The organism is Negativicutes bacterium, from assembly GCA_018052945.1.
GTDB lineage: Bacteria > Bacillota > Negativicutes > JAGPMH01 > JAGPMH01 > JAGPMH01.
This window is the reverse complement of the sequence record JAGPMH010000012.1, coordinates 1-43,393: the sequence shown is the minus strand read 5'-3', so window position 1 is coordinate 43,393 and position 43,393 is coordinate 1. Positions and strand designations below refer to the sequence as shown.

Genomic DNA, 43,393 nt, shown 5'->3' with positions numbered 1-43,393 from the left:
GTACTCAGCTTCACTTAAAGTATATGTTTCATTAAGCGAAAACTCCAACACCAACGGTTCTTTAACTTCATCAACCGGCACAAAAAACATCATTTTTTCACTATCAGCCGGCGACTGCAAATTTTTCAACTTTTTCTTAATTTCACCATAATCTCCACCTAAATTAAGCAGTATTTCGTTATCAAAAAACTTATTAAGTTTTAAAAAAAAGTCTTTAACATCATTTTTCACTAACTGAATACTCAATTCTTCCAACTCATAGTTTATTTCAGGGTAATAAGTATTAATAAAGGTATCGATACTAACTTCTTCTAGCTCTTCATCTTCAATTTTTTTACCAAAGCCGATCTTACTTAAAAAATACCTCATTTCATCCTCCAGCTATAAAGTAGATTAACTCTTAACTATTATAACAAGCACCAAAATCCGTTATTTATAATGTATTATAACAGATTTTTATAGGAAAAGGTATATTTTTACTATTTTTTAATGTAAAAACATAATTTAGCCTTATCAAAATTATTTTTTGGAATAATAATTTTCAATAGCATTTTGTAGAGCAGTAATACCAATCAACGAACAATGAACTTTATTTTCAGGCAACCCACCTAAGGCAGTTGTAACATCATCTTTCTGTAACAGCAAGGCTTCTTTTAGCGTTAATCCTTTTGCTAATTCAGTAATCATACTACTAGTCGCAATAGCCGCTACGCAACCAAACACCAAAAAACTGATATCGATAATAATATCATTTTCTACCTTCAGGTAAACATTTAAAGAATCTCCACATTCAGGGTCACCATAACTACCCTCAGCATTATAATTTTCAATAATGCCGGAGTTTCGTGGTGTCATAAAATGATCAATGACAATATTATTATATTCGGCAAACATCCTATCCCTCTTTTCTGATAATCATTTTTTAGTTTCAAGATATTCAGCCATAATACCGGCAGCAATACCTACCAATTCTGCACAAGGTCTTTTTTTATAATACTCTGCCGTTCTGATTTCAGGAATATGTTGGTCTTTCTTCACATCCAGCCCCAATAAAACTCTACAAATAATTGATTTGTTAATTTCCTCAAACTTAGTTGCTAAAGCTTGAATTTTTTTATAATGTTCAGTTTTTGCACCATGATCGGTCGGATCAGTATAGCCATATACTAAACCAGTAGTCATAAACATCCCTGTTACGGCACCACAAACCTCGCGCAATCGCCCCATTCCACCACCAAAAGATGAACTAATTTTCAAAGCTACTTCCTCTGATAACTCATATTTGTCAGCAAATGCCAAAAACACTGCCTGTGAACAATTATAGCCATTCTTAAATAATCCCATCGCCTTTATACCGTACTCTGATTTTAAATAAGTTTCAGCCTGCTCATTAAATTGATTTCCACTTAATAAATTAGTATCTGTACTCATAAATTCTCCTCAATATTAAAAATAGTTTTCGACATATGTCTTAAATCATCTTAAAGCATTACAATATTTCTGTCAAAGACTTTAGTCACATTGAACAAAAAAAATACTATTCAATAGTTTAAACACTACTGAATAGTATCAATTACAGTTATTTTAATTTTAAAATACAACCTGCTCTAGCAGTTTATTTATGTCTCATATGCGGAAATAACAATACATCTCTAATTGAAGCACTGTCAGTTAAAAACATTACTAAACGATCAATACCAATCCCTAAGCCACCAGTAGGCGCTAAGCCATATTCTAGTGCTGTAACATAGTCATGATCCATCATGTGAGCTTCATCATCGCCCGACTCACGTTGTTGAACTTGTTCCATAAAGCGCCCTTCTTGATCAATCGGGTCATTTAACTCCGAGAAGCCATTAGCGATTTCGCGTCCATAGATAAATACTTCAAAACGATCAGTGATTTCCGGATTATCTTTATTACGTTTTGCCAACGGTGAAATTTCTGTTGGATGTCCAGTAATAAAGGTTGGTTGAATTAAATGCTCTTCAACTTTATCTTCAAAAATATTATTTAAAATACCACCAATACCATCTTTTTTCTCATATTTCACACCTAGTTTAGCCGCTTCTGCTTGTGCTTGCTCTAAGGTCGTAACATTATTAAAGTTAACCCCTGTATATTTTTCTACCGCTTCAACCATGCTCATTCTAGTCCAGCTTGGCGTTAAATCTATCGCTGTTCCTTGGTAATTAATTTTAGTTGTGCCTAATGTTGCTTGCGCTACATGAGCTACAATATTTTCTGTTAATGCCATCAAATCATTATAATCAGCAAACGCTTGATATAATTCTACGGAAGTAAATTCCGGATTATGTCTGATAGAAATACCTTCATTACGGAAAACTCTGCCCACTTCATACACTTTTTCAAAACCACCAACAATTAAGCGTTTTAAATAAAGTTCTGGTGCTATTCTCATATATAAATTCATATCTAAGGCATTATGATAAGTAACAAACGGTCTAGCCGCTGCCCCACCGGCAATCGGATGCATCATTGGCGTTTCAACTTCTAAAAAGTCTTGATTATCAAGATAGTTTCTTAATTCTTTAATAATTTTACTACGCATTACAAAAGAATTTCTTACATCAGGATTTACAATCAAATCTAAATAGCGTTGACGATAACGTGTTTCCACATCTTTAAGACCATGGAATTTTTCCGGCAATGGTCTAAGCGATTTTGCTTGAATTTCAAAATTTGTAGCCTTCACACTGATTTCACCACGTTGTGTTTTAAAGACTAACCCTTCAACTCCAATAATATCACCAATATCTAGCAAACTAAATCTGCCGTATAACTCTTCACCTAAAACATCTTGTCTCAAATAAACTTGAATCTTACCTGACATATCAGCAACATTAATAAAGCTGGCTTTACCATGACCGCGTACAGTCATAATTCTGCCGGCAATTTTAACGCTGTTGCCTTCTAGACTTTCAAAGTTTTCTAAAATATCTTGGGCGTGATGAGAAATTTCATAACGACGACCAAACGGCTCAATTCCCGCTTGTTCTATCGCCGCCAATTTTTCACGGCGAACTTTCATCAACTCATTTAAATCTTCTACCTGAACTTTTTGTTCATTATTTTCACTCATTTAAAACTCTCCTTCAGGTCAAACCTTCTAACTATCTTATAATTTCAAGAATTTCATATTTTAAAACTCCTGCCGGAACTTGTACTTCAACAACTTTTCCAACTTTTTGACCAATAATTGCTTGACCAACCGGAGATTCATTTGAAATTTTGAATTCTGTCGGATCTGCTTCCGCCGAACCAACTATGCTATATTCTAATATTTCATCAAATTCTATATCTTTTATTTTAACTGTGCAACCTAATCTTACTTCATCTTTATTCTTATCGGCATCAGAAATAATTTGACTATTTCTCAGCATTTTTTCCAGAGTCATGATTTCTCCTTCAATAAATGCCTGTTCATTTTTAGCATCCTCATACTCTGAGTTCTCACTGATATCACCAAACTCAATAGCTTGTTTAATTCTTTCAGCTACTTGTGTTCTACGAACTGTTTTTAAATGTTCTAGTTTTACTTCCAGCTTCTTTAAGCCTTCTTCAGTAAGCATTATTTGCTTTTCAGCCATTAAATTGCGCCCCTTTTAAATACATTTTTTCTCTAGTAACTATTATTTATCGTCACAGTATTATCTTTAAAAAGCAGTGAATTTTTCAACATAAATTAACATAATATAAATAGTGTCAAGTAAACTTGACACTATTTTATCGTTATAAAACTCAACCTTTTTCTATAAACTTGACTTATTTTTGGTAAGAATAATCTTCAATAAGCATTATCAAAATTACCTTTTTCAGCTACCAGTTTATTGTCATATATTATAAGTTTTTTTAGTACTTTTGTCAATATTTTTACAAAATATCTCTTTATATTGTAGCATTTTCCATGTAATCCAATAGTTTTACCATATTATCATAAAGATTTGCACAATGCCGATAACCTTGAATTATTTCAGCACTACTTTGAATATGTGGTCCTGCTACAAGTTCAGATTCACAATTAGTTAGTAGGGCTTCAATACTATCTACATTAGACTCTAAATGAAATTGCACACCAACTACTTTTCCTTTAAACATTTCAAACCCTTGATTATTACAACCCTCACTACTCCCTAACAACGTTGCTTCTTTAGGCAATAAAAAGGTATCACCGTGCCAATGAAAAGCCATAAACTCAGCCGGCAAAATATTCTTAAGCATACTTTCAGTTGAAGTTTTTACTTTCAGCCAACCAATCTCCTTTGCAGGATTGCTGATAACCTCCGCACCTAATACTGCCGCTAATAATTGAGCGCCTAAACAAATCCCCAGCACTGTTTTCTCCTGAGCAATAACTTCCCGCAAAAATTCTTTTTCCTTAATCAACCACGGGAACTCTTGTTCATCATAAATATTCATCGGACCGCCCAATACAATCAAAAAATCAAAATCGTCAACAGCCGGTAAAGCTTCACCTGCATACATTTTTGTAGCAGTGATACTATGATTTTTAAGGTTCGCCCACTGTTGTATATTAGCCAATCCTTCAAATTGAACATGTTGTAAGTAGTGAATTCTCATCTTATCAATCCTTATGATAATTTTTTAATAAATCAGCAAATACTTTATGAAAATCAGTTTCACTTTCTGCTTGATTAAAGCGTAACCGATAATCAGCCGAGAACGGTAAACCCTTAGTATACCAAGTTGCATGCTTGCGCATCTCTCGTGCACCGATATACTCGCCCTTTAATTCAATCAACATGGCTAAGTGTCTTTTTATCAAGTCAACTCGTTCTTCAATACTAGGTTGATTTATTATCTGACCGGTATTTAAAAAAGTACTAACTTGTTGAAATATCCAAGGATTACCTTGACAGCCACGACCAATCATAATCGCATCACAGCCTGTTTTTTCAAGCATTTTCTTGGCATCTTGGCAAGTTCTGATATCACCATTACCAATCACCGGAATACTAACTGCCGCTTTAACTTCTTTGATAATATCCCAATCAGCTTGACCAGAGTAATATTGTTCTCTAGTTCGGCCATGCACCGCAACAGCACAAACCCCGGCTTTTTCAGCTAATTGAGCCATTTCTACCGCATTTTCATTATTATTGTCCCAACCCTTACGAAACTTCACCGTGACCGGTAAATCTACCGCCTCGACCACCGCTTTCATGATTTCAAAGGCTAACAACGGTTCCTTCATCAATGCTGAACCCTCATTATTTTTAACAACCTTGGGCGCCGGACAACCCATATTAAGATCAATAATATCTGCAACCCCTAAGCTTTCAACATACTTAGCAGCTTTCGCAATACTTTGAGGCTCCGCCCCAAATAATTGTAGTGCCACCGGACGTTCTCGGCAATCAGTCTTTAACATCTCTAGAGTGTGACAGTTACGATAATTAATCCCTTTATCACTAACCATCTCAGTATAGACCAAGCCACAACCCAATTCTTTTGCTAAAATACGAAAAGGTAAGTCCGTAACACCAGCCATCGGTGCTAAAATAACAGGATTAGCTATTTCAATATTCCCAATCCTCATCTAATTCTCCTATTTAAAAATCACGCATATTACTGGCATTGCGTTTATATAAAATGCACAAACCATCTAATGTTAAAAAGTGTTCGACTTTATCAATGGTCGTAGATTGTTTAGCAATTAAATTAGCTAAACCACCGGTAGCAATAACTGTCGCTTCTTCATTCATTTCGGTTTTCATTCGTCTGACAATCTCATCAACTTGACCGGTAAAGCCAAAAATTATTCCTGATTGCATACTGGTAATAGTATTACGACAAATCACCGATTTAGGGGTAACAAGTTCAATTCTCGGCAATTTTGCCGCTCTTTGGAACAAGGCTTCACTAGAAATTCCAATTCCCGGAGCAATTGCTCCCCCCAAATAATCACCTTCATTATTAATCGCACAAAAAGTCGTAGCTGTGCCAAAATCAACAATAATTAAGCTACCCGGAAACTTTTCGCGAGCGGCCACTGCATTAACAATTCTGTCCGCACCAACTTCACGAGGATTTTCATATTTAATTTTTATCCCAGTTTTTATGCCAGGCCCTACTACCAACGGATCAATGTTAAAATAACGCTGACACATTTTAGAAAGTGGTACAACTAGTGGCGGAACAACCGAGGAAATAATAATTGCTTCAATATCACTAATTTTCAAACCATTAAAATTAAACAAATTATTAAGTAGCATTCCATATTCATCACCGGTTTTCTGACGATCAGTTGAAATACGCCAATGCTTTAATAAAATGTCATCTTTATATACACCCAGTACAATATTACTATTACCAATATCAAATACTAATAACATTAAAGATACCTCACTATTTTTTACTTTGGTCTAATGGAAACATCGCCAGCTAAAACTTTTTTAATGCCAGCCTCTGTTTCTACTAATAACGCTCCATCTTCATCAATATCAAGGGCTTTTCCGCTAAATTGTTCTTCAATCCCCAATACTTTAATTTCATTACCTAGCGTGGCCGAATACTCTCGCCAAGCATTGAAGGTATCAGCAAAACCATCTAGCAATACTTTCTGATATTCTTGCTCTAATTGTTCTAAAATCTCACTTAATAATGCCAGACGCGAAAAAGTTTTAGTTTTAATCATTTTTAAAGATGTCGCAATAGATGTTAATTCTTCGGGAAACTCTTCATTATTAACATTTAACCCAATGCCAATAACAATGTAATTAATACAATCTATTTCTGCATTCATCTCCGTTAAAATACCGACTAATTTCTTACCATCATATAATATATCATTTGGCCATTTAATTCCACACTTTATTCCGGTAATATTTTCTATTGCCCTTGCCACTGCTACCGCTGCTAACAATGTAAATTTAGGAGCATTTTGCGGGCTCATTTTCGGTTTTAAAATTACCGAAAACCAAATCCCTGCACTTTTCGGCGAATACCAACCACGTTCTAAGCGCCCACGTCCTTTATTTTGAGATTCACTAACAATAACACTGCCATTTAAACACCCTTTAGCAGCAATTAACTTACCAATATTATTAGTTGAATCAACATCATCAAAATAATGTATCTCACTTCCAAGAAGTTTGGTTTTTAAATTAGCTTTAAGTTCTTCCGGCAACAATAAATCCGGTGCGCTCTGCAAACTATACCCTTTACGATAATGCGACTGTATCAGATAGCCGGCTTCTTTCAAGTCTCGAATATGTTTCCAAATCGCCGTCCGCGATACTTGGAGTTTTCTGGCGATTTCTTCACCGGAAATATACTCACCTTGACTATTTTTTAATAAAGTTAAGACCTTACTACGCAAAATCTACACCCCCATACCCTTACAAGCTTAAGATAGTATATCACAAATAAAACATTATTTCACGATACTAATTTTCTAGCATATTATTATAAAATATGTTAGCATTTAGGCAATAATATAGAGGGTGGTGATTATTATGAAAATATTAATTGCTGATGATGAAGAAAGCATTATCGAAGTTGTAAAAATATATTTAGAAAAAGAAGGTTATAGCGTTTTAACGGCTTTAGATGGCGATACTGCGCTAGAGCTTGAAATTGCAGAAAAGCCTGATTTATTAATCTTAGATATTATGTTACCGAAAATGAGTGGCTTAGAACTATGTCGCGCCATTGAGCGAGAGGTGCCGGTAATTTTTCTTACTGCCAAAACAAGTGAAGAAGATAAGATAGCCGGCTTTGCTTTAGGGGCCGATGACTATATTACCAAACCCTTTAGCCCCCGAGAATTAATCGCCAGAGTAAAGGCCGTTATGCGTCGGAGCAATTTAGCCGGTACCGATGGCATCATTAGTGTTGACGGTATGAGCATTGATTTAAACAATAAAAATGTTAAAATTGCTGATGCTTTAGTTACCTTAACTCCAAAAGAGTTTGAGTTATTATATTTCCTCTTAAAGCACCCTAAACAAACATTTTCACGCGAAAAATTATTAACTAATATTTGGGGCTATGATTTCGAAGGAGATGAACGAACGGTCGATGCTACGATTAAACGTTTGCGACAAAAATTACTACATCCTCACTACCACTACATTCAAACAAGCCGAGGATTTGGCTATAAATTTGAGGTATTAAAACATGATTAAATCTATTTTCGGGAAAATATTAGCTTCAAATATTTTAATTATTTTCGTCCTAGCCTTTGCCTTAGGTCTATCAATGTATCATTTGACATTAAATCATCTTATCGATACCAAACGTCATGAACTTTTTAATACCGGTATTGCACTGACTAAAATAATTCAACCGGCACTACAACAAAACATCATCACTCAACCGTTGTTAGATAATCTTGGAGATTTAAGTGGCTCTAATTTATGGATTGCTGATAAAAGCGGACAAACACTTTATGGCAGAGCTCCGCGTCGCTGGGAAAACGTTTTTCCGGAGGAGGCTACTGAAATAACAGCTCTGTTTAATGGCACTCCCCAATCTTGGCTCCATAATGGTCGCCATCACATGGATCCTTCTATCATTATCGCCATCCCTTTACCAGAAACACCTGATAAAGCCTTATTTCTCTATACCCCAATTATGGGCATCAACAAAAATGCCAATGAATTAACCACTTTGTTATCATATGTTATTATCATCAGTATTATCTTAACAGCATTATTATCATTTATTATTTCACGCAATATTACCAAGCCCCTCAGTAATATTTCACAAGCAGCAGCAAATTTTGCCAGCGGTAATTATCAAGCACGTGCTACTGTACTAAGTGATGATGAGGTCGGTCAACTAGGCTCAGCCTTTAACGAGATGGCAATTAAATTAGAGAAAATAGACAGCAATCGGCGTGAGTTTTTAGCCAATGTCACCCATGATTTAAAAACACCACTTGCAGTTATCCAAGCTTTAACAGAAACACTGTTAGATGACCTAGTCAAAGCTCCGGAGAAAAAGCAAGAATACCTCCAAAAAATTCTTCTCGAAAATAAAAACATGAATTTACTTATTTCTGATTTACTAAACTTAGCTCAGTTAGAATCAGGACAGTTGTCTTTTCACTATGAAAAAATAAATGCTACGAAGTATCTACGCCAGCATTTCGAAAGCTACCAATCTTTAATGAAAGAGAAAAATTTACAATTACAGTTAACCATCCATGATAATCTCAACGAATTTTTCATTGACCAACAACGCTTACAGCAAGTTTTAAACAATATTATGAGTAATGCAATCAAGTATTCTCCTATCAGCGGAACAATTGCTGTTAACATTAGTAAAAATAAAGATTTTTTAGAGATAACTATTACTGATAATGGTATTGGCATTACCGCTAACGATTTACCGTTTATTTGGGATCGATTTTATAAAGCCGATAAATCTCGCAATCGTAAAGAAGGCGGAACCGGCTTAGGTCTGGCCATTACGAAAATGTTGGTACTAGCTATGAAGGGTACCGTTACCGTAAAGAGCACCCCTAATGTGGAAACTTGTTTCACCATCAATTTGCCCTTTAAAAGCTGAAAAGCAAGGTTGTAAAATATAAATTTTTGCAACCTTGCTTTTTTATTATTTTTGTCATAATCTTGTCACAATATATTCATATAATAAAAGTGAGAAAAGGATATATAACAAATTATAAATATCCACCAAGGAGGAATATATTATGAACACAACTACTAGAAATATATTATTAGGTTTAGCCGGCAGTGCTATTTTAATCAGTGCCGTTGCCCTTACCACCCCTAATAGAATGATGCCTTATGGTTATGACTCTAACAGTCCGAGACAAAAAATACATAACAAAATGCCTAACAATATGAGCACTTGGGGTAATTTTGCAGAATGTTTAAATCTAAATCAAGCAACAGTTGACAGTTATCTTAATAAAGGTTATAACCTCAGAGATATTCATCATGCCGCTTTTTTAGCAAAGGCTAGTGGCAAAACATTGGACGAAGTTATAACTTTAAAAACAGCAGCAACTACTTGGCCAGAAATCGAAAAAAATCTTAATATAACACCGGAACAACTGAAAACTACCGCTAATGAGCTTTCCAGTACCAGATTAACCACAGCTTTTAATTTGGATAAAACTACGGTCGATAATTTATTAGCTAATGGCTATCTACCAAAAGATATTTCTGTCGCTGGAATTTTAGCAACAAAGACCAATAAAAATATTAATGAAGTGCTCAATCTGAAAGCTATTAATAATACTTGGTTCGATATTGCTTTACAATTAGGCATCGACAAAACAGCTTTTGAAAATATTCTAGCAGAAAATGCCGATAAACTTCCCCCTATGGACGGTAGAGGAATGCTTAGCGACCATGGTATGATGAAAAACACTCCACATCATATGGGCAAAGGTAATAATAACCCTCCAAGAGATCCTGCAAACTGCCCGATGAATAACTAATAATATGATAAAAATGACCAACCGGCATAAGCGCCGGTTGGTCATTTTATTTAGAAACCTACTTCAATTGTGCCGATAACATCTCCACGATGATTTTTTAAAATCGGTGGAAACTTTTCTACTAACTGTGCATATTCTTCAGCCGTTAACAAATTCAACCGTTTTAAAATTCCGATAACAACTTGATTAATTGCTCTAAAAGAGCCGTCTTGAATTTTAAAAGTTATTCCCCAGCCTTTGTCTACCGCAGCTAAGCAATATACCGCTTCCGCACCAATTTTGGCAATAATACGCCCCTTAGTAATTTGCGTTACCAAGGAATCAATTCTACCGGTTCCAGAAACAATTAACGGATGTGCAATCATCGCATCACGAATAGTTTTAATATCCTGTTCATCTTCACCCCACTGACCTGCTTCTGGCTGAGCCAGTCTGGCATAAGCTAATGACATATTATATAACGGCAAATAAAAAACCGGAACCCCACAACCATCAATGCCGATTTCAACTTCATTTACCGCTAGGTTAGTACTTTTTGCTACCGCTTCAATCATCTTTTGCTGAACTTTATGATCAGGCTTGGTATAACCTTCAACCTCAACCATCATCGCTTGAGCTAATGCTAGCATTCCAGAATGTTTACCGGAGCAAGCATTATGAACCGCTTCTGGTCTTAAGCCTTGAGCTGTCAATGCTTTTGCTGCTTTACTACTCATTGGGGTCGCCGGACCACAATCAAGGGCACTAACATCAAGATCAACCTTCTCTAATAACTCATTAACCAATTTAACATGAAACTCCTCCCCACTGTGTGAAGAAGTCATCAACGCCAATTCTTCTTGCGTAATATTAAAACGTTCTACCCCGCCTTCTTTCACAAACGGTAAGGCTTGAAATGGTTTCGCCGCTGAACGCCAAAACATTTTTTTGTGTGGTTCTCCTACTGAATCAATAATTTTACCATTAACATCAACTACTACAAAATCTCCATAGTGAACACTCTCCACCTTGCCTGCTCTCGTATAATTTAATAAAATTTCCGCCATATAAACCACCCTTACTACATTAATGAACAGCAGATAATATCTTGGTGAAAATATTTTCATATTATTCACCTTAGACATCATCTGCTGTTAAGTTTTACTAATTAATATTATTTAATTATTGTCTGAACCAATATTGCTAGTAATATTTAGTACCAAATTTTCACCATTTTCACTAGCACCCTTAGCATTATCATCTAAAGAGCCTGTTTTCATTAATTGTTCTAATTCCGAAGCTTCTAAAGTTTCGCGCTCAATCAACGCATTAGCAATCAAGTGTAACTTATCAATGTTTTCATTTAACATTTTACGACACTCCACATAAGCTTCTTCCATATACTTTTTAACTTCTTTATCAATAGCATGAGCAACTTCTTCACTGTAGTTTCGATCTCTTGAAATATCACGTCCCAAGAACACTTGATGATCTTGCTTGCGTCCAAAAGTAATCGGCCCTAACACATCACTCATCCCATATTCTGTAATCATTTTACGAATCAAGCTACTAGCTCGCTCCAAATCATTTTGCGCACCGGTGCTGATTTCATTTAAAACAACTTCTTCCGCCACTCGGCCGCCTAAAAATGTCTTTAATTGATCTAAAAGCTCGCTTCGCGTTGCATAGTAGCGATCTTCTTTCGGCAACATCAAGGTATAACCACCGGCACGTCCACGCGGTATAATGGAAACTTTGTGTACCGGATCAGTATGCTTTAACATCATGCCGATTAAAGTATGACCAGCCTCATGATAAGCAGTCAGGCGTTTTTCTTTATCACTGATAACTTTACTCTTACGCTCCGGTCCAGCCACAACTCGTTCAATGGATTCTTCCATCTCGGTCATTTCAATTTTTTTCTTATCACGTCGTGCTGTTAACAACGCCGCTTCATTTACTAAATTACTCAAATCAGCGCCGGTAAAGCCCGGTGTTCTTCTCGCTAAAACAGCTAAATTAACAGTATCGCCAATCGGTTTTCCTTTAGTATGGACTTTTAAAATTTCTTCGCGCCCTTTTACATCAGGACGATCCACCACAATTTGTCGATCAAAACGACCCGGTCTTAATAATGCCGGATCCAAAATGTCCGGTCGATTAGTTGCTGCAATAATAATGATGCCTTCATTAGCCGCAAACCCATCCATTTCGACTAATAATTGATTTAAAGTTTGTTCACGCTCATCATGTCCCCCGCCTAAGCCGGCACCACGTTGACGTCCAACCGCATCAATCTCATCAATAAAAACAATACACGGCGCACTTTTTTTCGCTTGCTCAAACAAATCTCTAACCCTAGAAGCACCAACGCCGACAAACATCTCTACAAAGTCTGAACCGCTGATACTGAAAAATGGTACCCCAGATTCACCGGCAACAGCTTTAGCCAGTAACGTCTTTCCTGTTCCCGGCGGGCCAACCAGTAATACCCCTTTGGGAATTCTAGCACCTAAATCGTTAAACTTCTTCGGATATTTTAAAAATTCTACAACTTCTTCTAACTCTTGCTTCGCTTCATCAGCACCAGCAACATCTTTAAAAGTTACTTTTAAATTTTCTTCGCTATTAAGCTTCGCCCGACTTTTACCAAAGGACATCACTTTGTTACCGCCACCTTGGGTTTGTTGCATGATAAAAAACCATACCCCAATTAACAATAACATCGGTAATAACGAGGAAAAAATTCCTGTCCACCATGGTGGTTGCGGTGGTAATTCCGCTTTAATTTCTACACCCTTATCACGAAGAGTATTAATTAAGTTAGGATCATTTGGTGCTACGGTTGTAAACTCCGTACCATCAGCCAATTGACCTTTGATACTGTTTTCCACAATGGTTACACCTTTAACATTTTGCTCCTGAACTTGTCTTAAAAGTTCACTATAATTTATTTCAGGTTTCACAGCAACACGGCTTGAAAAATAATCAATTGCTGAAATAGCAATTAATATTATCAGTAAATAAAAGCCTATATTTTTGACAAATTTATTCAATTAATTACCTCCTTCTGTTTAAAATAAACCTCTTATATTATATCATTAAAGTCTTTTTAAAACAATTAATAACTATTATTCATATATCGCAGGTTTTAAAATACCGATAAACGGTAAATTACGATATTTTTCAGCGTAATCAAGTCCATAACCCACCAAGAAATAATCCGGTACCGTAAAACCACAATAATCAATATCAACTTCCACGCGACGACGTTCCGGCTTATTTAGTAGTGTACAAAGCTTAATACTTGCCGGTTTGCGTGATTTTAAATTTTTCAATAAATACTTTAAAGTTACTCCGGAATCAATAATATCTTCTACTACTAAGACATGTTTTCCTTCAATACTATTATCTAAATCTTTTAAAATTCTCACGGTGCCACTAGTGCTAGTACCATTGCCATAGCTTGATACTGCCATAAAATCAAGTGCCATTGGAACTTTCACAGCCCTAGCCAAATCAGCCATAAATAAAATTGCGCCCTTTAACACACAGATCGCAACAATCTCTTTCCCCTGATAATCCTTGCTGATTTCTTCTCCCAACTCGGCAATTTTTTGTGATAATTGCTCTTCACTTAATAATACTTTTTCTACATCGTTAATCATTTTTTTACACTCCCTGAATCTTTGTTAACAATAAATATTTTGTGGTTGTTTCATCAATAGACGCTATTGAACTTTGTCGATAACCCAGTACCCATAAAATTTGATTAGTACTGTCACATAGTAATGGTATCATAACTCTTTGGTCTTGGTCTATTTTCTGATCAATAAAAAACTTTTTCAATTTCTTTCTACCGTTAAACCCTTGTGGCTTAAAAACATCGCCATCCTTACGACTTCTGACATACAGTGGCAATACTATTTTATCATAATCGAAGATAGCTTGATTATCATAAGGCTTTACATAATTATCAAGCACTTCTACTTTTATCATCCCTGAAAAGCCTTGTAAGATCGTAGTTGCCGAAACTGGCAGTTCTTGCGCCATAATTTGCGGTAATTTATGTTTTTCAGTGGCAAAATAAAATTGAAACTCTTGGTATTTATTTTCCACTAAGAGCTGTTGCGGTAATTCTATGATTCCACCGCTTTTAGTGGTAGCAACATAATTTATTACTTTTTCAATATGCTCAAAGCTGATACCCTTAGTATGCCCTTGTTTTTGTTCAATAATTTGGCGAATTATTACTCGTTGTAGCGCTTTATGCAGATTATTAAACAAGCCTTTTTTCACCACTATAATCTCATCAGTTATACTGATTACCTCAGTCCAAACTTTTTGCGCTTCTGTTGCAAGATAGTCATTTTCCGTTCCAATAATTTCAGCCGTCTTCCATAAAGTCTCAACGATTGAATTATTATATTGCAATAATTGTGGTAATAACTTTAGTCGAATTTTATTTCTCAAATAACAAGGTTCCAAATTAGATTTATCAATTCTCGGTACTAACTTTTCCTGCTGACAATAACTTTCAATTTCAGTTCTGGTTGTAGACAATAACGGTCTTATTATATCACAACTTTTAGCACTAATTCCAGCTATTCCACAACTTCCGGCCCCCCTTAATAAATTAAGTAAAACCGTTTCAGCTTGATCATCTTTATTATGCCCCACAGCAATTTTATCAGCCTGATGTTGCTGCGCTAAGGTTCTAAGATATTGATAACGTAATATTCTAGCGCCTTCTTCTAGCGAAAGTTTATTGTTTTGACAATATTGATTAACATCAACGCCAGTACTAGCAAAGGTCAGGTTATTAGCTTGCGCAAAGGCTTTGACAAAAGCCTCATCCTCATCAGACTCTTGCCCTCTGAGCTTATGATTAAAATGAGCAACAATCAAGGTTAAATTAAATTCTTGGCTCAGTTGCTGTAATATATTTAACATTGCCAATGAGTCCGGCCCTCCGGAGCAGGCTACAATCAGCTTATCGTTATTATCTATTAAGTGGTGTTTTAAACACCAAGTTTTAACCTTATCTAACATCTTTTTCACCGTCTTTAATGATCATCATTAGCATTTATTTCTTCATATTTATTATTTTTATAATCTAAAATCAAGCGTACTATCGTCGCACTGATAAAAATTCCAAAAGCCATCGAAGCTCCAGTTAAAATAGTTTTCATCCCCATCGTAACACCGCTAATATAATCACCTTGCACCATTTTGACAATAGTATTATAAGCACTGCCACCGGGAACTAACGGAATAAAACCGGGAATAATAAAAATAGAAGCTGGCTTTTTCAATATTCGTGCCAAAATTTCTGCTGAAAGACCAATTGCAACACTGCCAATGAAAGTTGCTAAAATTGGACTATGCAAGCCACTTTCAACCATAACCTTAACAATCCAAGCTACTACTCCAACTAATCCGGCATAAGCTACTAATTTACGCGGAATACGATACATAATTCCAATAGCAGTAGAGAGGAAGAATACAGCTATTATTTTTACTATCATCATCACACCTCACCCTAAACCGGCCAAGACAATCATTACGCCCATCGCTACCGCTGCTGTTGTTACCATCGCTTCCATCCCTCGTGCAACACCGGTCAATAAAAATCCCGCCATCAAATCTCGCAAAGAATTAGTAATTGCTACCCCTGGAACCATCGGCATAATTCCACCAACAATAATCGCATCTAAATATAGCTGAGGATAAAATTTACACGCCCAAACTCCTAATAAAGCAGTAGTTGCCCCGCCTAAGAATTCAAAGACAAATGGCACTCCATTTAATCTGACAATTAAATGAGCAATTGAACGAACTAACGCTGCCGCCAAAAAAGCCACCAGCACTTCCCCAATTCCGCCGTTTTGAATTACTGCCGTACCAGAGCCAACCACTCCCGAAGCAAGAATTGCCGTGAGCCAAGAAAAAGTATTCTTTGCTTTGGCGATTTGTCGTAATTGTTCCAAGGCAGTTTGATAATCAACTCGACCTTCCACTAAAGCTCTTGAAACCTCATTAACTTTGGCTATACGATCTAAACTAATCCGTCGCTTCTTTATTCTTTTCAGTCCCGTTAGAGTTTTACCATTTTCTTGACGAATAGAAATAAACACCCCCGTTGGTGTTACAAAAGTATCGACACGATAAGCACCACAAGCTTTTGCTACTCGTTCCATAGTATCTTCTACCCTAAACGTTTCTGCTCCATTTTTTAGTAATATTTCTCCAGCCAAGGTAGCAATTCTAACAATTTCCGTCAGTTTTTGTTGCATTACCTCACCTCTTCAAATAAATAAAAATTTAAAAAGAAAAACAGGGTATCACCCTGTTTTAATTAATCTGCATAGCGGGCGCCACCACGGCCACCACGTTTTGAATCTGTATTTTTCTTCAAGTCAGATAATCTTTCATCACTATCTTTTAAAAACCTGCTTAACTTATCTTCAAAAGAAGGAGTATTAAAACGATTTGGTTTCTTAAAATCGTTGGCTGCAGTTCTTCTTGGTGCCTGTTGATAGCTTCCTTCTCCGACTGCCGGTCTATTATCGAGTTTCGGTACTGTTGGTGCGCTTTTCGGCATTGCTTGTTTGATCGACAAGCCAATTTTCCCTCGATCATCAACAGATAGTACTTTTACCTTTACTGAATCTTGTTCTTTTAGGAAATCTTTTACGTCACGAACATAAACATCCGCAACCTCTGAAATATGAATTAAACCAACTTTTCCTTCTGGTAACTCGACAAATGCACCAAAATTAGTAATTCCGGTAACAACGCCTTCAACCACACTGCCAACTTCGATGGACATACTAATCAAACTTCCTCCTTATTTGTTCACATTACACTTCTAAATTATACCCTTTGAGAATAAAAGGTGTCAAGAAATACCATCACTGACAACCTAATTATTACTCGACTTAATTATTGGTGTTTCGCCTTTTTTCACCAAACCTAAATCTTCTCTGGCAATTTTTTCAATATATTGATTATCAGCAAGTTTTATTTTTTCTTGTGCTAATAATTTATTTTCTTCTTCCAATTGCAAATAGGTTTTACCGACTTTTTCTTTTTCTGTGGCAATATCATTTAATTTAACTTGATGTTGATAAGTAATGCAACCGAAATAAACCAGTGCCGCAAAGATAAAACTGTAAAATATTATATTTATTAATTTACCTTTCGCCATTACACTCACCATCCTTGATAAAATACCTTGCAAAAACCCAATATAAAATAGTCATAACTCCACGACTACATTATATTGGGTTTATCTTCAGATGGCAATTATTCTTTTAATTTAATTTGAAATTATTAAGTAATACCTCAAATTCTTTAACTAAATTTAATAAATGTTCGTTAGCTGTGTTAATTTCAGCAATATTATTCTTCTGCTTATTAATAATTTGGACAATTTCATTAGCACTTTCCCTATTATCATAACCAAGTTCATTGATAAATTCAACTTGCTTACGCACTGTATCAAATAATTGAATTTGTTCTTCCGCTTGATTGAAAATTATGTCAGATTGTTGTTGCGCTGTCAGCACTGCCGCATTAATTTCATTAAATGCAATATCGGTGGTTTTTACAATTTCCGCCCCCTGCGCAACCTTTAACCCACTACTTTGCATTTGAACAATGACTTGTTGCGTCGCTACCATAACATTAGTACTTATTTTCGCAATTTGTGCTGTTGCAGTTTTTGACTGTTCGGCTAAAGTTCGGATTTCTTCCGCCACTACTGCAAAACCACGACCATATTCACCGGCACGAACAGCCTCGATACTGGCATTTAACGCCAATAAATTAGTCTGATTAGCAAACATACTGATAGTGTCTGAGATTTTATTAATTTCCTTAACACTGTTATCTAAATTTTCAACCGTACTAACAGTCTGCGAAACTTGCTCTTTAATATTATTCATTGCCACAATCGTATTGTTAATAGAGTTTTTACCCTCATTAGAAATATTTACACATTGCTTAGTTGTAGTTAATGTTGTCGCCATCCCTGCTACTACTTTTTTCGTAATATCATTAAGCTCATCTAAAGAATGCTTGGCAATCAAAGTTTTTTCACTTTGATTTTCAATTTTATTAAGCATTACCTTAGCAAAATCAACCACTTTATTACTATTATTTCTGGCAGTTATGCTTTCAGTTAAAGCCATATTCGTAGTTTTATTAATAAAAACCGATGAGGTCTGTACGGAGCTTACTAGTTCTTGTAAATTTTCATTCATTTTATTAAAACCTTGCGCTAATAAACCAAACTCATCTTTACTATTAATTTTTAAGCGATAAGCCAAATCACCGTTTGCTACCGCCTTAACCCCTTTTACCATATAACCAAACGGCGCTAAGGTTTTTTTTGATAAAATCATTCCCAGCACCATTGTAATAGTAATAATCCCTAACAAAAATAGCAACCCTTGCTGTGCCATATTATTAGCTACCGCTGTTACATACGCCTTAGGATATGTTGTAACAACGATAAAATCAGTATTTTCAATTTGCCGAAAAGCAACAAGATATTCTTCTCCTCTTATCAAGCTTTGCATTGTACCATTCTTTTCTTTGACCGCTTTAGCTACAAAGTCAAATTCTAAAACTTGTTTATTTTTTACGGCCTCAGTATTATTCTGGCTGAACAAAGGAACACCGTTACCATTAATAAGCATAATGCCATAACTAGGATTTTGCGCTAGTACTTGTTCTATTAAGACATTGATATTTTGCAACGGAATATCCAAAGATAAAATACCGGCCATCTCATTATTATCACGATAAATTGGAATACTGCCATTGATACTGAAGTTACCAATATTATCCTTGTGTAAATCAGTATCAAAAATCATATTATACTGCCAGAGTTTTTCTAATTTTTGCAGATTAAGCTTATTACCTAGTTGAGAGTGTGTTGAATAAATTTTCTGCCCCTGTTTATCTGAAATACTTAAAGCATTATCATTTCCATAATAAGTTTTAAGTTCTTCCAAATAAGGCTTTGCAGTCTGCAATGTCATACTTTTTATTGCCTGATTACCGACCGATACCATCATAAAATTTTTCTTATTGATAATATAACTGCCGATATCATTTGCCACTAGCTCCGCAACTTTTTTATTATTATTACCGGCCGCCTCCATTAAAAACTCCATACTTTGATTAATAAAGTAACTGCCAATAATAAAACTCGGAATGAAACATACAAGTAAAGTAAATAATGCCGCTTTAGTACTGATTAAATTAAAAAAATCTTTGATATCTTCAGCTTTAATTTTTTTCAACTTCGTGACTTTTTCTAATATTGACAATATCTTTTTTTGAAGTATCAACGCATTCAGCTCCTATGTATTAGTATTATTTACTTCATTGTCCCCATTCTCTTTTGTAATATTCTTGCCGGAATCGCAAATAAAAAATTAAATACTAAAATCATTATCACCAGCAAGGCCCCAATACCATTTGCAATCAGATCCCGATCCGGTACTAAGCCAGTTGACATCAAATACCACATATGCACTGCTAAAGTCTCACCACCGGCAAATAAGTCAGTATCAAACAGATGTCTTGAAACCGTTGTACCAGCTGTAAAAATCAAAATTGCCGTTTCGCCCAAAGCTCGACCAGCCGTTAACGTAATCCCCGTAATAATCCCCGGCAAAGCATTTGGCAGTACCACCTTCCAAATAGTTTGCCACTTAGTCGCCCCTAGTGCCAACGATGCTTCTCGATAACTAGGCGGAATAGTTTTAATCGTTTCTTCAGTTACTCTGACCAAAATCGGTAAATTTAACAGTAATAACGTTAACGCACCACCAATAATACTAAAGCCAAAGCCTAAAAAATTAACAAAAATAATCATTCCAAACAACCCTAATACAATTGAAGGAACTGTTGCTAAACTTTCCGTACTTAATCTGATAATTTTTGTCAATCTGGTTTCTTTAGCATATTCCGCTAAATAAACTCCAGCACCAATCGCTAGGGGTATTGAAACTAACATTGACAATAATAAAATATAAAAAGAATTAAATAATTGCGGACCAACTCCGCCCCCCGCTTCAATATCACTAGGTTTCCCTAAAATAAAATCAAACGATAACACCGGCAACCCTTTATATAAGATATAGCCTAAAAAAGATAGCAAGATTGCAAAAATTAAACCACCGGCCAGATATAAGCAAAACGTCGCAAGACTATTTTTAAATTTTGCTGACATTAAAAGCCCCTCCTTGCCCCAATTTTTTTAATTCCTAAAATCATCCCTAAGGATATTATCAATAAAACTAGCGCCATCAAAAATAAAGAGTTGCCCCAAGTTGAACCAAACGGGGTATTACCCATTTCTACAACAATATTGCTAGTCAAGGCCGAGGTTGGCGTAAATAATCCTTTTAATAACAACGGAGTATTACCAATAACCATTTGCACTGCCATTGTTTCCCCAATCGCTCGCGCCATTGCTAAAATGATTGAAGTTAAAACTCCAGGTAATGCCGCTGGCAATAAAACCTTCCAGATAGTTTGCCATCTTGTTGCCCCCAGCGCTAAAGACGCTTCTTCCAACGGTTTTGGCACTGCTCTAATCGCATCTTCGGAAATGCTGATAACAGTTGGCAAAATCATAATTGCTAAAATCACTCCGGCTACAAATACCCCAAACCCGGTAGTAACGCCAAAGACATCTCGAAAAAACGGAATAAATAAAGTTAACCCAATATATCCATAAACTACCGAAGGAATCGCAACATATAAATCAGTCGCTGGTCTCATTAGTTCTCTAACCCATTTCGGTGCAATTTTCGCCATAAAAACGGCACCGGCTAAGCCCAATGGCCCACCAATAATAATTGCCAATAGCGTTACCGTGATAGAGCCAACAATAAAACTAGCCGCTCCATATTCTCCGGCCCAAGGATCCCATTTACTAGAGAAGAAAAATTCAATAACACCAACATCTTTAAACGTCATTAAGCCTTGATTACCGATAAATAAAATTATCGAGAAAATAATGACTGTCATAAAAAAGGCACAAGCTATAAATAAGTATTTTATGTATTTATCACACAGCAGTTTTATTTTATGATCGTTATCAATCGCCATCATAATTACTTACCTCTTTCTTTAACTACTATTCTTTAAGGCAATAAAAGCCCGCATTCAGCGGGCTTTTATCATCTATTACAAACCGGATTATTTTTTCATTTTTGTAACCGGAATGAAGCCTGCTTTTTCCACATATACATCTTGGAACTCAGGGCTCATAACATAGTCAATAAAGCTTTTTACTGCACCGGTAGGAGCTCCTTTAGTATACATATGCCCGTAGGAGTACACCGGATATGTTCCATTTATTACTGCATCAGCAGAATATTTTACACCATTAAAGTCAAGAATTTTTATCGTATCGTCAGCATACGGAGCATCAACATAACCAATCGCTCCCGGTGTGCTGGCAATCGCTGTTTTCACAGCCCCATTAGAGTCTTGGATAATCGCATTATCAGTAAAGTTAGCACCTTTTAATACTGTCTCTGAAATTGTCGCTCTTGACCCTGATGATTTCGCCCGGTGGATTATAGTGATTTTTTGATCTTTCCCACCAACTTCCTTCCAGTTCGTAATCTTACCGGTTAAGATATTTACATATTGCTCAGCACTTAAGTTATTAACATTAACATCTTTATTGGCAATAAAGACGAACGGCAACACAACAACTTTATGGTCAACTAAACCTTTATCTTTAAAGTCAGCCGGTAAATTAACATCAGAGTTACCAATTTGTACCGCTCCCGCGGCTACTTGATTCATCCCTGTAAAAGAACCGCCCCCCGCTATGTTGACAGTTACTTTTTCATGTTTTTTATGAAATTCTTCTTGCGCCGGTTTCAGCAATGGTAATAATGCGGTTGAACCGGAAGCACTTACTGTTCCACTAATAGCCTCTTCTGCTTTTTGTCCGCCACAACCGGCAAATAACGCCAAACCTGACAACAAGGTTGCTACTGCAATAATCTTTTTTGATTTTTGTAAAAAGTTCATTTTATTTCCTCCAATTTTTTTAATTAACTTAATTAAATTGTAAGATAAGTTTTAGTTTTAAGTGTTAAGACTTTGTTAAGAAATTGTTAACTTCTGCATTAAAAACAAAAATAGATTGCCGCAAAATTTTGCAACAATCTATTTTTATAACTCTACTACATTATTTATTTTACTGTTAATCTTTTTAAAAATAATATTGATAATTTCCTTGGCCGCCAATGGTTTTTTATATTCCTTGGCTCTACTTCTCATCTTTAACAGAGTTTGCTTATTTTTTAAATATTCCGCTACAACTTCCGGAATATCTTTTTTATTTTTAACCCAAACCGCCGCACCTTTAGTTTCAACAAACTGTGCATTTTCTTTTTCTTGTCCCGGAATCGGTTCACATAAGATCATGGGCAATTCCATCGCTAAAGCTTCGCTAATCGTTAGTGCACCGGGTTTACTGATTAACAGCTGTGCTACTGCCATTAATTCTTGAATATTATCAGAGTAACCCCATATTTTAATATGATGCCGTGACTTTAACGCAAATTTTTGCAAACTGTCTTGTAGACAGTCATTTTCACCCGCCACAACGAGAATTTGAATTTCTTCAGCCAGCTGTTCTAAACTCTGCAAGGTATCCTTGACCCCACCCATCCCTAAGCCGCCACCCATAATTAAAATAATATGTTTATTCAAATCAAGGCCTAGTTTCAGGGCAATTTTCTCCTTATCTTGCACTACGTTAAAAGAAAGGGCAATCGGAATACCGGTAACATTAATAGCACCAACCTCAATGCCTTTTTCTACTAATTTTTGTTTTAACTCAGCATTTGCCACAAAGTACAAATCAACTTGTTTATATATCCACAGCTGATGAATCGCAAAATCAGTTATCACTCCGGCTAATAAAAAATCGCAGGTTTTCTTTCTTTTTAAGTATGACGCTGCCGCACAAGGAAAAGGATGAGTACAAATAACAGTTTTAGCCTGATAACGCTTTATCAAGCCTTCCATATCTTTTCTCATGGCAACCGCTAATAATCTTTTAATAGAGGCTCCTTTGATATTACCGCCACTCCAATTATATAACAGCTCATACATCGTCGGTAACAGCATTAGCATTTTTAGATATATCAATTTCAACATATTATTAAGATAAGCTGTCTTAGTAGACATAAAATCAACAATATGAATCTTTGCTGTCGGATTTTCAGCTTTTATTTCAGCGGCAATTGCTTGAGCCGCTCTATTATGGCCTGCCCCAATGGATGCTGTAACAATTAAAAAATTATTGTGTTCATTTTGCATATACCGCTCCTCCTACTAACTCATCTTATACTATAATATAAACTTGTCATTTTGTTAAGCAATGCCAAAAATAAATCTAGACTATTTTTGTAATAGCACCGATAATTATTTTATCAGGAGGGATGTTATGTTTAAATTCGGCATTAAAAATAGAGTCATTTTTTCTTTTATAACCTTAATAACATTAGCTTTAATTGGTTTAATTTCTTATTTATTATATTTTTTCTCTCAACAAAATCTCAAATTACAAACTGAGCATCTGGTAACTAACGGAAAAATCATTGAAGGCTTTATGGAATCATATTTAATCTCGGGAAATCAACAACAACTTGATACCGAGCTCAAAAAATTTAACCCAATGAATAATTTAAGAATTACTATTATCAACCCCAATGGTAATGTTATGGCCGATTCTTGGGAAACTCCAACTAATATGGACAATCACGCCAATCGGGTTGAATTTCAAGACGCTTTGACAGCTTCATATGCTACGGCTCTACGGTATAGTAACACTATTGAAAAAAACATGCTCTATGTAGCTTTACCAGTATATAATAATAACCAAATAATTGCCATAGTACGAATTGCCGAAACATTACGCCCCATTGAAACTGCCTTTGACAATATTCGCAGTAATATTATCGGTGCAATGTTTTTTACAATCCTGTGTAGCTTTATCTTAAGTTTCTGGCTAGGGAAAAAATATACTACCCCAATTGAAGAGATAACGTTAGCAGCCAAAAATATCATTAATGGCAATCTTCAGCAAAAAATTCATTTAAATACCGGTGATGAACTAGAAATCCTAGCTCTAACCCTTAATAAATTAACCTCCGGATTACAAGAAAAAATCAATGAAACTAATGCCGAAGCACAAAAACTAGCTTTGATTTTAGAGCAAATGGATAATGCCATTATTTTACTGGATCAATACGGCAACGTAACCTCGATCAATAAAAAAGCTCGGGAAATCTTTAATATCACTGCAGAAATGCTCGGTAAACATAGTATTAGTGTTTTAGGCAATACACTCCTTGGTCAAACTGCCCATGAAGTCTTTGCTTCCGGACAAAACAAATTAATAACCACTACCATTAGCATTAATAACACCAAAAAAACTTTCCAGGTTTTTTTCGCTCCACTTTCACAACATACTGTTTCCCCCGATAAAATTCTCACTGTTTTTCATGATATTACTGTTATTCAAGAAATTTATGAACGCCAAGTAGACTTTGTCGCTAATGCTTCCCATGAATTAGCGACTCCACTCACCGCTATTAAAGGTTTTAGCGAAACCCTACTAGATGGCGCTTATAAAGATGAAGCGCTGTGCGAAAAATTTTTAAAGATCATCTATACTGAAGCTGAAAGAATGAGTCGGTTACTCAAAGATTTATTACAATTGGCAAAACTTGATTCTGCTGAATATCGAGAACAAATAAATTTACAACCAATTAATTTGTTAGAAATCTTTACTGAAATCAAAAAAAGACTGCACCAACAAATTGCTGAAAAAAAACAACAACTTATTATTAATACCTGTTGCCAAAACTCTGTAATCATGGCAAATCACGACTGGGTTATGCAAATAATCATCAACTTAGTAGAAAATAGTATTAAATATACTCCGGAAAACGGGTTAATAACGTTACAATATGAATGTACTGAAGATTTTGCTTTTATTACTGTCAGCGACAATGGCATCGGTATTAGTCCTGAAGATTTACCACATATTTTCGATCGTTTTTATCGCGTGGACAAAGCCAGAACCAGAATTGCTGGCGGTTCAGGACTAGGATTATCTTTAGTAAAATTCATCGTTGAACTACTTGGTGGACAAATAACAGTTCAAAGCAAAGTCAACCAAGGAACAACCATCACTTTTTCCATTCCGTTAGCACAATAAAAAAATGCCGAAACATCTTTTGCTCTGATGTTTCGGCATTTTTTTATTTATTAAGATTTTTTAAATTCGCTTTTACCGGCACCACATAATGGACAAACCCAGTCTTCCGGAATATCTTCAAATTTAGTACCTGCAGCAATACCGTTATCGCTATCACCAGTTGCTTCATCATACTCATAGCCACAAAGTTCACAAATCCATTTTTCCATGTTATATCCCCGCCTTTATTAATAATAATTACTGTTTAATTGTAACACTCGTATTTATCTCATAGCAAGAAATATTTTCAAAATACCTTGTATTCATATTGAATTTTTAAAATACTTCACAATATTATTCGCAATATTTTCACTAATGCCCGGTACTGCTGTCAAATCAGTTATCTTCGCTTTTTTAATCTCCGCAATACTCCCAAAAGCATCCCATAACGCCTTGCGTCTTGTCGGACCAATTCCCTCGATATGATCTAATACTGAAACCAAATTTCGTTTATGACGTAATTTTCGATGATATGTAATCGCAAAGCGATGTGCTTCATCTCTAATTCGCTGAATCAAATATAACGCTTTGGAATTAGGAGGCAATATCACCGGTTCACTCTGCCCTTCTAAAAAAACATATTCAAATTGCTTAGCCAGTCCTACCACCGGAATTTGGTAATGTCCTAAGGCTCTAATAATTTCTAATGCTGAATTTAATTGACCTTTACCGCCATCAATAATGATTAAATCCGGCATAATACCATCACTTTGTCGATAACGTCGCCCCACAACTTCCTGCATTGATTTAAAATCATCAGGCTTTCCTTCTACCGATTTTAATTTATAGCGACGATATTCTTGTTTATCAGGAGCTCCATTGCTAAAAACAACCATTGACGCCACAGTTTCCGAACCTTGAATATGTGAAATATCAAAACATTCTATCCGCTTTAATTCTTTCTCCATTCTTAAATAACGCCCTAAATCCTTCATTGCTCCCACCGTCTGTTCTAAGCCAGCACTATTTTTTATCATTTGTTCTTCTAATACCACCACGGCATTATCATTAGCCATCAGCACCATTTCTTTTTTTACACCACGCTGTGGCAGTCCAAAACTTACTTTGGCATTTTTCTTTTGAGACAGCCAAGCACTTAAAATTTCTTCATTTTCAATTTCTGCCGGTAATAATATTTCCTTAGGAATAAAAGTAGCCTTATTATAATATTGTTCAAGAAAAGCATTTAATAACGCACTGTCAGTTTCATCTTCTGTACCATTTAACAAAAAATGATCGCGACCAATCATCTTACCACTACGAATAAAGAAAATTTGAATACAAGCTTCGTCAGCTTTGCGTGCTAGCCCGATAATATCTTGGTCACTACTGCCAATAATAATGTTTTGCTTAGCACTTATTTTTTCAATAGCCAAAACTTGATCGCGCAATTTTGCTGCCAACTCGAATTGAAAATTTTCCGCAGCTATTTGCATCCTACTAGTCAGCTCTTTTAAAACAACCTCATTACGGCCTTCCAAAAATAAACATAAGCTTTTAATCATTTCACGATACTCACTTTTCGCTACTCTGCCGGTACAAGGTGCTAAACAACGCTTAATATGAAACTCCAAGCAAGGACGCTTAGTATTCATTTGACGGCAACTCCTAATTTGAAAGAGCTTCTTTAATAAGTTTAACACTTCATGCACCGCCCCGGCACTGGTATATGGCCCAAAATATTTAGCACCATCTTTTAAAATTTTTCGAGTAATGCTTACTGTCGGATAATCTTCATTTAAGGTAACTTTAATATAAGGATAAGTTTTATCATCGCGTAAACTAATATTATATTTAGGTCTATATTTTTTGATTAAGTTGCATTCTAAAATTAGTGCTTCAATCTCATTGGCCGTAATAATATATTCAAAATCACTAATTTTCTCTACCATTGATTTTACTTTGGGCGAATGATTTTTGCTACTTTGAAAATATGATTTAACTCTATTTTTTAAATTAATGGCTTTACCCACATAAATTATTTTAGCTTGTTCATTTTTCATTAAATAAACGCCTGGATTAGTTGGCAGTAATTTTAATTGTTCTTGAATCTTGCTTTGCATAAAATCTCCCCCTATATACAAATATTTTATCAATAAAGAACACATATTACATTATAAATCTTATGTATACATTATCATTGACATTCAAAATATTGTTTAATGTAATATTATATATTATAATATATAAGAAATAAATTTAGAAAATAGTGCAAATGGGAGGTCTATTACGATGTTCAAACGACTCCTTATCGCTAATAGGGGCGAAATAGCAGTCCGAATTATCCGGGCCTGCCAGGAGCTGGGGATTGAAACAGTTGCCGTTTATTCAGAAGTTGACGAACATGCTATTCATGTTCAATTAGCAGATATATCTGTAAAAATTGGACCGGCTGATGCCAGCCAAAGTTATCTGAATATGGATTCAATCCTTGCAGCCGCTAAAGCTACTAAAGCTGAGGCAATTCATCCTGGCTATGGCTTTCTTTCTGAAAATGCGGACTTTGCTGAAAAAGTTACACAAGCAGGTTTTATTTGGGTAGGGCCGGAACCGGCTGTTATCCGTAAAGTTGGAGACAAAGATGCAGCCCGTGAAGCTATGGAAATTGCTGGTCTACCAATGACCAGAGGAACAAAATGCATCACCGATGCTGACCATGCTATTGAGTTAGTGGAAGAGCTTGGCTATCCGGTTATTTTAAAACCAATTGCCGGTGGTGGCGGTAAATCAATGTTTGTTATTAAAAATAAACAAGATTTAGACAGTGCATTAGTATTAGTTGATTTTTCTGCTCAAAGATTTTACTTTGAAACATATATAGAACAAGCTAGGCATATTGAAGTACAAATTATGGCTGATAATTACGGTAATGTTATTCATCTTGGTGAAAGAGAATGTTCATTGCAACGCCGTAATCAAAAAATTCTGGAAGAAGCTCCTTCCAGTGCTTTAACTTGCGAAATGCGCCAAGAGGTTGGAGCATTAGCTATTAGAGCTGCTAAAAGTATTCATTACACTAATATCGGTACTGTTGAATTTTTAATGGATGTTCAAGCCAGTAAGTTTTACTTTATGGAAATAAATCCAAGAGTTCAGGTTGAGCATGCGATTACAGAAGCAATTACCGGTATTGACTTGGTTCGTCGCCAAATTCGCATTGCCGCTGGTGAACCGCTTAATAAAAAACAAGCTGATGTTGTCTTTGTTGGTCATGCCATCGAATGTCGCATCAATGCGGAAGATCCTGAAAACAACTTCTTGCCTTCACCGGGCGAAATTCATTTTTATCATGAACCGGGCGGTCCAAGAATTCGTGTTGACAGTGGCATCTGCGCCGGTTTATCGGTAGAACCTTACTACGATTCGATGATTGCCAAAGTCGTTGCTCATGGTCGCACTAGAGGCGATGCTATTAAAATCATGCAACGCGCATTGAACGAATTCCGCGTTGAAGGGGTAAAAACCACAATTCCTCTGCATAAGAGAATTTTAGAAGATTCCTTCTTCCGTACCGGTAATATCGATACTCAGTTTATCGCTAAGAGATTACCGGCTTATGAACAAACACCACCAAAAATGAATCTTAAAGATATTGCGACTGCCAAGAAAAATCTTGATAAGTCCTTATTGACTCGTAATTTAGGATATTAATATAAACAGGGCTAACATTAGTTAGCCCTGTTTCCTTTTAGCAGGTCTAATCAAAGGATTAGACCTATTTTATTTGTTTAGAAATTGTAATAACGCACCTTTCGGCTTAAATCCTACTGTTTTATCAACAAGTTTCCCGCCCTTAAATAATAAGATTGTCGGCACACTCATAATTTCAAATTGGTTCGCCAACTCCGGCTCCTCATCAATATTAATTTTACCAACTTTAGCACTGCCAGCAACTTCGGCTGATAACTCTTCCAAAACCGGCGTTAACATTTGACAAGGACCACACCAAGTAGCCCAAAAATCAACTAAAACAGGAACCTCACTATCAAGCACTTCAGCTTTAAAATTATCCTTAGTAATTTTCATAGTCATAATAAAACCTCGCTTTCTATTAACACTATAGCCTAATTATACCAAAAATTCTGTGATAAAGTCACGTATAAATAAAAGAAGTCCAAAGTATGTAACTCTGAACTTCTTTTACTTATATCTTATTTTTTAACTAATCCGGTTCCACTGATAGCACAATTAATTTCTGAACCAAAGCTCACTGTAACATGACTACCCATAACTTTATTAACCTCCGACCAATTTTCAACCGTAATTGAAGAATTGGTATCATAACTAATCACTAAATTTTTACCATCTTGAACCATTGTCACATCAGATGGGATAATATGATCTGACATTAAGAAAGTAATGTAGGAATTTTTAGTATCAAGTGCTGTTAAATCAAAGGAAACTCTATCATTACCAGATGCTTCTCTATCAAATTTCACAGTTACATTACCACTTGTTTTTTCGCTATTGTTAACTTTACCTAAAATAAACTTATCATCACCAGTTTGTCCATACAGCAAATCATTACCAGCTGACCAAACTAACGTATCATTACCTTTACCACCATATAAGCGATCATCACCTAAACCGCCATCTAAATAGTCATCACCTAAACCACCATATAATAAATCATTTCCAGCATCACCAAAAATTCTATCATTACCTTGATCGCCCACTAAAAAGTCGTTACCAAAGCCACCGGAAATATAGTCTTCACCTTCACCGCCACAGATATAATCATTAGCAGTGCCACCAAATAAAATATCATTACCATCAAAGCCCATTATAAGCTCTTCTTTACCTGAAGTACCTTGATAAAAATCAGCACTATCAGTTAACACAACTTGATTTTCCGGATAAGTAAAATCTGTGCCATTAAACACATCAATTTGTTGACCCATTTCATGTCTATCAATTCTGATATCAGTAAATTGAGCAACTTCTTGGAACGCATTAAGCGCCCAACGATATTTCAATGCCCAAAATTCATCATTACGCGACATCGTATAAGGCATCGCAACTGTTAAGCCCACCTGATTGCCCATGAAAAATTCACCAACTAAATCATCTTCAGTTACAAAATTAACAATATGGGAAAAATCACTTGGCTTTAACTCTTTCCCTGCTAATTGTTGCATTTGTGACAACATTCCCGGACCTTCAAACGCTAATGTTGGAATTTTATTGCCGGTATCAAGAGTATATTGTGCTGAAACCATTTGAGCCATCGCTCCGGCTAAAGAATGTCCGGTAATTACTTGTTTATAATCAGCATATGCACCCACACTTAATTGGCTTTGCATGGATTTAAACCAAGCATAAGCAGTATAAAATTGATCTGGAATTTTATTGGCAAAAATCTGCAAATCAGCATAACCATCTTGTCCTAATACTGCGCCCCATTTTTTATAGATAGTTTGAAATTCTTCATCAGTGGCATGTCTGGTAAAATTATCACTAAGCGCACTTAAATCTTTTAAAAGTTCTCCCATTACAACATTTTCTGCCAATAATTTTGTAAAACCATGTGAACCTTCAAAAGCAAAGTTAATTTCATGAGTTTGCGTATTCACAAATACTCTTGCATCTAAACCTGTTTTTAATTCATCAACAAATTGAATTTCTTTCCAGTTGTTTCTAATATTAGAATCAGTAACATTATAAATTTCATATAACTCTTTGTAATAAATTTTCGTAATATCCGCTAGAGTAGAGGAACTACCAACATTAGACGTCTTTTGCACCACATCATGACTGTAGTCAATCGGTCTTTCTTGTCCACCAAATTCACTGGAGATTGGTTGCAATCTTTGTTTCTCTAACGCCGCTAAATCTGATAAATCCAATCTTGTTCCCAAACTGTCGATAATTCTTTCATTAAAATCAATAATTGAAGTTAGTGGCTTAAAAGTATCTAAGCCGATTACTGCATTAACTCTTTTCGTTTCATCAATAACCCCAGCTCCAACTTCAACAATTGCACTACCAGTTTCTTTAACAATACCTTTTACATCCGTAATCACATTACTTACAAAGTTAGTTAAAATGCCCATAAATTTAAAATCCGTCCCTTCTTGACATTGTGATTTTCTAACTCTTCACAATATCCTTTGTTCTATTTTTGACATTACCTGTCAATAAAAGACAAGTAATATACTTATTAAAATAATATAATCATTTACCCCTAAAATAAATACATTATTACGCAATTTTGCCCATAAAAAACAGCAAGAGTTTTTATACTCTTGCTGCATTTTAATACCTAGCATTATTATTTCTGATTTCCCGGCGATAATCAAGCGGTGTCTTACCAGTATAATCTTTAAACACTCGACAAAAATAGTCGGGATTACTATAACATAATTTCTCGCTTATTTCATAGTTTTTATAGCAGCCTGCATTTAACAATTTTTTCGCATGCTCCATTTTTACTTTTGTAACATAGTCACTAAACTTAATTCCTGTTTTTTGCTTAAAAAGCTTACCAATATAATCTTTACTAATAAAAACATTACTCGCAATATTTTCAAGCCTGATATTATTCTCAACATTTTGATTAACATATTCACAAGTCTGCACAATAATACTATTTTTATTATGTAATTCATACCGATTAATTAAGGCAATCAGTTTTTTGGCGATTGCATTAAACTCCATCTTTATATCATTTAAGTCCTGAATATCAGTAGCAATTATTTTGTAATTAATATTATTTAGATATTTTAGCCACATAAATTCAATATTAAGTCTCGTAATAACATTCATCACTAAAACGTTAATTAACTCTACGCTCTTGTCACAATCTTCATCATTTAAATTAAATATTTCCGTTGATATTTTTTCAACATATTCAAATATATAAAAATCACAAGAAAATAATAACTCTAAAAAATTTATCTCCATCGTCAAAATTCTTTTTTGTAATAAATTAACCTTCGAAATATTTTGAACTTTTTTCTGAAAATTAATCTCTACTAAGTTATTTTTCACCCTCGTTAAAACTTCTACTAAATTATCTATTTTAACCGGTTTGACGATATAGTCGAAAATTCCTAAACAAAAACTGCGATGCACATTAGAGAAATCACTTTGACTACTCATCACTACAAAGCATTTCTCATCTTTATTTAATCTTATAAATTCTAAAAACTCACTGCGTAATCCTTCCAGATTTAAAATATCAATGACAATTAAATCAAAATTAGTTTTTGATATTTGCGCCATGAGCTCTTTATAAGAAGTGGCAACCTCCACAACTTCAAAGCCATAGGCTTGCCAATTGACAAATTGTCTGAGCATAAATAATTCAATTTTGTTACTATCAAAAATTAACGCCTTAAACATCTTATTACACACCTAACATCTCTCATTTCTAGGTTACAATATTCTTTTTTGGAATGTGTAGTCATTTTTTTCTAAAAAGCTACAAAATGACTATATTTTTGCTTTAAATCTACATATAACAACTTTTTATTCACTTACTATTGTATCATTAAGAACCCATAATGCAAAGACTAATTAAAAATACCGCTTCACGATTAAAGTGAAGCGGTATTTTTTAACGTTTAACTGAAAAGTTTTTACGATCAATCCGATGAATAGTATCAACAAAGCGGACAGTCCCCGTTTTATAACGCATTACAATACTATGCGTCCTGGCACCACCACCAAAATAACGAATTCCTTCTAATAAATCACTATTAGTAATCGCCGTTGCCACAAAAAAGGCATCATCACCCGTCACTAAATCATCAATAGTTAAGACTTTATTTACATCAGTAATGCCCATCTTTATTGCTCTGGCAACTTCTTCGTCATTTTCCGGATATAATCTTGCCTGCATATCTCCACCTAGACATTTTAAGGCAGTGGCAGCAATAACACCCTCCGGGGCACCACCAATCCCCACTAACATATGAACGCCCGTTCCTTCAATTCCAACATCAATCGCCGGTGAAACATCACCGTCACTGATTAATTTAATTCTGGCACCAGCATCACGCACATCTTTAATTAATTTACTATGACGTTCACGATCTAAAATTACCACTGTCATATCTTCAATTTTTCGATCCAAAGCACTGGCAACAGCTTTTAAGTTTTCCTGAATCGGTGCATTAATATCAATTTTGCCCGCCGCACGTGGTCCAACACAAATTTTGTCCATATACATATCAGGAGCATGCAATAAGCAGCCACGTTTAGCTACCGCTAACACGGCAATTGAACCTGGAACACCTTTAGCAATTAAATTTGTCCCTTCAATCGGATCAACCGCAATATCAACTTCCAAACCGCCGGAACCAACCTCTTCACCAATGTATAACATTGGCGCTTCGTCCATCTCCCCTTCACCAATAACAACTCTGCCATTTATCGGCACATTATCAAAAGCTACTCGCATGGCATCAACAGCCGCACCATCGGCAATATTTTTTTCACCACGACCCATCCATCGCCCAGAAGCAATTGCTGCCGCTTCTGTAACCCTCACAAATTCTAATGCTAAACTACGATCCATATTTCAACCTCCATCATATATAAACAACAACTATTAGTCGATATTTTCGACTAAAATATTGCCATGTTTTAACTCTATTGTTTCCAACTCACTTAATTTTTCCAAATCTTCTTCAGTTTGTGCTGTCAAAATATAAAAGCCACCACAATCTTTACACTCTAAAATAAGATTATCATCAGTGATATCGGCAGTAATATTCATACTCCCACAACAACATGATAACAAGCCCTCTTCGGCAATATCATGAACTTTATTAAGTGCTTCCAATAAAATATGTTGTTTTTCTACCTGGGCCAAATCACATTCATTCTCTAGACAATCACTTTTAATAAACTGACTTTTATTAAAATCAACAATGTTTTTTATTTCTTGTTCTGATCCTAAATATCCCAATTCAAAATTTTCCTTTTCACAATAGATTTTTTCGACACTAATATTATAAAAATCTTTTATGAGATAGATTTTTTCTTGGAACATTTGACAAAGATTGCACCATATTCTAAGTTTTAATCTTTTATTATCATTTTGTGTTAAGGTTGCTAAATTATTGCCACAACTGCATTTTAAAAGTTTCAATTCACTACGCAATGAGAAATAAGAAATTTTATTAATATGAAGTTTTCCACATTGCTGACAATAAAGAGCTATTGCCATTTCAGCTTTAATAACCAAGAGCCATCACCTCTTTTAAAAGAACGCTTCTTGCTTGTTTATAACTTCGCCAAAAGCCCCCAAAATCCTTTAAAAGTTAGCTTTTTATTATTTTATTGTTAAATTTATGATAAATTTAGGCATCACCGTTATAAACAGTAATGCCTAAAATTTTTATTTTTAATTTATCTTCGCAACTTTACTAAGCTCTTCACCAGCTTTTAAAACATCATCTGCCTTAATCAACTTTCCAACCTTTGCCTCTAGCGGAACAACAATATCATCAATTTGATTAAATCTATTATAACTTGCTCCAATTACAAAATTAAAATTTTGGAAAAACCCTTTATACAAATCTTTATTTTTATTATTACCACCCCATAAATCCAACATATTAATAGCAACGGTAGCTACCGGTCTACTTAAATCGAGTTTATGTTCTTCCAACATCATATTACGTTTATTATATTTTACGATAATATCAAGATCACCGACATTACGCAAAACAGTATTAATTTCTTGTAATTCTGTTGCTGTAATTTTAGGATAAAATTCTTTAATAAAAGCTTGCTTCGCTTTTTCAATATTAACTTTAATATCAATCAACGCATATTCACTATTTTCTGTTATAATTTCATTCGTAATTACACCAGCAAAAACTGTATTAACCTTATAATCAATATAATTAATTTGCTCAACTGTTAGTTTAGCAGGCGTTTGCTTAGGACTACTCATTCTGGTCCATTGTTTACCATCATAAGTATAAAGATTATCTTTACTGCCTGACAAATCTGCATATTGTTGAAACTGTTCACTAAAATTTTTTTCTTTAAAATATCCATTAATAAAAAAGTCCGTTTTTACCATTTGCTTTACATTTTCCACATCAGAATTGATAACAGTGCTAAAGTTATAATCCTTGCCGGTAATATCAACATTAAAATCAACATGAAAACTTTTTGCTAATAGCAAGTTACGACTACCGGTTCTTAAGTAATAATCAGCTTTATAATTAGCGCTGACATCATGATAATTTGTAACCATAACCATTATGAAAATACCGACTACTGTTAATATTTTAGTGATTCTTTGCAAAATATATCCACCTCACATTTATAATATTCCAATAAGTTTAGCAATTAAAAATGACAGCCCGCCCCCAATTAATGGTCCAACAATCGGCACCCACGCATAAGACCAGTCAGACTCACCCTTCCATTTAATCGGTAGTACTGCATGAGCAATCCTTGGACCTAGATCACGTGCCGGATTTAAGGCATAACCGGTAGTTCCACCTAGACTAAGACCAATTGTCCAAATCAAAATACCGACTACACATGGAAAAATACTCATGGGAATATTAGCTTTAACCATAATATAAACCGGTTTTACCAAGTTTACGCTTAATAGCACCGGTAAACGCACCTTTTTCATGCCCAAACAGTTCGCTTTCTAATAAATTTTCAGGAATTGCCGAACAATTTATTTTGATTAGCGGAGCGTTATTACGCAAGCTGGCTTTATGAATGCCCTCTGCAATAACTTCTTTTCCGGTTCCGCTGGCCCCAATCAATAATACCGTGGAATGAACCTTCGCCGCCTTGCCTGCTAGCGTCAAAATTTCATTGATAACCGGACTACAGCCAATAAAATCAGCAAAATTAGCATTACTACCTAATTCACGTAGTTGCTTGCTTTTTGAGGTTTCACTTTTAAAGCGAATCGAACTCCAACCATTCATATGATTAACTCTATTTTGATTGGCTAAAACATCTTTTTCGATGATATTTTTCGCACTATGCAATAAATCGACAATGTTTTCGGCGGAGCAAATATTTTTTTCTTCTTTTTGATAGTTATTTAAGTAATCTTCAAATTCCAACAACGCATTTTTACCCTGTATTGAATTGCCGTTCACAGTAATTTTGTTGGAACTATCTACCGGAAGATCCATTAATAATAGAAAATCAGTAGCCGGAATTATCCCGGCTTTATCATTATGAAAATTAAGCTTCACATTATACTTTTCTTGGAGTTTGACAGCCTGCTCAGCAATATCAATCGCCATAAACGGATCAAATTTATATTGCTTTACAACTATATATTTCTCATACAAATCTCTACCCTCCAATACCCTAAAACTTCCCTGTCCTACCATTATCTTTTGCTGTCTTTTATTGTAACACTGTTAGCAATGCTAAACAAGCATCCGGTGAACGGTTGGAGAACAGTTGGAGAACAGTTGTGGAACAATGGTTAAACAATAGTTAAACGGTGGGGGAATATTGTAAATAACAATATGATATCATCCACCGTTAAACAATATTTCCACTATTTTTCCCCAACCATTCTACCATTGTTTCACTATCGTTAATATAAACGTAAAGAAACTAAGCCTGAGCTTAGTTTCTTTACGTTTATATTATATGAATTTTTCAATAATAATATCATTTACACCATTTAAAAAGGCCATCGCACTTGCTCTGATAATATCCGTGTCAACAGCTTTGGCCGGATAAATCTTACCATTGTGTTTAAGCTGTAGATTAACGCGCCCCAACGCTTCTTTGCCTTTGGAAGTACTGGTAATACGATATTCTAGCAATTCAATATCAACATTAACAATATTTTTAATAGCAGTATACAACGCATCAATCGGGCCATCACCAACCGCACTATCACTAAATACTTTTTCCCCTTGTTTAATTTTCACACTGGCCGAAGGGAAAATATCATTGCTGACAACTTGAGAATTAACCAATTCATAAAGTTTTCCTTGCATCGGACCAGCTTGTTTGCCTTGTTCCATATAAAAAGCTTCGGCAAGATGATACAAGTCATAATTATAAATTTCTTTTTTACGGTCCGCAAGCTCCAAGAATTTTTCAAAAATCTTTTCGAAATCAGCTTCATTTAATTCTGCTTTTAAGAATTTGGTAATAGAACTTTTAAAGGCATGGCGACCAGAACGAGCCGTTAATACTAATTCCATATCCTCTACCCCAACATCTTCCGGTCTGATAATTTCATAAGTGTTGCGATCCTTTAACAAACCGTCTTGATGAATACCGGAAGAATGTGCAAAGGCATTGCCTCCAGTAATAGCTTTATTAACCTGAATATCCAAGCCCATCAAATCACTAACCATCTTCGAAGTTGCTTTTATTTCTGTTGTCACAATATTGGTACTTGCTTTATAGTACTCCGGATGAAGTTTAATCCCCATAACTATTTCTTCCATCGCGGCATTACCAGCTCGTTCACCAATACCGTTAATAGTACACTCCACCTTGTCCGCACCATTTCTAACAGCAGCTAAACTATTGGCAGTTGCTAAACCAGTATCATTATGACAATGTACACTTAGTATTACTTTGTCATTCAAGTTTTTCAAACGATAATTTAATTTGGCAATCAATTCACCAAATAACTCCGGTACTGCATAACCCACTGTATCAGGAACATTAATCATTGTCGCTCCTGCTTTTACCACAGCCTCAATAGTTTTCCATAGGTATTCAAAATCAGCTCTGGAGGCATCTTCCGTAGAATATTGAACTTCCGGTAATAAAGTTTTAGCATATTTAACAGCATCAACACCAATTTGCAAAATTTCATCTTTGGACTTTCTCATTTTTTGATTAACATGAGAATCCGATACGCCAAGAACCATGTGAATAAGTGGTCTATCCGCATATTTTACACTTTCATATACTGCATCAATATCTTTTTTAACAGCGCGAGCCAACGCGGTAATCATTGGACCATCTTTTATTTCTTGAGCAATTCGTTTTACTGATTCAAAATCACCTTGTGATGAAATCGGGAACCCAGCTTCAATAATATCAACATTAAGTTTTTTTAGTTGGTGTGCTATTCTAATTTTCTCATCAAGATTAAGCTTCGCACCAGGTACTTGCTCACCATCTCTCAAGGTTGTATCAAAAATCAAAATTTTTCTATCCATTATTATCACTCCTATTTTTTTATAACTATACTTTTGGGAACGATAGTCGAACTATTGTTTAACTATTGTTTAACCATCGCTCAACCCCATCTTTTTCCCTATTAACTCCTGTAAAAAACAAAAACCCGCCTCTAATAATAGAGACGGGGTAAACTCGTGGTACCACTCTAATTGACTTATCAAATAAGTCCACTTTTTCGATGACTAACATCATCTATCCCGTTAACGGTGGAAGTCCGGCACACCCTACATATCAGGCTACAGCTCTTAGGTGAGTTCAAAGTCCACAATTACCGAATCGCACCAACCTTCGGCTCTCTGAAAATTTATAAAACTTCTACTATTCCTATTCATTGCTTTTTTTATATTTAACGTTATTCTAAAGGATTTAGTTTAAAGTGTCAAGTATTTATTTTTCTGTTTCTCTAAGTTGAACTTTTGTATTCTCTTTGAGGACAATCTCTTCATATTTACCAATTTGTTCTTTTCTTAACCACTTTGCTATTTCCGGTTTAGGTAAATCCACCGGAGCCATACTCCCTTTAACATCCAATAATTTTTCAATAATAAACTTATAATTTTCAATGAAATTAGGCACAGTAACATTATTAACTACTAAAAAATCAGATAGGTCTTGGACTGAGACAAAGCTTTTTTCTAGACTTAACAAAATATCAACAATCTCGTCACTATCAGTTATCGAGTTTAGCATTTTTATCTTTTCTTTAGTAAGTAACAAAAATTCAACGATGTCCAACCATCGTTTAGGTAATCGCAATTGTTGATTAAATCTTTTTAAAACTAACAACCCTTTAGCACAATCAAAACTCCCCTCTGTTTGTGCTAATTCATTAATAATCACTGCAAATCTAATCTCAATATTATTATTAAGCTTCGCAATCTCATCTAATTTTTCTAATAAAATTGTAAAGGAATTGCCCTTAAAGTGCTTTATATTAGTCAGGTTGGCAATTTCACTAAAACAAACATCTAGCAATTCTGCTTGCTCTAATGCATAAAAAAACTTTGACGGTCTTTGAGCCTTTAATGCCTTATTTAATTCTGCTACAAAACGTTCACCAGGCTCCAATAACAATTCCTGCTTACATTGTTTCATTAATTCCAAAGTATCATCTGTTATTGTAAAGTCAAATTCTGCCGCTTGCCGTGCTGCTCGTAACGCCCTAATCGGATCTTCACAAAATCTAACTGAAACCGCCCTAATTACCTTAGCCTTAATATCAGCTTGCCCATTATACGGATCGATCAACGCCTTTGTTTTAAGATCATAGGCAATACTATTCATCGTTGTATCGCGTCGCGCTAAATCTTGCAGTAAACTGACATTATTGACTTCAGCAACAAAGCCCCGATACCCTTGCCCATTTTTCTTTTCCGTTCTAGCAAAGGCTACTTCACATTGTTTATTATCGACATACAATAAAAAAACAGGAAATTTCTTGCCAACTTTTAGTACTTCCGGAAAACTTTCTGTAAACTCAGCTTCCGTTAAACCAACAACAACATAATCTTTGTCTTTAGGCTTAACTTTTCTGACAAAATCCCGAACCCAACCACCAACAATATATAATTCGCCACCTAACAAGCTAATTTTTTTCCAAAAATCAAACTCAGTCATCTTATACCTCTATAAATTTTATCAGCTATGAAAATATCATAGTATCTTGCACTCTTAATATTAACAACACTATTATCAGGAATCAGTTCATATAAATTATAAGCTTGCCCTTGATAATTGATTGTTAATTTGGAATTTTTGCTAACCCTTAAGCTTATAGCAGTAATTTTTTCATTAATATCATTAATAATAAACCAATCATTTTCAATTCTAAACTGTCCTTGTTGCACTAAAAACGGCAACCCCGCTCCAAAAGATTGATACAGCATTTCTTTAATGCATAACTCATTATTAACTAGCCCTATCTTTTCAATCACAACTGTTTTTTCAACTGAGTGCACATATTGTAGGGCAATTTCTTCATCGGCGTTAAGTTTAAAACAGTATAAAATATTAGCATCATTTTCTACAACAATACAAGGTCTTAGTGCCAAGGTAACGACATAATACAGCGTTACCATTACCACAATCATACCTACCATTTTAAATTTTTCGGCCATATACAAAAAGTCAGATATCAAAACTTGATACCCGACCCCTCCTTATCAGAAATTATTCTTTCAAAAATTTAATTGCCCCTTCGTTCATTTCAATTGGCATACCTTCTGTCGCTGTTTCTTTCACAATAAGTTTGCCGACCATATGCGCTTCTGATATTTTTTTAGCATTATTTAAAATAGCTTTAGTGATGTCATAACCATCTTGAGCATTAATTTTATTATTAGCCACCAGCATCGCTCTAACAGCGATACTATTGATATTCTGCGTTACCCCATCATAAGTAGCTTGATTAATACTAATCTTACTGTAAAAAGGGTATTTAAACATTAACGATTGAATCTTATCTTCAGAAATTCCAATCATTCTAAGTTTATTTTTTTGTGCCAACGTTTCTATCGCAACCGTCGGTACTCCAGCCGTCACAAAAATAACATCCACTTTATCCTCTAACAATGCACTAACAGCTTGTGCAAACGGTAAATAAAGTGGTGAAATATCCTGATAAGTCAAACCATATTCTTGTAAAATCTGTCTGGTATTAGCTTCCGTACCACTACCATCAGGCCCAACTGCAATTCTTTTACCTTTAAAGTCTTCAATTTTCGTTATATCCTTATTTTGCAATGTAATTATCTGAATAGCTTCCGGATATAAAGTCATTAAACCTCTTAAATTATTTACTTTTTTACCTTCAAACATCTCTAAGCCGTTAGCAGCATAATAAACAATATCATTCTGCACAAAAGCAATATCAACGCTACCTTCTTTAAGCATATTAATATTAGCAATAGTCGCACCAGTGCTTTGCGCCGTAGCTTGGACATTAGGCATAGCCTTATTTAAAATCTCTGCAATTGCCACCCCCAGCGGATAATAAGTCCCCGCTGTCCCACCAGTCGCAATACTAAAGTTTCGTTTATCTTCACTTTTGCCACAACCAACTACACCTACAGCCAATAACAATACTAATATTAACAAAGATAGCTTTTTAAATGATAATACCATCTTGCTACCCACTCTCTGCTTAGATTTATCTATTATTAAATAATGCCGTAATTTTTCATTTCTGCCTCAAGTTTAGTCAGTTTTTCACCTTCTAAATTTGTTAATGGCATTCGGCAATCGCCCACCTTATAGCCCATTAACCCCACTGCCGCTTTAACAGGAATTGGGTTAACTTCACAAAATAACATTTTAACCAAATTTAACACTTTTAATTGTGTCGCCATCGCGATATTAACATCACCGGCTAAAAACTTCATAACCATATCATGCGTATCTTGAGGAATTACATTGGCCATAACGGAAATCACGCCTTTTGCTCCCATCGAAAGATATGGTAACACCATACTATCCTCACCTGAATAAATAGCAAAATCTGGACCGCAAAGATTAATAATTTCACCGATTTGCTCAAAATTACACTCTTTAACACCGATAATATTATTAATTTTTGCCAGTTCCTGCATTGTTTCAGGATTAATGTTTAAATTAGTTCGTCCCGGAACATTATACAAAATAATCGGGATCTTTACACTTTCTGCCGTCATTACAAAATGCTGATACAAGCCTTTTTGCGTTGCTTTATTATAATATGGTGTTACTGCTAACAACGCATCTGCGCCTGCTTTTTCCAGTTCTTGTGCTAATTTAATGGCATGTCTGGTATCATTGCTCCCCGAACCGGCAATAACTGGCACTCTTTTATTTACCTTATCAACAGTAAACTTAACCACCGCAATATGTTCTTCATCCGGCATCGTCGAAGCTTCACCGGTTGTACCACAAATAACAATGGCATCGGTTGAATTTTTAATTTGAAATTCAATCAAATCTCCTAATGTGTCATAGTCAACTCCATTGTCGTTAAACGGAGTAATAATGGCTACTGCTGAACCAATAAATAATGGACTTTTCATAAATTCACACCTTTTACATTATTTTAATCAAAAATATCTTTACTAATTAACGTCATAAAAGCCGCCAAAGTCTCTTTGTCAAATTCTTTGCCTGCTTTATCCCACATCATTTGAATGACTTCATACACTGATTGAGCCTTACGATAAGGCTTTTCCGAAGTATGGCTATCAAAACTCGATGCTATTTTTATTATTTTTGCCTCAATAAGTATTTTATCACCAGTTAAGCCTAATGGATAGCCTGTTCCATCAATTTTTTCATGATGTTGTAAAATTGACTCACTAATTATTTCCGGCAACCCGGCATTTTTTAAAATTCTTACCGCTAAGGCTGGATGCTGATTAACCAATTTTCGATCTACCATACTAAGTTTTTCTTTACTTTGCAAAATATCTTGTGGTAATAAGACCATTCCAATATCATGGAGTAACGCTGCTAAAGCG

General features: G+C 35.1%; 42 protein-coding genes, 1 pseudogene and 1 other annotated feature. Of the genes and pseudogenes, 5 read left to right on the top strand and 38 right to left on the bottom strand.

Annotated elements, in window-relative coordinates; all coding sequences use genetic code 11:
• From KBI38_03375 to KBI38_03335, 9 genes are all read right to left on the bottom strand, one after another.
• The coding region (locus KBI38_03375; GenBank protein ID MBP8629107.1) for a hypothetical protein at positions 1-369 on the bottom strand (369 nt) is incomplete at its 3' end.
• A 150-nt stretch (positions 370-519) separates the two neighbouring features.
• The gene (locus tag KBI38_03370) at positions 520-894 is read right to left on the bottom strand and encodes an iron-sulfur cluster assembly scaffold protein (protein MBP8629106.1); all 375 of its coding nucleotides are present in this window, start codon (positions 892-894) and stop codon (positions 520-522) included.
• A 21-nt stretch (positions 895-915) separates the two neighbouring features.
• Complete coding sequence (locus KBI38_03365; protein ID MBP8629105.1) at positions 916-1,431, bottom strand: C_GCAxxG_C_C family protein; 516 nt, start codon at positions 1,429-1,431, stop codon at positions 916-918.
• A gap of 184 nt (positions 1,432-1,615) precedes the next feature.
• Positions 1,616-3,103: a lysine--tRNA ligase gene (lysS, locus tag KBI38_03360; GenBank protein MBP8629104.1), complete on the bottom strand. Its 1,488-nt coding sequence runs from the start codon at positions 3,101-3,103 to the stop codon at positions 1,616-1,618.
• A 31-nt stretch (positions 3,104-3,134) separates the two neighbouring features.
• Positions 3,135-3,611 (bottom strand): transcription elongation factor GreA, encoded by a 477-nt coding sequence (gene greA / locus KBI38_03355; GenBank protein ID MBP8629103.1) that lies wholly within the window; start codon positions 3,609-3,611, stop codon positions 3,135-3,137.
• Positions 3,612-3,909: 298 nt separating this feature from the next.
• Positions 3,910-4,602 (bottom strand): type 1 glutamine amidotransferase, encoded by a 693-nt coding sequence (locus tag KBI38_03350; GenBank protein MBP8629102.1) that lies wholly within the window; start codon positions 4,600-4,602, stop codon positions 3,910-3,912.
• Positions 4,603-4,606: 4 nt separating this feature from the next.
• Positions 4,607-5,581 (bottom strand): tRNA dihydrouridine synthase DusB, encoded by a 975-nt coding sequence (dusB, locus tag KBI38_03345; protein ID MBP8629101.1) that lies wholly within the window; start codon positions 5,579-5,581, stop codon positions 4,607-4,609.
• Between the two features lie 13 nt (positions 5,582-5,594).
• On the bottom strand, positions 5,595-6,377 hold the full coding sequence (locus tag KBI38_03340) for a type III pantothenate kinase (GenBank protein ID MBP8629100.1): 783 nt from the start codon (positions 6,375-6,377) through the stop codon (positions 5,595-5,597).
• Between the two features lie 20 nt (positions 6,378-6,397).
• Positions 6,398-7,363 carry a biotin--[acetyl-CoA-carboxylase] ligase gene (locus KBI38_03335; protein ID MBP8629099.1) on the bottom strand — a complete coding sequence of 322 codons (966 nt, stop codon included), beginning with the start codon at positions 7,361-7,363 and terminating at the stop codon, positions 6,398-6,400.
• A 130-nt stretch (positions 7,364-7,493) separates the two neighbouring features.
• Here KBI38_03335 and KBI38_03330 point away from each other — a divergent pair, with 130 nt between their 5' ends.
• From KBI38_03330 to KBI38_03320, 3 genes are all read left to right on the top strand, one after another.
• Positions 7,494-8,171: a response regulator gene (locus tag KBI38_03330; GenBank protein ID MBP8629098.1), complete on the top strand. Its 678-nt coding sequence runs from the start codon at positions 7,494-7,496 to the stop codon at positions 8,169-8,171.
• The gene (locus KBI38_03325) at positions 8,164-9,558 is read left to right on the top strand and encodes a HAMP domain-containing protein (GenBank protein ID MBP8629097.1); all 1,395 of its coding nucleotides are present in this window, start codon (positions 8,164-8,166) and stop codon (positions 9,556-9,558) included. The genes KBI38_03330 and KBI38_03325 overlap by 8 nt, the downstream gene beginning before the upstream one ends.
• 142 nt (positions 9,559-9,700) lie before the next feature.
• Positions 9,701-10,456: a hypothetical protein gene (locus KBI38_03320; protein ID MBP8629096.1), complete on the top strand. Its 756-nt coding sequence runs from the start codon at positions 9,701-9,703 to the stop codon at positions 10,454-10,456.
• A 50-nt stretch (positions 10,457-10,506) separates the two neighbouring features.
• Here KBI38_03320 and KBI38_03315 read toward each other — a convergent pair whose 3' ends face one another.
• The 13 genes from KBI38_03315 to KBI38_03255 all read right to left on the bottom strand — a co-directional run bounded on the left by KBI38_03315 (position 10,507) and on the right by KBI38_03255 (position 23,806).
• Positions 10,507-11,502, bottom strand: a complete 996-nt coding sequence (locus KBI38_03315; protein ID MBP8629095.1) for an asparaginase — start codon at positions 11,500-11,502, stop codon at positions 10,507-10,509.
• Positions 11,503-11,613: 111 nt separating this feature from the next.
• Complete coding sequence (ftsH, locus tag KBI38_03310; protein MBP8629094.1) at positions 11,614-13,491, bottom strand: ATP-dependent zinc metalloprotease FtsH; 1,878 nt, start codon at positions 13,489-13,491, stop codon at positions 11,614-11,616.
• A gap of 75 nt (positions 13,492-13,566) precedes the next feature.
• The gene (hpt, locus tag KBI38_03305) at positions 13,567-14,103 is read right to left on the bottom strand and encodes a hypoxanthine phosphoribosyltransferase (GenBank protein MBP8629093.1); all 537 of its coding nucleotides are present in this window, start codon (positions 14,101-14,103) and stop codon (positions 13,567-13,569) included.
• Between the two features lie 4 nt (positions 14,104-14,107).
• Positions 14,108-15,487, bottom strand: coding sequence for a tRNA lysidine(34) synthetase TilS (gene tilS, locus KBI38_03300; GenBank protein MBP8629092.1), 1,380 nt, complete (start codon positions 15,485-15,487; stop codon positions 14,108-14,110).
• A gap of 14 nt (positions 15,488-15,501) precedes the next feature.
• On the bottom strand, positions 15,502-15,966 hold the full coding sequence (locus KBI38_03295) for a threonine/serine exporter family protein (GenBank protein ID MBP8629091.1): 465 nt from the start codon (positions 15,964-15,966) through the stop codon (positions 15,502-15,504).
• Between the two features lie 6 nt (positions 15,967-15,972).
• Positions 15,973-16,731 carry a threonine/serine exporter family protein gene (locus KBI38_03290; protein ID MBP8629090.1) on the bottom strand — a complete coding sequence of 253 codons (759 nt, stop codon included), beginning with the start codon at positions 16,729-16,731 and terminating at the stop codon, positions 15,973-15,975.
• A 62-nt stretch (positions 16,732-16,793) separates the two neighbouring features.
• Positions 16,794-17,267, bottom strand: a complete 474-nt coding sequence (locus tag KBI38_03285; GenBank protein MBP8629089.1) for an RNA-binding protein S1 — start codon at positions 17,265-17,267, stop codon at positions 16,794-16,796.
• Positions 17,268-17,360: 93 nt separating this feature from the next.
• Positions 17,361-17,645, bottom strand: coding sequence for a septum formation initiator family protein (locus tag KBI38_03280; GenBank protein ID MBP8629088.1), 285 nt, complete (start codon positions 17,643-17,645; stop codon positions 17,361-17,363).
• A gap of 106 nt (positions 17,646-17,751) precedes the next feature.
• Positions 17,752-19,797, bottom strand: coding sequence for a methyl-accepting chemotaxis protein (locus tag KBI38_03275; GenBank protein ID MBP8629087.1), 2,046 nt, complete (start codon positions 19,795-19,797; stop codon positions 17,752-17,754).
• 29 nt (positions 19,798-19,826) lie between these two features.
• The gene (pstA, locus tag KBI38_03270; protein MBP8629086.1) at positions 19,827-20,684 is read right to left on the bottom strand and encodes a phosphate ABC transporter permease PstA; all 858 of its coding nucleotides are present in this window, start codon (positions 20,682-20,684) and stop codon (positions 19,827-19,829) included.
• The gene (pstC, locus tag KBI38_03265) at positions 20,684-21,571 is read right to left on the bottom strand and encodes a phosphate ABC transporter permease subunit PstC (GenBank protein ID MBP8629085.1); all 888 of its coding nucleotides are present in this window, start codon (positions 21,569-21,571) and stop codon (positions 20,684-20,686) included. The genes pstA and pstC overlap by 1 nt, the downstream gene beginning before the upstream one ends.
• Before the next feature lie 87 nt (positions 21,572-21,658).
• On the bottom strand, positions 21,659-22,507 hold the full coding sequence (locus KBI38_03260; protein MBP8629084.1) for a phosphate ABC transporter substrate-binding protein: 849 nt from the start codon (positions 22,505-22,507) through the stop codon (positions 21,659-21,661).
• A 144-nt stretch (positions 22,508-22,651) separates the two neighbouring features.
• A complete protein-coding gene (locus KBI38_03255) occupies positions 22,652-23,806 on the bottom strand; it encodes a UDP-N-acetylglucosamine 2-epimerase (protein MBP8629083.1) in 1,155 nt (384 codons plus the stop codon).
• A gap of 127 nt (positions 23,807-23,933) precedes the next feature.
• Here KBI38_03255 and KBI38_03250 point away from each other — a divergent pair, with 127 nt between their 5' ends.
• The gene (locus KBI38_03250) at positions 23,934-25,712 is read left to right on the top strand and encodes a PAS domain S-box protein (protein MBP8629082.1); all 1,779 of its coding nucleotides are present in this window, start codon (positions 23,934-23,936) and stop codon (positions 25,710-25,712) included.
• Between the two features lie 50 nt (positions 25,713-25,762).
• Here the strand turns inward: KBI38_03250 and KBI38_03245 are convergent, their stop codons facing one another.
• Complete coding sequence (locus KBI38_03245; GenBank protein MBP8629081.1) at positions 25,763-25,921, bottom strand: rubredoxin; 159 nt, start codon at positions 25,919-25,921, stop codon at positions 25,763-25,765.
• A gap of 93 nt (positions 25,922-26,014) precedes the next feature.
• The gene (gene uvrC, locus KBI38_03240; protein ID MBP8629080.1) at positions 26,015-27,814 is read right to left on the bottom strand and encodes an excinuclease ABC subunit UvrC; all 1,800 of its coding nucleotides are present in this window, start codon (positions 27,812-27,814) and stop codon (positions 26,015-26,017) included.
• A gap of 169 nt (positions 27,815-27,983) precedes the next feature.
• Between uvrC and KBI38_03235 the strand changes: the two genes are divergently transcribed.
• Complete coding sequence (locus KBI38_03235) at positions 27,984-29,402, top strand: acetyl-CoA carboxylase biotin carboxylase subunit (GenBank protein ID MBP8629079.1); 1,419 nt, start codon at positions 27,984-27,986, stop codon at positions 29,400-29,402.
• Between the two features lie 69 nt (positions 29,403-29,471).
• Here KBI38_03235 and trxA read toward each other — a convergent pair whose 3' ends face one another.
• From trxA to KBI38_03165, 14 genes and pseudogenes are all read right to left on the bottom strand, one after another.
• Entirely contained in the window at positions 29,472-29,786 is a 315-nt protein-coding gene (gene trxA / locus KBI38_03230) for a thioredoxin (protein ID MBP8629078.1), read from the bottom strand.
• Positions 29,787-29,902: 116 nt separating this feature from the next.
• On the bottom strand, positions 29,903-30,901 hold the full coding sequence (locus tag KBI38_03225; GenBank protein ID MBP8629077.1) for a hypothetical protein: 999 nt from the start codon (positions 30,899-30,901) through the stop codon (positions 29,903-29,905).
• A 1,105-nt stretch (positions 30,902-32,006) separates the two neighbouring features.
• Complete coding sequence (locus KBI38_03220; protein ID MBP8629076.1) at positions 32,007-33,095, bottom strand: helix-turn-helix domain-containing protein; 1,089 nt, start codon at positions 33,093-33,095, stop codon at positions 32,007-32,009.
• Between the two features lie 214 nt (positions 33,096-33,309).
• Positions 33,310-34,272 (bottom strand): class II fructose-bisphosphatase, encoded by a 963-nt coding sequence (gene glpX / locus KBI38_03215; protein MBP8629075.1) that lies wholly within the window; start codon positions 34,270-34,272, stop codon positions 33,310-33,312.
• 33 nt (positions 34,273-34,305) lie between these two features.
• The gene (locus tag KBI38_03210; protein ID MBP8629074.1) at positions 34,306-34,944 is read right to left on the bottom strand and encodes a hypothetical protein; all 639 of its coding nucleotides are present in this window, start codon (positions 34,942-34,944) and stop codon (positions 34,306-34,308) included.
• A gap of 159 nt (positions 34,945-35,103) precedes the next feature.
• Positions 35,104-36,018: a hypothetical protein gene (locus tag KBI38_03205; GenBank protein MBP8629073.1), complete on the bottom strand. Its 915-nt coding sequence runs from the start codon at positions 36,016-36,018 to the stop codon at positions 35,104-35,106.
• 18 nt (positions 36,019-36,036) lie between these two features.
• Positions 36,037-36,258: pseudogene (locus KBI38_03200) on the bottom strand (aquaporin).
• Between the two features lie 31 nt (positions 36,259-36,289).
• Complete coding sequence (locus tag KBI38_03195) at positions 36,290-36,991, bottom strand: sigma 54-interacting transcriptional regulator (protein ID MBP8629072.1); 702 nt, start codon at positions 36,989-36,991, stop codon at positions 36,290-36,292.
• A gap of 354 nt (positions 36,992-37,345) precedes the next feature.
• Entirely contained in the window at positions 37,346-38,890 is a 1,545-nt protein-coding gene (locus KBI38_03190; GenBank protein ID MBP8629071.1) for a 2-isopropylmalate synthase, read from the bottom strand.
• A 136-nt stretch (positions 38,891-39,026) separates the two neighbouring features.
• Positions 39,027-39,253, bottom strand: a binding site (T-box leader).
• A gap of 46 nt (positions 39,254-39,299) precedes the next feature.
• Positions 39,300-40,529, bottom strand: a complete 1,230-nt coding sequence (locus KBI38_03185; GenBank protein MBP8629070.1) for a tRNA adenylyltransferase — start codon at positions 40,527-40,529, stop codon at positions 39,300-39,302.
• Positions 40,526-41,050: a DUF1850 domain-containing protein gene (locus KBI38_03180; protein ID MBP8629069.1), complete on the bottom strand. Its 525-nt coding sequence runs from the start codon at positions 41,048-41,050 to the stop codon at positions 40,526-40,528. Before KBI38_03180 ends, KBI38_03185 begins: the two co-directional genes overlap by 4 nt.
• Positions 41,051-41,081: 31 nt before the next feature.
• Complete coding sequence (locus tag KBI38_03175) at positions 41,082-42,035, bottom strand: TAXI family TRAP transporter solute-binding subunit (protein ID MBP8629068.1); 954 nt, start codon at positions 42,033-42,035, stop codon at positions 41,082-41,084.
• Positions 42,036-42,070: 35 nt separating this feature from the next.
• Positions 42,071-42,949, bottom strand: coding sequence for a 4-hydroxy-tetrahydrodipicolinate synthase (locus KBI38_03170; GenBank protein ID MBP8629067.1), 879 nt, complete (start codon positions 42,947-42,949; stop codon positions 42,071-42,073).
• Between the two features lie 23 nt (positions 42,950-42,972).
• Positions 42,973-43,393, bottom strand: a 421-nt coding sequence (locus tag KBI38_03165) for an HD domain-containing protein (GenBank protein ID MBP8629066.1), incomplete at its 5' end; no start/stop codon positions are given.

Bases quoted from the DNA above. Each gene is read 5' to 3' on its own strand.
- KBI38_03370 (MBP8629106.1), bottom strand. From the start codon at position 894: ATGTTTGCCGAATATAATAATATTGTCATTGATCATTTTATGACACCA.
- KBI38_03365 (MBP8629105.1), bottom strand. From the start codon at position 1,431: ATGAGTACAGATACTAATTTATTAAGTGGAAATCAATTTAATGAGCAG.
- lysS (MBP8629104.1), bottom strand. From the start codon at position 3,103: ATGAGTGAAAATAATGAACAAAAAGTTCAGGTAGAAGATTTAAATGAG.
- greA (MBP8629103.1), bottom strand. From the start codon at position 3,611: ATGGCTGAAAAGCAAATAATGCTTACTGAAGAAGGCTTAAAGAAGCTG.
- KBI38_03350 (MBP8629102.1), bottom strand. From the start codon at position 4,602: ATGAGAATTCACTACTTACAACATGTTCAATTTGAAGGATTGGCTAAT.
- dusB (MBP8629101.1), bottom strand. From the start codon at position 5,581: ATGAGGATTGGGAATATTGAAATAGCTAATCCTGTTATTTTAGCACCG.
- KBI38_03340 (MBP8629100.1), bottom strand. From the start codon at position 6,377: ATGTTATTAGTATTTGATATTGGTAATAGTAATATTGTACTGGGTGTA.
- KBI38_03325 (MBP8629097.1), top strand. From the start codon at position 8,164: ATGATTAAATCTATTTTCGGGAAAATATTAGCTTCAAATATTTTAATT.
- KBI38_03320 (MBP8629096.1), top strand. From the start codon at position 9,701: ATGAACACAACTACTAGAAATATATTATTAGGTTTAGCCGGCAGTGCT.
- KBI38_03315 (MBP8629095.1), bottom strand. From the start codon at position 11,502: ATGGCGGAAATTTTATTAAATTATACGAGAGCAGGCAAGGTGGAGAGT.
- hpt (MBP8629093.1), bottom strand. From the start codon at position 14,103: ATGATTAACGATGTAGAAAAAGTATTATTAAGTGAAGAGCAATTATCA.
- tilS (MBP8629092.1), bottom strand. From the start codon at position 15,487: ATGTTAGATAAGGTTAAAACTTGGTGTTTAAAACACCACTTAATAGAT.
- KBI38_03295 (MBP8629091.1), bottom strand. From the start codon at position 15,966: ATGATGATAGTAAAAATAATAGCTGTATTCTTCCTCTCTACTGCTATT.
- KBI38_03290 (MBP8629090.1), bottom strand. From the start codon at position 16,731: ATGCAACAAAAACTGACGGAAATTGTTAGAATTGCTACCTTGGCTGGA.
- KBI38_03285 (MBP8629089.1), bottom strand. From the start codon at position 17,267: ATGTCCATCGAAGTTGGCAGTGTGGTTGAAGGCGTTGTTACCGGAATT.
- KBI38_03280 (MBP8629088.1), bottom strand. From the start codon at position 17,645: ATGGCGAAAGGTAAATTAATAAATATAATATTTTACAGTTTTATCTTT.
- pstA (MBP8629086.1), bottom strand. From the start codon at position 20,684: ATGTCAGCAAAATTTAAAAATAGTCTTGCGACGTTTTGCTTATATCTG.
- pstC (MBP8629085.1), bottom strand. From the start codon at position 21,571: ATGATGGCGATTGATAACGATCATAAAATAAAACTGCTGTGTGATAAA.
- KBI38_03260 (MBP8629084.1), bottom strand. From the start codon at position 22,507: ATGAACTTTTTACAAAAATCAAAAAAGATTATTGCAGTAGCAACCTTG.
- KBI38_03255 (MBP8629083.1), bottom strand. From the start codon at position 23,806: ATGCAAAATGAACACAATAATTTTTTAATTGTTACAGCATCCATTGGG.
- KBI38_03250 (MBP8629082.1), top strand. From the start codon at position 23,934: ATGTTTAAATTCGGCATTAAAAATAGAGTCATTTTTTCTTTTATAACC.
- KBI38_03245 (MBP8629081.1), bottom strand. From the start codon at position 25,921: ATGGAAAAATGGATTTGTGAACTTTGTGGCTATGAGTATGATGAAGCA.
- uvrC (MBP8629080.1), bottom strand. From the start codon at position 27,814: ATGCAAAGCAAGATTCAAGAACAATTAAAATTACTGCCAACTAATCCA.
- KBI38_03235 (MBP8629079.1), top strand. From the start codon at position 27,984: ATGTTCAAACGACTCCTTATCGCTAATAGGGGCGAAATAGCAGTCCGA.
- KBI38_03225 (MBP8629077.1), bottom strand. From the start codon at position 30,901: ATGTTGTCACAAATGCAACAATTAGCAGGGAAAGAGTTAAAGCCAAGT.
- KBI38_03220 (MBP8629076.1), bottom strand. From the start codon at position 33,095: ATGTTTAAGGCGTTAATTTTTGATAGTAACAAAATTGAATTATTTATG.
- glpX (MBP8629075.1), bottom strand. From the start codon at position 34,272: ATGGATCGTAGTTTAGCATTAGAATTTGTGAGGGTTACAGAAGCGGCA.
- KBI38_03195 (MBP8629072.1), bottom strand. From the start codon at position 36,991: ATGGCGATTGATATTGCTGAGCAGGCTGTCAAACTCCAAGAAAAGTAT.
- KBI38_03190 (MBP8629071.1), bottom strand. From the start codon at position 38,890: ATGGATAGAAAAATTTTGATTTTTGATACAACCTTGAGAGATGGTGAG.
- KBI38_03185 (MBP8629070.1), bottom strand. From the start codon at position 40,529: ATGACTGAGTTTGATTTTTGGAAAAAAATTAGCTTGTTAGGTGGCGAA.
- KBI38_03175 (MBP8629068.1), bottom strand. From the start codon at position 42,035: ATGGTATTATCATTTAAAAAGCTATCTTTGTTAATATTAGTATTGTTA.
- KBI38_03170 (MBP8629067.1), bottom strand. From the start codon at position 42,949: ATGAAAAGTCCATTATTTATTGGTTCAGCAGTAGCCATTATTACTCCG.